The organism is Neoroseomonas eburnea (assembly GCF_018129005.1).
GTDB lineage: Bacteria > Pseudomonadota > Alphaproteobacteria > Acetobacterales > Acetobacteraceae > Neoroseomonas > Neoroseomonas eburnea.
The window spans coordinates 54,924-111,185 of sequence record NZ_JAAEDL010000016.1; the positions used below are offsets into that span (position 1 = coordinate 54,924).

At 72.4% G+C, this 56,262-nt stretch carries 51 protein-coding genes (2 of these 51 running past the window's edge); 25 read left to right on the forward strand and 26 right to left on the reverse strand.

Going from position 1 to position 56,262, the window contains the following annotated elements; genetic code table 11:
• The 3 genes in view from GXW74_RS16510 to GXW74_RS16520 are tightly spaced (each overlapping or abutting the next) and all read right to left on the reverse strand, a layout consistent with a single transcriptional unit that may run on beyond the window.
• Positions 1-225, reverse strand: the 5' portion of a protein-coding gene (locus GXW74_RS16510) for a DHA2 family efflux MFS transporter permease subunit (protein ID WP_338148254.1). Its footprint begins 1,398 nt before the window's first position; 225 of the gene's 1,623 nt are visible here — the first part of the coding sequence; its start codon is at positions 223-225; its stop codon lies beyond the left edge, outside the window.
• The gene (locus GXW74_RS16515; RefSeq protein ID WP_211847630.1) at positions 218-1,360 is read right to left on the reverse strand and encodes an HlyD family secretion protein; all 1,143 of its coding nucleotides are present in this window, start codon (positions 1,358-1,360) and stop codon (positions 218-220) included. Before GXW74_RS16515 ends, GXW74_RS16510 begins: the two co-directional genes overlap by 8 nt.
• On the reverse strand, positions 1,341-1,829 hold the full coding sequence (locus GXW74_RS16520) for a MarR family transcriptional regulator (RefSeq protein WP_211847631.1): 489 nt from the start codon (positions 1,827-1,829) through the stop codon (positions 1,341-1,343). Before GXW74_RS16520 ends, GXW74_RS16515 begins: the two co-directional genes overlap by 20 nt.
• A 242-nt stretch (positions 1,830-2,071) precedes the next feature.
• Between GXW74_RS16520 and GXW74_RS16525 the strand changes: the two genes are divergently transcribed.
• The 16 genes from GXW74_RS16525 to GXW74_RS16600 all read left to right on the forward strand — a co-directional run bounded on the left by GXW74_RS16525 (position 2,072) and on the right by GXW74_RS16600 (position 18,319).
• Positions 2,072-3,073 carry a Bug family tripartite tricarboxylate transporter substrate binding protein gene (locus GXW74_RS16525; protein WP_211847632.1) on the forward strand — a complete coding sequence of 334 codons (1,002 nt, stop codon included), beginning with the start codon at positions 2,072-2,074 and terminating at the stop codon, positions 3,071-3,073.
• 35 nt (positions 3,074-3,108) lie between these two features.
• The gene (locus GXW74_RS16530; protein ID WP_211847633.1) at positions 3,109-4,749 is read left to right on the forward strand and encodes a flavin-containing monooxygenase; all 1,641 of its coding nucleotides are present in this window, start codon (positions 3,109-3,111) and stop codon (positions 4,747-4,749) included.
• 88 nt (positions 4,750-4,837) lie between these two features.
• A complete protein-coding gene (gene coaA, locus GXW74_RS16535; RefSeq protein WP_246523501.1) occupies positions 4,838-5,815 on the forward strand; it encodes a type I pantothenate kinase in 978 nt (325 codons plus the stop codon).
• A gap of 83 nt (positions 5,816-5,898) precedes the next feature.
• Positions 5,899-6,708 carry an NUDIX hydrolase gene (locus GXW74_RS16540; RefSeq protein WP_211847634.1) on the forward strand — a complete coding sequence of 270 codons (810 nt, stop codon included), beginning with the start codon at positions 5,899-5,901 and terminating at the stop codon, positions 6,706-6,708.
• A gap of 131 nt (positions 6,709-6,839) precedes the next feature.
• The gene (locus GXW74_RS16545; RefSeq protein WP_338148256.1) at positions 6,840-7,520 is read left to right on the forward strand and encodes a TetR/AcrR family transcriptional regulator; all 681 of its coding nucleotides are present in this window, start codon (positions 6,840-6,842) and stop codon (positions 7,518-7,520) included.
• Positions 7,517-8,365: a branched-chain amino acid ABC transporter permease gene (locus tag GXW74_RS16550; protein ID WP_211847635.1), complete on the forward strand. Its 849-nt coding sequence runs from the start codon at positions 7,517-7,519 to the stop codon at positions 8,363-8,365. The genes GXW74_RS16545 and GXW74_RS16550 overlap by 4 nt, the downstream gene beginning before the upstream one ends.
• A complete protein-coding gene (locus GXW74_RS16555; protein WP_211847636.1) occupies positions 8,362-9,324 on the forward strand; it encodes a branched-chain amino acid ABC transporter permease in 963 nt (320 codons plus the stop codon). Before GXW74_RS16550 ends, GXW74_RS16555 begins: the two co-directional genes overlap by 4 nt.
• Positions 9,321-10,031: an ABC transporter ATP-binding protein gene (locus GXW74_RS16560; RefSeq protein WP_211847637.1), complete on the forward strand. Its 711-nt coding sequence runs from the start codon at positions 9,321-9,323 to the stop codon at positions 10,029-10,031. Before GXW74_RS16555 ends, GXW74_RS16560 begins: the two co-directional genes overlap by 4 nt.
• Positions 10,028-10,726 carry an ABC transporter ATP-binding protein gene (locus tag GXW74_RS16565; RefSeq protein WP_246523503.1) on the forward strand — a complete coding sequence of 233 codons (699 nt, stop codon included), beginning with the start codon at positions 10,028-10,030 and terminating at the stop codon, positions 10,724-10,726. The genes GXW74_RS16560 and GXW74_RS16565 overlap by 4 nt, the downstream gene beginning before the upstream one ends.
• Positions 10,727-10,754: 28 nt before the next feature.
• The gene (locus GXW74_RS16570) at positions 10,755-11,957 is read left to right on the forward strand and encodes an ABC transporter substrate-binding protein (protein ID WP_211847638.1); all 1,203 of its coding nucleotides are present in this window, start codon (positions 10,755-10,757) and stop codon (positions 11,955-11,957) included.
• Between the two features lie 32 nt (positions 11,958-11,989).
• Positions 11,990-12,751 (forward strand): enoyl-CoA hydratase/isomerase family protein, encoded by a 762-nt coding sequence (locus tag GXW74_RS16575; RefSeq protein WP_211847639.1) that lies wholly within the window; start codon positions 11,990-11,992, stop codon positions 12,749-12,751.
• Positions 12,752-12,760: 9 nt separating this feature from the next.
• Positions 12,761-13,504 (forward strand): SDR family NAD(P)-dependent oxidoreductase, encoded by a 744-nt coding sequence (locus GXW74_RS16580; RefSeq protein WP_211847640.1) that lies wholly within the window; start codon positions 12,761-12,763, stop codon positions 13,502-13,504.
• 64 nt (positions 13,505-13,568) lie between these two features.
• On the forward strand, positions 13,569-14,354 hold the full coding sequence (locus GXW74_RS16585; RefSeq protein ID WP_211847641.1) for an enoyl-CoA hydratase-related protein: 786 nt from the start codon (positions 13,569-13,571) through the stop codon (positions 14,352-14,354).
• An 82-nt stretch (positions 14,355-14,436) separates the two neighbouring features.
• Complete coding sequence (locus tag GXW74_RS16590; protein ID WP_211847642.1) at positions 14,437-15,423, forward strand: tripartite tricarboxylate transporter substrate binding protein; 987 nt, start codon at positions 14,437-14,439, stop codon at positions 15,421-15,423.
• A 34-nt stretch (positions 15,424-15,457) separates the two neighbouring features.
• Positions 15,458-16,633: an acyl-CoA dehydrogenase family protein gene (locus GXW74_RS16595; RefSeq protein WP_211847643.1), complete on the forward strand. Its 1,176-nt coding sequence runs from the start codon at positions 15,458-15,460 to the stop codon at positions 16,631-16,633.
• A 33-nt stretch (positions 16,634-16,666) separates the two neighbouring features.
• The gene (locus GXW74_RS16600; RefSeq protein ID WP_211847644.1) at positions 16,667-18,319 is read left to right on the forward strand and encodes a cyclohexanecarboxylate-CoA ligase; all 1,653 of its coding nucleotides are present in this window, start codon (positions 16,667-16,669) and stop codon (positions 18,317-18,319) included.
• Between the two features lie 30 nt (positions 18,320-18,349).
• Here GXW74_RS16600 and aliB read toward each other — a convergent pair whose 3' ends face one another.
• Both aliB and GXW74_RS16610 read right to left on the reverse strand, forming a co-directional pair.
• A complete protein-coding gene (gene aliB / locus GXW74_RS16605; RefSeq protein ID WP_211847645.1) occupies positions 18,350-19,516 on the reverse strand; it encodes a cyclohexanecarboxyl-CoA dehydrogenase in 1,167 nt (388 codons plus the stop codon).
• A gap of 38 nt (positions 19,517-19,554) precedes the next feature.
• Positions 19,555-20,535: a hydroxymethylglutaryl-CoA lyase gene (locus GXW74_RS16610; protein ID WP_211847646.1), complete on the reverse strand. Its 981-nt coding sequence runs from the start codon at positions 20,533-20,535 to the stop codon at positions 19,555-19,557.
• Between the two features lie 167 nt (positions 20,536-20,702).
• Between GXW74_RS16610 and GXW74_RS16615 the strand changes: the two genes are divergently transcribed.
• The 8 genes from GXW74_RS16615 (at position 20,703) to GXW74_RS16650 (ending at position 31,815) form a co-directional block, all read left to right on the forward strand.
• Entirely contained in the window at positions 20,703-22,934 is a 2,232-nt protein-coding gene (locus GXW74_RS16615) for an acetate--CoA ligase family protein (protein WP_211847647.1), read from the forward strand.
• A gap of 22 nt (positions 22,935-22,956) precedes the next feature.
• Positions 22,957-24,117 carry an acyl-CoA dehydrogenase family protein gene (locus GXW74_RS16620; RefSeq protein ID WP_211847648.1) on the forward strand — a complete coding sequence of 387 codons (1,161 nt, stop codon included), beginning with the start codon at positions 22,957-22,959 and terminating at the stop codon, positions 24,115-24,117.
• A gap of 19 nt (positions 24,118-24,136) precedes the next feature.
• Positions 24,137-25,756: an acyl-CoA carboxylase subunit beta gene (locus tag GXW74_RS16625; RefSeq protein ID WP_211847649.1), complete on the forward strand. Its 1,620-nt coding sequence runs from the start codon at positions 24,137-24,139 to the stop codon at positions 25,754-25,756.
• A gap of 17 nt (positions 25,757-25,773) precedes the next feature.
• Positions 25,774-26,592: an enoyl-CoA hydratase-related protein gene (locus tag GXW74_RS16630; protein ID WP_211847650.1), complete on the forward strand. Its 819-nt coding sequence runs from the start codon at positions 25,774-25,776 to the stop codon at positions 26,590-26,592.
• 9 nt (positions 26,593-26,601) lie between these two features.
• Complete coding sequence (locus tag GXW74_RS16635) at positions 26,602-28,581, forward strand: acetyl/propionyl/methylcrotonyl-CoA carboxylase subunit alpha (protein ID WP_211847651.1); 1,980 nt, start codon at positions 26,602-26,604, stop codon at positions 28,579-28,581.
• Positions 28,582-28,701: 120 nt separating this feature from the next.
• A complete protein-coding gene (locus tag GXW74_RS16640) occupies positions 28,702-29,688 on the forward strand; it encodes a Bug family tripartite tricarboxylate transporter substrate binding protein (protein WP_211847652.1) in 987 nt (328 codons plus the stop codon).
• 93 nt (positions 29,689-29,781) lie between these two features.
• On the forward strand, positions 29,782-30,762 hold the full coding sequence (locus GXW74_RS16645) for a Bug family tripartite tricarboxylate transporter substrate binding protein (protein ID WP_211847653.1): 981 nt from the start codon (positions 29,782-29,784) through the stop codon (positions 30,760-30,762).
• 63 nt (positions 30,763-30,825) lie between these two features.
• On the forward strand, positions 30,826-31,815 hold the full coding sequence (locus GXW74_RS16650) for a Bug family tripartite tricarboxylate transporter substrate binding protein (RefSeq protein WP_211847654.1): 990 nt from the start codon (positions 30,826-30,828) through the stop codon (positions 31,813-31,815).
• Between the two features lie 49 nt (positions 31,816-31,864).
• Here GXW74_RS16650 and GXW74_RS16655 read toward each other — a convergent pair whose 3' ends face one another.
• The 12 genes from GXW74_RS16655 to GXW74_RS16710 all read right to left on the reverse strand — a co-directional run bounded on the left by GXW74_RS16655 (position 31,865) and on the right by GXW74_RS16710 (position 46,418).
• Positions 31,865-33,508: a flavin-containing monooxygenase gene (locus GXW74_RS16655; protein ID WP_211847655.1), complete on the reverse strand. Its 1,644-nt coding sequence runs from the start codon at positions 33,506-33,508 to the stop codon at positions 31,865-31,867.
• Between the two features lie 122 nt (positions 33,509-33,630).
• Positions 33,631-34,860 carry an ABC transporter substrate-binding protein gene (locus GXW74_RS16660; RefSeq protein WP_211847656.1) on the reverse strand — a complete coding sequence of 410 codons (1,230 nt, stop codon included), beginning with the start codon at positions 34,858-34,860 and terminating at the stop codon, positions 33,631-33,633.
• Between the two features lie 90 nt (positions 34,861-34,950).
• Complete coding sequence (locus GXW74_RS16665; RefSeq protein ID WP_211847657.1) at positions 34,951-36,585, reverse strand: AMP-binding protein; 1,635 nt, start codon at positions 36,583-36,585, stop codon at positions 34,951-34,953.
• Positions 36,582-38,765, reverse strand: coding sequence for an acetate--CoA ligase family protein (locus GXW74_RS16670; RefSeq protein ID WP_211847658.1), 2,184 nt, complete (start codon positions 38,763-38,765; stop codon positions 36,582-36,584). The genes GXW74_RS16665 and GXW74_RS16670 overlap by 4 nt, the downstream gene beginning before the upstream one ends.
• Before the next feature lie 6 nt (positions 38,766-38,771).
• Positions 38,772-39,581, reverse strand: a complete 810-nt coding sequence (locus GXW74_RS16675) for an enoyl-CoA hydratase/isomerase family protein (protein WP_211847659.1) — start codon at positions 39,579-39,581, stop codon at positions 38,772-38,774.
• 37 nt (positions 39,582-39,618) lie between these two features.
• The gene (locus GXW74_RS16680; RefSeq protein WP_211847660.1) at positions 39,619-40,602 is read right to left on the reverse strand and encodes a tripartite tricarboxylate transporter substrate binding protein; all 984 of its coding nucleotides are present in this window, start codon (positions 40,600-40,602) and stop codon (positions 39,619-39,621) included.
• Positions 40,603-40,665: 63 nt separating this feature from the next.
• Positions 40,666-41,793, reverse strand: a complete 1,128-nt coding sequence (locus tag GXW74_RS16685) for an NAD(P)H-dependent flavin oxidoreductase (protein WP_211847661.1) — start codon at positions 41,791-41,793, stop codon at positions 40,666-40,668.
• Positions 41,790-42,968: a CaiB/BaiF CoA transferase family protein gene (locus GXW74_RS16690; protein ID WP_211847662.1), complete on the reverse strand. Its 1,179-nt coding sequence runs from the start codon at positions 42,966-42,968 to the stop codon at positions 41,790-41,792. Before GXW74_RS16690 ends, GXW74_RS16685 begins: the two co-directional genes overlap by 4 nt.
• Positions 42,969-42,987: 19 nt before the next feature.
• Positions 42,988-43,383 (reverse strand): PaaI family thioesterase, encoded by a 396-nt coding sequence (locus tag GXW74_RS16695; protein ID WP_211847663.1) that lies wholly within the window; start codon positions 43,381-43,383, stop codon positions 42,988-42,990.
• Between the two features lie 5 nt (positions 43,384-43,388).
• Positions 43,389-44,594 (reverse strand): CaiB/BaiF CoA transferase family protein, encoded by a 1,206-nt coding sequence (locus GXW74_RS16700; protein WP_211847664.1) that lies wholly within the window; start codon positions 44,592-44,594, stop codon positions 43,389-43,391.
• Positions 44,591-45,328 carry a FadR/GntR family transcriptional regulator gene (locus tag GXW74_RS16705; RefSeq protein WP_211847665.1) on the reverse strand — a complete coding sequence of 246 codons (738 nt, stop codon included), beginning with the start codon at positions 45,326-45,328 and terminating at the stop codon, positions 44,591-44,593. Before GXW74_RS16705 ends, GXW74_RS16700 begins: the two co-directional genes overlap by 4 nt.
• A 106-nt stretch (positions 45,329-45,434) precedes the next feature.
• Positions 45,435-46,418, reverse strand: a complete 984-nt coding sequence (locus GXW74_RS16710; RefSeq protein ID WP_211847666.1) for a Bug family tripartite tricarboxylate transporter substrate binding protein — start codon at positions 46,416-46,418, stop codon at positions 45,435-45,437.
• A gap of 116 nt (positions 46,419-46,534) precedes the next feature.
• On the opposite strand from GXW74_RS16710, the gene GXW74_RS16715 reads away from it, so the two are divergent.
• Positions 46,535-47,758: a CaiB/BaiF CoA transferase family protein gene (locus GXW74_RS16715; protein WP_211847667.1), complete on the forward strand. Its 1,224-nt coding sequence runs from the start codon at positions 46,535-46,537 to the stop codon at positions 47,756-47,758.
• Here the strand turns inward: GXW74_RS16715 and GXW74_RS16720 are convergent.
• The 9 genes in view from GXW74_RS16720 to GXW74_RS16760 are tightly spaced (at most 50 nt apart) and all read right to left on the reverse strand, a layout consistent with a single transcriptional unit that may run on beyond the window.
• Positions 47,724-48,521: an enoyl-CoA hydratase/isomerase family protein gene (locus GXW74_RS16720; RefSeq protein ID WP_211847668.1), complete on the reverse strand. Its 798-nt coding sequence runs from the start codon at positions 48,519-48,521 to the stop codon at positions 47,724-47,726. The genes GXW74_RS16715 and GXW74_RS16720 overlap by 35 nt on opposite strands.
• 4 nt (positions 48,522-48,525) lie before the next feature.
• Positions 48,526-49,419: an SDR family oxidoreductase gene (locus tag GXW74_RS16725; protein WP_211847669.1), complete on the reverse strand. Its 894-nt coding sequence runs from the start codon at positions 49,417-49,419 to the stop codon at positions 48,526-48,528.
• Positions 49,420-49,430: 11 nt separating this feature from the next.
• Entirely contained in the window at positions 49,431-50,408 is a 978-nt protein-coding gene (locus GXW74_RS16730) for a Bug family tripartite tricarboxylate transporter substrate binding protein (RefSeq protein WP_211847670.1), read from the reverse strand.
• Entirely contained in the window at positions 50,405-51,262 is an 858-nt protein-coding gene (locus GXW74_RS16735) for an IclR family transcriptional regulator (RefSeq protein WP_211847671.1), read from the reverse strand. The genes GXW74_RS16730 and GXW74_RS16735 overlap by 4 nt, the downstream gene beginning before the upstream one ends.
• Before the next feature lie 5 nt (positions 51,263-51,267).
• Complete coding sequence (locus tag GXW74_RS16740; RefSeq protein ID WP_211847672.1) at positions 51,268-52,251, reverse strand: Bug family tripartite tricarboxylate transporter substrate binding protein; 984 nt, start codon at positions 52,249-52,251, stop codon at positions 51,268-51,270.
• Positions 52,252-52,283: 32 nt separating this feature from the next.
• On the reverse strand, positions 52,284-53,291 hold the full coding sequence (locus GXW74_RS16745; RefSeq protein ID WP_211847673.1) for a Bug family tripartite tricarboxylate transporter substrate binding protein: 1,008 nt from the start codon (positions 53,289-53,291) through the stop codon (positions 52,284-52,286).
• Complete coding sequence (locus GXW74_RS16750; RefSeq protein ID WP_211847674.1) at positions 53,291-54,307, reverse strand: Bug family tripartite tricarboxylate transporter substrate binding protein; 1,017 nt, start codon at positions 54,305-54,307, stop codon at positions 53,291-53,293. Before GXW74_RS16750 ends, GXW74_RS16745 begins: the two co-directional genes overlap by 1 nt.
• Positions 54,307-55,284, reverse strand: a complete 978-nt coding sequence (locus GXW74_RS16755) for a Bug family tripartite tricarboxylate transporter substrate binding protein (protein ID WP_211847675.1) — start codon at positions 55,282-55,284, stop codon at positions 54,307-54,309. The genes GXW74_RS16750 and GXW74_RS16755 overlap by 1 nt, the downstream gene beginning before the upstream one ends.
• A 50-nt stretch (positions 55,285-55,334) precedes the next feature.
• Positions 55,335-56,262 carry the 3' portion of a CaiB/BaiF CoA transferase family protein gene (locus GXW74_RS16760; protein WP_211847676.1) on the reverse strand. 281 nt of this gene lie beyond the right edge of the window, so the window shows 928 of its 1,209 coding nt (coding positions 282-1,209); the start codon falls outside the window, past its right edge — the gene reads right to left on this strand; its stop codon occupies positions 55,335-55,337.

Below are 56,262 nucleotides of genomic sequence, written 5' to 3' on the forward strand. Positions count from 1 at the left end.
GCCGGTCATCGCGGCGAGGAAGCCGGTGGAGATCAGCTGGGCCTTGTCCTGGCCCATGCCGAATGTCCCCATGATGTCCGGCAGGGCGACATTGACGATGGTCGAGCTGAGCACGGTGCTGATGGTGCCCATCATCGCCGTGATCGTGACATACCACCGGTAATTGGGCCCCCAGCGCTTCATGAGCGCGGGGAGCGAGCCGGGCGCCGGCGCCTGGTCAGTCACGGATGGATGCCTCGACCTCCACCATCATGCCCGGGCGCAGCCGCCCTTCCTGCTGCGGCACGCGGATCCGCACCGGCAGGCGCTGGGAGATCTTGGTGAAATTGCCGCTCGGGTTGGGGTTGGGCAGCAGCGCGAACTCGCTGGTCGCGGCCTGGCCGATGCGATCGACCGTGCCGTCGAGGACCAGGCCGGGATAGGCGTCCACCGTGACCCGCACCCGCCCGCCGGGGCGGAAATAGCGAATGTCGGTTTCCTTGACGTTGGCGTCCACGCGCACCGCGTCGGGATCATGCACCATCAGCAGGCGCTGGCCCGGCGTGACGTATTCGCCGGGATCGACGAAGACGCGGTCCACCCGGCCGTTGAACGGCATGACGATGCGCCGGTCGGCGAGGTCGAGCGCGGCGCGCTCGCGCTGCGCCGTCAGGCTCGCCTCCTCGGCCGCCAGTGTCTCGAGCTGCCGCCGCAGCACGTTGAGCTGCTCGCGCGCCGCGATGACCTCGGCGAGGGTGGCGCGCGCATTGGTCAGGTCGGCGCGCCGGGCGAGCACCGCCTGCCGGCCGGAATCGAGGGCGGCGCGGCTCTGGTCGAAGCGGGCCCTGGTGCCGGCGCCGGTGGTCACGAGTTCCTGCGCGCGCGCGAAATCCGCCTGGGCCAGCTCGAACTGCGCCTCAGCCCCGGCGAGCGCCGCCTCGGCCGCCTCGACCCGGGCGCGCTGGGCCTCCTCCTGGCTGGCGGTCTGGTGGTCGATCATCACGATGCGCGCCTCGGTCTCGGCGCGGCGGGCGGCCACGCCGGCGAGCTGCGCCTCGACATTGCGCAGGTCGAGCGCGGCGATGCGCTGATCGATGGTGAGGATCACCGTTCCCCGGGTGACGGAATCGCCTTCCGCGACGCTGACCTCCGTCACCCAGCCCGGCATGCGGCTGCTCAGCACGACCATGTCGGCGGCGATGCGCGCATCATCGACATGGATATGGGTGAACTGCTTCATCAGCCACGAACCGGCGGCGACCAGCATGGCCCCGCCGACCACCACCGCGGCCGCCCGCCCCACGATCCGCCGGATCACCCGCATCCGCGCAGGCTGGCCAGCCGTCTCCGCCGGGATGCCGCTAGGCTGCCCTATGTCCATTCTCGCAATCCGTCCTTGCAGGCGTGGCGGCGAGATTGGCCGCCACGCGATCGAACACCGCGAGGCAGAGATCGAGCTCCGCCGCGGAGATGCCGTCCAGCAGTTCCGACCGCACCGCAGCCGCGTTTTCCTCGATCAGCCGCAGCACCGGGATCGCCTTGGCCGTCAAGTGGACGGTCTTGGCGCGGCGGTCCTGCACGTCGCCCACCCGGACGACCATGCCTTCCCGCTCCAGGCGGTCGAGGGTGCGGACCAGCGTCGGCCCGCCGACACCGACGCGGGCAGCGAGATCCTTCTGGGTGAGGCCGTCGCCACTGCGCGCGAGATGCAGCAGGGTCACCCAGCGGGCATCCGTCAGCCCGAACTCGCTCAGCCGGCGGTCGAGGCGCGCGCGCCAATGGCGGGCGATCTGCCCGAGCAGCACGCCGAAGCGTTCCTGACCGCCGAGCAGGGTTGCATCCAATCTCATCGCAGGTAATTAATTAGCCAGACAATTAATCTGATGCAATCGAAAAAGCGGCGATGGCGATCCTCGCGGCGGTCTGCCGCCGGAGACGGCATCCGCGATGTGTCGCCCGATGGCCGCCTCGCGGGCCGCAGGAGAGGTGATTGACGATTGCCGCGCCGGCTGCGCAGACTGAACCCATGTTCAGCGGGCTGCTGCCCGCTGGAAAAGCAAACCGAAAAAGATTGAGTGAAGTGGGGGAAACCATGGAACGACCGAAGGCTGCGGCCTTGCCGCGCCGGCAGGCGCTGATCGGCGGCGCGGCGTTGCTGACGCCTGCATTGGCCACCCCGGCCAGGGCCCAGGAATGGCCGGCACGGCCGATCCGCTTCATCGTGCCCTTCCCTGCCGGCGGCTCGACCGACGTGCTCGGGCGCCTGCTCGCCGAAATGCTGCGCGATGGGCTCGGGCAGCCTGTGGTGGTCGAGAACCGCGCCGGGGCCGGCGGCAATATCGGCGTGGACGCCATCGCCAAGGCGGCGCCCGACGGCTACACGATGGGCGTCTCGGCGGGCGGGGCGCTGGCGATCAATGTCTCGCTGTTCCGTCGCCTGCCCTATGACCCGCGCCGCGACCATGAGCCGATCGCCCAGATCGCGCGCACGGCGAACATCCTGGTGGTGCGCTCGCAATCGCCGATCCGCTCGCTGCCGGAGCTGATCGCCGCGGCGCGGGCGCGCCCGGGGGAGCTGTCCTACGCCACCCCCGGGGTGGGCTCGTCGAGCCACCTGTCGGGCGAGTTGCTGCGCGTGCGCGCCGGGATCGACATCTTCCCCGTCCATTTCGGCGGCAATGCGCCCTCGGCCACGGCGATGATGCGCGGCGACGTTGCCTTCACCTTCGAGACCATGACCACCGGCCTCGCCGCGATCCGCGCCGGGCAGTTCCGCGCCCTCGCGGTGACCGGGGCGGCGCGGGCGCCGGCGCTGCCCGACGTGCCGACCATGGCCGAGGCCGGCGTGCCGGACTGCGTCACCGATGTGTTCTTCGCCGTCATCGGCCCCGCCGGGATGCCCCGCGCCGCGGTCGAGCGCACCTCGGCCGCACTGCAGCGGGGCCTTCGCGCGCCCGGCGTCGAGGAACGGTTCCGCGACACGCTCGGGCTCGAGATCGCCTTCTCCTCGCCCGAGGAGCTGCGCGGGATCATCGCTTCCGAGATCGACCGCTGGGGCGAGATCGTTCGCATTTCCGGCGCCCGCGCGGACTGACCGGCGCGCCGCCAATCCTGCAAGGACCGAACCCGATGACCACCATGACCGAGACGCGCGCCGCGCCCGCCGGCGCCCCTGGCACCACCTTCGACGCCATCGTGATCGGCGCCGGCATGTCGGGCCTCTACCAGCTGATCCGCCTGCGCGAGCTCGGCCTGCGCGCGCGCGTCTTCGAGGCCGGCACGGGCGTCGGCGGCACCTGGTACTGGAACCGCTACCCCGGCTGCCGCTTCGATTCCGAGAGCTATTCCTATGGCTATTCCTTCGACAAGGACCTGCTGCAGGAATGGAGCTGGAGCGAGCATTTCGCCCCGCAGCCGGAGACCGAGCGCTACCTCAACCGCGTCGCCGACAAATACGACCTGCGCCGCGACATCCAGTTCAACGCGCGGGTCAAGGCGGCCGAATGGGACGAGGCCAGCCGCAGCTGGACCGTCACGCTCGAGGATGGCAGCCGCCACCGCTCGCGCTTCCTGATCACCGCGATCGGCGCGCTGTCGGCGCCGACCATGCCGAACTTCCCCGGCATCAGCGACTTCCGCGGCCAGTCCTTCCACACCGGCCTGTGGCCCAAGGAGCCGGTGGATTTCGCCGGCAAGCGCGTCGCCGTCATCGGCACCGGCGCCTCGGGCGTGCAGACCATCCAGGAAGTCGCCAAGATGGCGCGGGAACTGGTGGTCTTCCAGCGCACGCCGAACTGGTGCGCCCCGCTCGGCAACGGCAGGATCGCGCCCGAGGAGATGGAGCAGATCCGCGCCCGCTACGACGAGATCTTCCGTCGCTGCGAGGAGACCTTCTCCTGCTTCCTGCACACGCCGATGGACAAGAACACCTTCGACGCGTCCGAGGAGGAGCGCAACGCGATCCTCGAGAAGCTCTACAACGAGCGCGGCTTCGGCATCTGGGTCGGCAACTTCAAGGACATGCTGACCAACCGCGAGGCCAACCGCGTCATCTCGGACTTCGTCGCCAACAAGATCCGCCAGCGGGTGAAGGATCAGAAGGTCGCCGAGAAGCTGATCCCGACCAACCACGGCTTCGGCACCCGCCGCGTGCCGCTCGAGACCAACTACTACGAGGTCTACAACCAGCCGAACGTGACGCTGGTGGACACCCGCGAGACGCCGATCGAGCGCATCACCGGGACCGGCATCCGCACCAGCGAACGGGACTACGAATTCGACATCATCGTCTATGCCACCGGCTTCGACGCCTTGCGCGGCGCCTTCGACCGCATCGACTTCCGCGGCAAGGACGGCGTGACGCTGAAGGAGATGTGGAAGGACGGCGCGACATCCCTGGTCGGCATGTTGCAGGACGGCTTCCCCAACATGTTCATGCTGCTCGGCCCGCACGCCGCGCTCGGCAACATCCCGCGCTCGATCGAGTTCAACGTGGACTGGGTGACCCGGCTGCTGCGCCACATGCAGGCCAATGGCCTGACGCGCGCGGAGGCGACGCCCGAGGCGATGGCGAAGTGGATGGACCATGTGATGGAGGTCGCCAAGGGGCTGCTCTCCATGGAGGTCGATTCCTGGATGACCGGCGTCAACGTCAATGTCGAGGGCCGGCAGGTGCGCCGCGTCGCGCGCTACACCGGCAGCGCGCCGGCCTACCGCGGTTGGGCCGACGACATCGCCGCGCGCGGGTATGCCGGCGTGGCGCTGAGCTGATTCCGGGGACCGCCATGCACCTCGAGGCTTTTCCGATGGTTTCTTCGCCTCCTCGCGGCGCCGCCCGCGGCGCGGAGCATGGCGGCTGATGCCGCGTCCGGCCATGCTGGCCGCGGCCCTTGCCCCGGCCCTCGACGCGCCCCGCGCGGAGCCGCGCCCGCAGGAATGGGAGCGGTTCACGCGGCGCGACTGGGCCGCGCTCGCCGCCGGCACGCCGCCCGCCCTGACGGAAGCCGAGTTCGCCGCGCTGTGCGGCGTGAGCGAGCCGGTCTCCTTCGCCGAGGTGACCGAGACGCTGACCCCGCTCGCCTGCCTCATCAACCTCGAGGTGGCGGCCGCGCGGCGGCTGGCGGCGGACAAGGCGGCCTTCCTCGACCGCGCGGCGGAACACCGGCCGTTCATCGTCGCCATCGCCGGCAGCGTCGCCGTGGGCAAGAGCACGCTCGCGCGCACGCTGCGGTTCCTGCTGGCGCGCTGGCCCGACCATCCGCGGGTGGATCTCGTGACCACCGACGGCTTCCTGCATCCGAACCGGGTGCTGGAACAGCGCGGTCTGATGCACCGCAAGGGCTTTCCCGAAAGCTACGACCTGCGCCGGATGATCCGCTTCCTCGCCGATGCGAAGTCGGGGCTCGAGGTGCAGGCGCCGGTCTATTCGCACCTCGCCTACGACATCGTGCCCGGCGAGCGACAGTCGGTGCGTCGGCCCGACATCCTGATCTTCGAGGGGCTGAACGTGCTGCAGACCACCGCCGCCTCGGTCGTGGCCTCGGATTTCTTCGACTTCTCGATCTACGTCGATGCCGAGACCGCCGACATCGAGGCCTGGTACCTGGAACGCTTCCTGCTGCTCCAGCGCACCGCCTTCCGCGACCCGGCCTCCTATTTCCACCGCTACCGCGACCTTCCGCGCGCGGAGGCGGAGGCGATGGCCCGCGACATCTGGCGGCGCATCAACCTCGTCAATCTCCGCCGCAATGTCGCGCCGACGCGCGAGCGCGCGCGCGTCCTGCTGTCCAAGCGCAGCGACCATGCCGTCGGGGAGGTGCTGCTGCGCCGCCACTGACCGCGCCCCCCGCGCCGCGATGGCGCCCCCCGCCGCCTGTGCAGCCGGCCCCTGCCTGCACGCCGCCCGAGGTTCCCCTGCCGATGTCCGCCAGCCCCGCTTCCCCGGTTACCGCCCGCTCCGCCGCCACCGTGCTGCTGTTGCGCGACCGTCCGCAGGGCATGGAGGTGTTCATGGTGGTCCGCCACCATGAGATCGACTTCGCCTCGGGCGCGCTGGTCTTTCCCGGCGGCCGCGTCGATCCGGACGATGCCGGCATCGCCGAGGGCCTCGGCGGCGATGAGAAAGCCTCGCCCATCCACGTCGCGGCGGTGCGCGAGACCTTCGAGGAATGCGGCGTGCTGCTGGCCCGGCGACGCGGAGAGCAGGCCCTGGTCGGCGCCGATGTGGTGCGGCGGCTGGAGGCGCCTCGCGCCGCGCTGTGCCGGCGCGAGGCCTCCTTCGCCGATATCCTCGCCGCCGAGGACCTGGTGCCGGCGACCGACCTGCTGGTGCATTTCGCGCACTGGATCACGCCGCGCACGCAGCCCAAGCGCTTCGACACGCATTTCTTCCTGGCCGTCGCGCCGGAGGACCATCTCGCCCTGCATGACGGCGGGGAGGCGGTCGATTCAGCCTGGATCCGGCCGGCCGACGCGCTGGACGATGCCGCCGGGGGGCGTCGCAAGATGATCTTCCCGACCCGCATGAACCTTATGAAGCTGGCGCGCGAGACCACCGCCGAGGCCTCGATCGGCGCGGCGCGCGGCGCGCCCATCGTCACCGTCGAGCCGGAATTCGTGCGGGCCGTCGAGGGCGGGCGCGAACTCCGCATCCCGCTCGCCGCCGGCTATGGCGGCGAGATCTTCCTCGCCCACGACATGCCGGCGTCGGGCGGGGCGCAGCCGCGTTAACCCGCCCCGGCAATGATTGGATCTTGCATCGACGCGCCTGCGCCCGCGCCGGCGCAGGCGGCTCAGCGGCGCGGTCGGGAGTGGAACGGCATGGCACGGTGGCGGACCATCGGCCCGCGCGGAGGCGGGCGGTGAGCGCGGGACGCAGCCCCCCCAGCGCGGCGCACGCCATCGGCGGCGACCAGCGTGCCGCCGCGGACAGGCTGACCGCCGAGCGGCGTTCCCAGATCACCGAGGCGGCGGGCGAATTGTTCGGGCGCCGCGGCTACCACGCGGCCACGATACGCGACATCGCCCTGCGCGTCGGGGTCAGCCCTGGGCTCATCTACAACTATGTCCAGGACAAGGAGGAACTCCTTCTCCTGGTCCTCGACAGCCTGCTCGATGCCTATGCCAGCAGGATCCCGGCGGCGCTCGCCGGGTTGCGCGACCCGATCGCGCGGTTCGCCGCCGCGTTGGACACCTATTGCCGGATCGTCGCCGAAAGGCCCGAGGCGACCCTGCTCGCCTATCAGGAATCGCGTTCGCTGCGCCGCCCGCTGCGCGAGCACATCAAGCGGCGGGAGATCGAGACCAACGCGCTGATCGCGGCGTGCATCCGCGACGGCATCGCGCAGGGCCTGTTCCGGCCTGTGGATGCCGAGCTGACCGCCTATCGGGTGGTGATGATGGCGCATGGCTGGGCGCTCAAGACCTGGCGGCTGGCGGGGCGCATGACGATCGACGACTACATCGCCGACAGCCTCGATATGCTGCTCGGCGCGCTGCTCACGCCGCTGGGGGCGCGGCGGCGGGCGGAGGCGCCGCCATGACCATCCAGATCCTCAACGGCCTCGTCTATGGCAGCCTGCTGCTGGTGCTGGCGGCGGGGCTGGCGCTCATCTACGGCCTGCGGCGCGTGGTCAATTTCGCGCATGGCGCCTTCTACATGCTCGGCGCCTATGCCGGCTACGCGGCGGCGCAGGCGGGCGGCTTCTGGGCCGGGCTGGCGGCGAGCGCGGTGGTGCTGGCCCTGTTCGGCGCGGTGCTCGACCGGCTGGTGTTCCGCGTGCTCCAGGACCGCGACCCGCTGGTGACGGTGATCGTCACCTTCGGCCTGCTGCTGGTGATCGAGGATGCGGTGCAGTGGATCTGGGGCACCGAGGGCCGCTCGATGGACGCGCCGGCGCCGCTCGCGGGCAGCGTCGCGCTCGGCGGCGACGCCTTCCCGGTCTATCGCCTGGCGGTGATCGCCATGGCGGCGGCGCTGACCGCCGCGCTGCTGGCCTGGCTGCACCGCTCCCGCGCCGGGCTGTTCGTCCGCGCGGCGAGCCTCGACCCGGCGATCACCGCCGTGCAGGGGGTGAACACCGACGCGGTGGCGATGCTGGTGACCGCGCTCGGCGCCGCGCTGGCCGGGATGTCGGGGGTGATCGCGGCGCCCTTCCTGTCGCTGTCGCCGGCGATGGGCGGGCAGATCCTGGTGGATTGCTTCGTGGTGGTGGTGGTGGGCGGGCTCGGCAGCCTGGGCGGCGCGGCGCTGGCGGCGCTGCTGCTCGGCCAGGTGCAGGTGCTGGGCGCGGTGCTGGTGCCCGACATCGCGGCGCTGATCCCGTTCCTGACCATGGCGGCGGTGCTGCTGTGGCGGCCGACCGGCCTGGCGGGGAAGCGGCTGTGAGCGGGGCGGGGCGGATCGGCGCGGGGGCGCTGGCGGCCGCGGCGGCGGGGCCGGCGATCGCGGCGCTGGTGCCGCCGGGCGTGCTGCTCTCGCTGCTGGTCCAGGCCTGCATCTATGCCATCCTCGCGCTCTCCGTCGGCGTGCTGGCGCGGCAGAACGGCATGGTCAGCTTCGGCCATGCGGCGATGTTCGGCGCCGGCGCCTACCTCGCCGGCATCGGCCTCGGCGCGCCCGGGCAGCTGCCGGCGGAAGTGGCGCTGCTGCTGGCCGTGCTGGCGGTGACGGCGGTCTGCTTCGGGCTCGGGCTGATCGTCGTGCGGGTGCACGGCATCGCCTTCGCCATGCTGACGCTCGCCCTCGGCCAGGCCTGCTTCGAGGCGGCGAACAAGGCGCGCGGCGTGACCGGCGGCGCCGACGGGCTGACCGTGGCCCTGCCGCGCGAGATCTTCGGCCTGCCCGCCGCCACCTTCCAGCGGGCCGAGGGGATGTTCCTCATCGCCTGGCTGGCCATGGTGGCGCTGGCCGCGCTCGCCGCTCTGCTCGCGCGCAGCCGCTTCGGCCTGCTGACCGAGGCGATCCGCGAGAACGAGGAACGCGCCCGCTTCCTCGGCTACGGCACGGTGCTGCCGCGCGCGGCGGTGTTCGCGCTGTCGGGCGGCATCGCCGCGGCGGGCGGCGTGCTCTATGTGCTCTACAACGGCTTCGTCTCTCCCGAGACGGTGCATTGGAGCGTCTCCGGCTCGGCGCTGATCATGGCGCTGCTCGGCGGCACGCGCACGGCGTGGGGGCCGCTCGCGGGCGCCGCCGTCTATTTCCTGCTGCGCGAGCAGCTGGTCGAGGTGACCGAGCGCTGGCTCGGCCTGCTCGGCATCCTGCTGGTGCTGGTCATGGTCTTCCTGCCGGACGGGCTGTCGGGCCTGCCGCGGCGGCTGCGCCGGCCGCGCGGGGCCGAGGCATGAGCGCGCCGGCGCTCTCGGCGCGGGGCCTCGCGCGCCATTACGGCGGCGTCGCGGCGCTGCGCGGCGTCGATCTCGACCTCGCCCCGGGCGAGATCCGCGGCCTGATCGGCCCCAACGGGGCGGGCAAGTCCACGCTGGTGGACGTGCTGTCGGGCCGCGCGCCGGGCAGCGCCGGCAGCGTGCGGCTGTTCGGCCAGGACATCACCGGCCTGGGGCCGGCGGCGCGGCGCCATGCCGGGCTGGCGCGGTCCTTCCAGCGCACCAGCATCTTCCCCGCCCTGCCGGTGGGCGCGCAACTCGAACTCGCGGCGCGGCGCGTCGGCGCGACCGACGCGCCGCGCCTGCTCGAGGAACTGGACCTCGCGCGGCTCGCCGCGGTGCCGGCGCAGGAGACCGCCTATGGCGACCAGCGGCGACTCGATCTCGCCCTCGCGCTGGTCGGCCCGCCGCGCGTGCTGCTGCTCGATGAACCGGCGGCGGGGCTGACGGCCGAGGAATCCCTCGCGCTCGCGGACCGGCTGCGCGAGCTCGCCCGCGCGCGGGGCGTGACGGTGCTGCTGGTCGAGCACGACATGGAGGTGGTGTTCCGCATCTGCGAGCGCATCACCGTGCTCGAACTCGGCGCCATCCTCGCCGAGGGCACGCCGCAGGAGATCCGCCGCCACCCCGAGGTGGTGCGCGCCTATCTCGGGAGCGCGGCGGCATGATCCTCGAACTCGACGGCGTGCATGCCTTCTACGGCGAGGCGCATATCCTGCACGGCGTCAGCCTGGCGGTGGGCGAGGGGGAGCGCGTGGCCCTGGTCGGGCGCAACGGCGTGGGCAAGACCACCACGGTCAATGCCGTGCTCGGGCTGGCGCGGGTGCGGGCAGGCGCGGTGCGCTTCCACGGGGCGGCGCAGCCGCTGCCGCTGCGGCCCTACCGGGCGGCGCGGGCGGGCATCGCGGTGGTGGTGCAGGGCCGGCGCATCCTGCCCAACCTGACGGTGCGCGAGAACCTCCTGCTCGGCGCCGCGGTGCAGCGGCCGGGGCCATGGACGCTCGCCGCGGTGTGCGAGATGTTCCCCATCCTCGCCGAGCGCGCCGCCACGCCGGGCACCGCGCTGTCGGGCGGGCAGCAGCAGATGCTCGCCATCGGGCGCGCGCTGATGGCCAATCCGGACCTGCTCATCCTCGATGAGCCGAGCGAGGGGCTGGCGCCGGTGGTGGTGGACGAGCTCGGCGAGGCGCTCGACCGCCTGGCGACGCGCGAAGGCACGGCGCTGCTGCTGATCGAGCAGCATCTGGGGCTGATCCGCCGCGCCGCGCGGCAGTTTCATGCGATGGCGAAGGGCAGGATCGTCGCCTCGGGGCCGGTCGCCGGCCTCGACGAGGCGGTGCTGCACGAGCATCTGGGCGTCTAGCGTCAACCAAGGGAACAGGAGGAACGTCATGCGAACCAGGAGAGAAGCGATCATCGGCGCCGCCGCCTTCGGCGCATTCGCCGCCGGGCTCGCCGGGGCGGCGCGCGCCCAGGCGCGGCGCGACCCGATCCGCATCGGCGTGCCCACCTCGCAAACCGGCGCCTATGCCGTGCTGGGCGAGGAGGTGATCCGCGGCGTGCAGTTCGCGGTGGACGAGGCCAATGCCGCCGGCGGCATCGACGGGCGGCAGGTGGAGTTCCGCATCGGCGACGAGCAGAGCAACCCCGACGCCGCGCGCCGCGCCGCCGAGCGCCTGGCCCTCGGCGGCCACGGCCTGCTGATCGGCGCGATCTCCTCGGCGAGCGGCCTTGCCATCGCGGGCCAGCTCGAGCGGTGGAACGCGCTCTATGTCTCGACGGTCAACAAGGCCGACCGGCTGACGGGCGAGGCCTGCGGGCGGCGGCTGTTCCGCGCCAACCATTCCGATGCGATGGACCTGATGGTGGTGGGGCCGTGGCTGCGCGGCCGGCCGGAGCGCAAATGGGGCATCTGCGCGGCGGACTACGTCTGGGGCCGCGATTCGGCGGCCGGCTTCACCCGCGCGGCGCAGGACGCCGGCAAGGAGGTCGCGCTCAGCGTCTTCCCGCCGCTCGGCACGCGCGACTACGCGCCCTACATCTCGCAGCTCAAGGCGGCCGGGCTGCAGGGGGTGTGGGTGGTGCTCTCGGGCGGGGACGCGATCAACTTCGCCAAGCAGGCGCGGCAGTTCCGGCTGTCGGCGGAGCTGACGATCGTCGGGCACGCCTACATCGTGCCGACGACGCTGCGCGCGGCGGGCGAGGACGTGGTCGGCTCCTATGGCGTCATCAACTACGACGCCTCCCTCGACACGCCGCAGAACCGCCGCTTCGTCGAGGCCTGGCGCCGCCGCTTCAACCAGGACCCCGGCGAATACGAGGCCGAGACCTATACCGGCATGCGCCTGATCTTCGAGGGGGTCCGCAAGGCCGAGAGCACCGATCCGGACAAGGTGGCGCGGGCGATGAACGGCCTCGAATTCGAATCGCCCTTCGGCATGGTGCGGATGCGCGCCGAGGACCATCAGCTGGTGATGCCGAACCTGATGGGCCGCGTGGTGCGCGACGGCGGCCGCGTGCACCGCGCGATCGAGATGACGGTGCGGGCCGCCGAGGCGACGCCGCCGCCCTCGGGGGCCTGCCGGATGGGCTGAGGCGCCCGCGGGAAGGAAGGAAAGGAAACAGGATGTTCGAGGTCGAGCGGCGCGAGGGCGTCGTCGTGGTGACGATGAACCGGGCGCCCGCCAATGCCATCAGCGAGGAGTTCCTCGCCGGCTTCAACCGCGTGCTCGACGGCATCGAGCGCGAGGGCCTGCCGCGCGCGCTGCACATCCGCAGCGCGCTGCGGTTCTTCTCGGCCGGCGCCGATCTCAAGGAGATCGGCGGGCGGTTCGGCGCCGAGGAGGGGGTGCGCGACATGCTGCGCCATGTCGCCGCCTTCCATCACCTCTATGACCGGATCGAGCGGCTGCCGCTCGTCACCATCGCCGAGATCAACGGCCCGGCGCTCGGCGGCGGGCTGGAACTGGCGCTGTCGTGCGACCTGCGGATCGCCGCGCAGGAGGCGCGGATCGGGCTGCCGGAAGCCGGCATCGGCCTGATCCCCGGCGCCGGCGGCACGCAGCGGCTGACCCGGCTGTGCGGGCCGGGCGTCGCGGCGCGCATCATCCTCGCCAACGACATGGTGGACGGCGCCACCGCCGAACGCCTGGGGATCGTCCAGTGGGTGGTGCCGGGCGCCGAATTGCCGGCGCGCGCGCGCGCGCTGGCCGACCAGGTGGCCGGCCTCGCGGGGCCGGCGCTGGCCGCCTGCAAGGCGTGCATCCGCGCCTCGACCGACCGCGCCCCGGACGGCTACGCGATGGAGCACGACGCGACGCGGCGGCTGATGACCACGGAGGAGGCGCGCAAGCGCGTCTCGGCCTTCCTTGAAAGCAGACGGAAGTAGGAGCGAGAGATGAAACTCAACGACAAGGTTGCCGTAGTGAGCGGCGGCGCCTCCGGCATCGGGCGCGCCACCTGCCTCGCCCTGGCCGAGGTCGGGGCGCGCGTCTTCATCGGCGACCTCAACCTCGAGGGCGCGCGCGAGACGGCCGCGCGCATCGCCGCCGCCGGCGGCCAGGCCGAGGCGCTGCCGCTCGATGTCACCAAGCCCGAGGCGGTCGCCGCCTTCGCCACCGGCGTGCACGCGAAGGTCAAGCGCGCCGATGCGGTGATCAGCACCGCCGGGTGGGACCGCATCGAGCCCTTCGTGAAGAATCCGCCCGAGTTCTGGGAACAGATCGTGCAGATCAACTACCTCGGCTGCGTGCGCTTCGTGCGCGCCTTCCTCGACCCGATGATGGAGGGCGGCGGCGGCAGGGTGGTGACGGTGGCGAGCGACGCCGGGCGCGTCGGCAGCATGGGCGAGACGGTCTATGCCGGCGCCAAGGGCGGCGTCATCGCCTTCACCAAGTCGCTGGCGCGCGAGATGGCGCGCCACGAGATCACCTGCAACGTGGTCTGCCCGGGGCCGACCGACACGCCGCTCTTTGCCGCCCAGCCCGAGCGGATGCGCGAGGCGCTGGCCCGCGTCATCCCGCTGAAGCGCGTGGCGAAGCCCGAGGAGATCGCCGATGCGATCGTGTTCTTCGCCTCCGACCGCTCGCGCTACATCACCGGCCAGACGCTCAGCGTCTCGGGCGGGCTGACCATGTCGTGACGGGCGCGGGGCCGCCGCGCCCCGCGCCTTCCCCCTTTGCGCCCATCTCCAGGAGAACACACCGATGGACTACACCGACATCCTCTATGCCGTGGAGGATTCCACGGCGATCATCACCATCAACCGGCCCGACCGCTACAACTCCTTCCGCGGCCGCACGGTGGAGGAGCTCATCAACGCGCTCCAGCGCGCCTGGGTGGACAAGAAGGTCGCCTGCGTGATCCTCACCGGCGCGGGCAACAAGGCCTTCTGCACCGGCGGCGACCAGAAGGAATACGTCGAGACCGGCGGCTACGGCACCAGCGCCAACGGGCTGTGGGAGGTGGAGACGCTGCAGAACACCATCCGCGACATCCCCAAGCCGGTGATCGCGGCGGTGAACGGCTTCGCCATCGGCGGCGGCCATGTGCTGCATGTGCTGTGCGACCTGACCATCGCATCCGACAATGCCCGCTTCGGCCAGGCCGGGCCGCGCGTCGGCTCCTTCGACGCCGGCTGGGGCACGGCGCTGCTGACGCGCATCGTCGGCGAGAAGAAGGCGCGCGAGATCTGGTTCCTCTGCCGCCAGTACACGGCGGAGGAAGCGAAGGAGATGGGCCTCGTCAACAAGGTCGTGCCGCAGGCCCAGCTGATGGCCGAGGCCAAGGGCTGGGCGGCGGAGATCGCGGCGCTGAGCCCGACCGCCATCAAGTTCCTGAAGTATTCCTTCAACGCCGATTCGGCCCATGCCTACGGCACCACCAAGATGGCGATGTCCGCGCTTGACGGCTTCGGCCACACCGAGGAAGCGATGGAAGGCAAGCGCGCCTTCGTCGAGAAGCGCAAGCCGGACTTCTCGCCCTTCCGCTGAGGCGCGGCCGAGGGCAAGAGGACCATCACGGGCGCGGGCGGATCGCCGCCCGCGCCCGCCACCAAGCACGGAGGAGGCGGCAATGAACCACAAGCACAATCCTGGCATCTCGCGCCGGTCGCTGATGGCCGGGATGGGCGGTGCGGCGCTGGCGGCGCCCGCATTGGCGGCGTTTCCCGACCGTCCGGTGCGCCTCGTCGTGCCCTATGCCGCGGGCGGCGGCACCGATGTCGTCTCCCGCCTCGTGGCCCAGGCGATCACCGCCCGGCTCGGCCAGCCGGTGGTGGTCGAGAACCGCACCGGCGGCGGGGTGGTCGGCGGCTCGGAATTCGTCGCCCGCGCGGCGCCCGACGGCTACACGCTGCTGGTTGCGACCACCAGCCACACGGTCAACCCGACGCTGCTGCCCTCCCTGCCCTACGACACCGAGCGCGACTTCGCCCCGGTGGCGATGTTCAGCGAGGTGCCGATGGCGCTGATCGTCCATCCTTCGGTGCCGGCGGCGGATGCGCGCGCCTTCGTCGCGCTGCTGCGCGAGCGGCCGGGCGCCTTCACCTACGGCTCGGCCGGGGTGGGCAGCACGCCGCACCTGGCGGGCGAGCTGCTGCGGCTGCTGGCCGGGGTGGACATCCTGCACGTCGCCTATCGCGGCAACGGCCCGGCGCTGCAGGATCTGGTGGCCGGACAGATCCAGTTCATGTTCGACCCGGTCTCCACCGCCTCGGCGTTGGCGCGCTCGGGCAGCGTGCGCGCCATCGCGATCAGCACCCGCACCCGTTCGCCGGTCTTTCCCGGCGTGCCGACGCTCGAGGAAGCGGGCGTCGCGGGCTTCGACTGCCGCACCTGGAACGCGGCGCTCGCGCCCGCGCGCACGCCGCCCGACGCCGTGGCGCGGCTGAACGAGGCGGTCATCGCCGCGCTGGCCGACCCGGCGCTGCGCGCGCGCTTCGCCGAACTCGGCGCCAATCCGGGCGAGCCCATGCCGCCGGCGGCGATCGCCGCCTTCATCACCCGCGAGATCGAGCGCTGGGGCGACGTCGTCCGCCGTTCCGGCATGCGGCCGGCATGACCGGGCGGCGCCAGCGCATGAAAGGCAGGACACCATGAACCCCATCTTCGAACGCATCGAACGCCGCCGCGGCTGGACCGCGGAGGAGACGCTGCTGCTCGACCAGGTCCGCCGGCTCTGCGCCGAGCAGATCGCCCCGTGCGCGGCCCATCACGACCGCAGCGGCGAATTCCCCTGGGACAACATCCGCCGCATCAACGAGCTCGGCCTCAACCGCATCTTCCTGCCCGAGGCCCATGGCGGGGTGGGGCTGCGCTTCCGCGCCTATCTCGAGGTGGTCAAGATCCTCGCCGAGGCCTGCGCCGCCACCGCCATCATCTACGCGACCAACTACCATGCGCTCGGCCCGCTGATGGATTTCGGCTCCGAGGCGCTGAAGGCGCGCGTGCTGCCGCGGATCGCCGAGGGCGCGCTCGGCGCGCTCGCCATCACCGAGGCGGTCGGCGGCTCGGACGCCACCGCCATGACCACGCGCTTCCGCCCCGAGGGCGACGAGATCGTGGTCGATGGCGGCAAGGTCTTCATCACCAGCGGCGACGTGGCCGATTTCCTGCTCCTCTTCGGCAAGTGGGAGGGCATCGCCGACCCCAAGGGCTCGATCAGCCTGCTGGTGATGGAACGGCAGGCGGTGCAGGGCTACAAGGTGCTGCGGCTCGAGGAGAAGCTCGGCCACCGCGCCTCCTCCACCGCGGCCCTCGCCTTCGAGGGCTGCCGCGTGCCGCGCGCCAACCTGATCGGCGCGCCGGGGGATGGGCTGAAGCTGCTGTTCGCCGCGCTCAACCGCTCGCGCCCCTCGGTGGCGGCGCATGCGCTCGGCATCGCGCGGGCGGCCTTCCGCGACATGGTCGCCTATGCCAATGACCGCCGCTCCTCCGGCCGGCGGATCGTGGATTTCCAGGCCAACCAGTTCACCATCGCCGATGCCGCGACCGACCTCGCCATGGCCGAGGCGTGGCTCGACTACCTGTGCGGCGTGATGGAGGATGGCGAGGAGGGCTACGGCCTCGAATCCTCGATGGCGAAGATGCGCGCCTCGGACCTCGCCATGCGGATCGCCACCGACGCGATCCAGATGCATGGCGGCTACGGCTACATCCAGGACTACCGGGTGGAGCGTATTTTCCGCGACGCCAAGATCACCCAGATATGGGAAGGTACGAACCAGGTGCACCGCCAGCTGATCGGCCGGAGTTTCGCCAGGCGCGACTGACGGGCGGCCCCCCAATCAACGGAGGCAACGTCCATGCAATTCGACCCGATCCTGCCCGAGGCCCGCATCCGTGCGATGCGCGCGGAGGGCCTGTGGGGCGATTATCTGCTGACCGACAGCCTGGATGCGGCGGTCGCCGCGCAGCCGGGCGCGACCGCCATCGTCGGCCGCAACAGCCTGACCGGCGAGCGCGCCGTGCTGACCTATCGCGACCTCGCCGGGCGGGCGGAGCGCATCGCGCTCGGCCTGTCGCGGATGGGGGTCGGACGCGGCGACGTGGTGTCCTTCCAGCTACCGAACTGGTGGCAGTTCACCGCCCTGCACCTCGCCTGCCTCAGGATCGGCGCGGTGACCAACCCGCTGATGCCGATCTTCCGCGAGCGCGAGCTCGGCTTCATGCTCGGCCTCACCGAGAGCAAGGTGTTCATCGTGCCGCGGCAGTATCGCGGCTTCGATCATGCGGCGATGGCGCGCTCGCTGCGGGCGCGCCTGCCCGGGCTGGCCCGGCTGCTGGTGATCGGCGGCGAGGGCGAGGAGGATTTCGACCAGCTCCTCGCGCCGCAGCCCGGGGCCGATGCGCGCGCGCTGTTCGCCGCCGGCCGGCCCGGCGCCGACGAGGTGGTGCAGATCCTCTTCACCTCCGGCACCACCGGGGAACCGAAGGGGGTGATGCACACCTCCAACACGCTGCTCAGCAATGTCCGCGGCTACATCGAGCGCACCGGCCTCGGGCCGGCGGACGTGCTGATGATGTCCTCCCCCATGGCGCACCAGACCGGCTTCATGTACGGGCTGATGGCGCCGATCCTGCTCGGCGCCAAGGTGGTGCTGCAGGACATCTGGCAGCCGGAGGAGGCGGCCGACCTGATCGAGGCCGAGGGCGTGACCTTCACCATGGCCTCGACGCCCTTCCTGTCAGACCTCGCGGATGTGGGCGCGCGCCGGCCCGCGGCGGTCCGCAGCCTGCGGATGTTCCTCTCCGCCGGGGCGCCGATCCCGCGCGTGCTCGCCCGCCGCGCCGCCGAGTCGCTCGGCGCCACCATCATCTCCGCCTGGGGCATGACCGAGAACGGTGCTGCCACCACCACCCGGCCGGAGGACCCGCCGGAGAAGGCCTTCGAGACCGATGGCTGCCCGCTGCCCGGCGTCGAGCTGCGGGTGGTGGATGCGGAAGGACAACCGCTGCCGGCCGAGCAGGAGGGCCGGCTGCAGATCCGCAGCGCCAGCAATTTCGTCGGCTATCTGCGCCGCCCGGAATGGTTCGGCACGGATGCCGAGGGCTGGTTCGAGACCGGCGACCTCGCGCGGTTGGATGCCGACGGCTATGTCCGCATCACCGGCCGCGCCAAGGACATCATCATCCGCGGCGGCGAGAACATTCCCGTCGTCGAGGTGGAGGGCCTGATCTACCGCCACCCCGCGGTGCAGGAGGCGGCGGTGGTTGCCATGCCGGATGCGCGGCTCGGCGAGCGGGCCTGCGCCTTCGTCGTGCCGCGGCCCGGCGCCGGCGCGCCGAGCCTGGCGGAACTCAACGCCTTCCTGCTGCGCGAGCAGATCGCCAAGCAGTATCTGCCCGAACGGCTCGAAGTGGTGGAGCAGATGCCCAAGACGCCCTCGGGCAAGATCCAGAAGTTCCAGCTGCGCGAGCAGGCCAAGAGCCTGACGCCCGAGCAGCGGCAGGGCTGAACGGAGGCCCCGCGCCGGCGCGGCGGGGCATCAGCCCTGCCGCGCGTATTGCACCGCGACGCGCCCGATCCTCTCGCGCGCGATCACCAGCTTCATGATCTGCGCCGTGCCGTCGCCGATCTCGAGGCCCATGACGTCGCGCAGCCGCTGCTGGTGCGGCAGGTCCTTCGAATAGCCGGCATGGCCGTGGGTCAGCAGGCATTGGTGGATGACCTCCACCGCCGTCTTGGGCGCGAGCCACTTGCACATCGCCGCCTCGGAGGTGTGCGGCAGGCCGTGGTCGCGCAGCGCCAGGGTCTGGTAGCAGAGCATCCGCGCCGCGGCGAGCATGGTCTCCCCCTCGGCTAGGGGAAAGGTCACGCCCTGGTATTGCGCCAGCGGCGCGCCGAAGGTCCGGCGTTCCTGGATGTAGGCCCAGCTCTCGTCGAGCGAGGCCTGCGCGGCGGCGATGCATTGCAGCCCGATCAGCGCGCGGCTGTAGTCGAAGCCCTGCATCACCTGCACGAAGCCGCGGTTCTCCTCGCCGAGCATGTGGTCCGCCGGCACCTTCACGCCGTCGAAGAAGACCGAGCCGCGCCCCACCGCGCAGGTGCCGAGATCGTCGAAGCGCGAGCGCGAGATGCCCGGCGCGTCGAGCGGCACGAGGAAGGCGCTGATGCCGCGCGCGCCGTCCTCGGGGCGGCCGCTGCGGGCGAAGACGACGATCCCATCGGCCTGGTCGGCGCAGCTGATCGAGGTCTTCTCGCCCGACAGCACCCAGCCATTGCCGGCGCGCTCGGCGCGCAGGGCGAGGTTGGCGGCGTCCGACCCGCCGCGCGGCTCGGTGAGGCCGATGGCGACGATCGCCTCCCCGCCGACGATGCGCCGCACCCAGTCCTGCGCCAGCGGCGGTGCCGCGTGGCGCAGGATGATGCTGCCCATCAGCGAGCCGAGCAGCTGGACGTAGCTGACATTGATGTCGGCATGGGCCACCGCCTCGACCACCAGCCCCGCGGTCACGCAGGGCTGGCCGAGGCCGCCATGGCTGTCGGGCATCTCGGGCGCGATCAGGCCGAGCCCGCCCATCTCGCGCAGCAGCGCGCGATCGAGCGTGCCGGCCTGTTCGCGCGCGCGGTAGCCGGGCGCGAGCCGGGTGGCGGCGAAGCGGCGCGCGGCGTCGGAGATCGCCTGCTGCTCCTCGGTCGGTATGAAGCTCATTCGTAGTTCCCTCGCGGATGTCCCGCCCCTGGTTGCGATCAGCCGTGGCCGGCGGCGGCACCCGCCCGCGCGCGGTATGCCGCGAGCGAGCCGGCATGCATGACATGCCCGCCGAGCGGACGGCCGATGATGCGTTCGGCGAGGCGCGCCGCCTCGATCAGCTTCTCGAGGTCGAGGCCGGTCTCGATGCCCATCTCGTGGCAGAGGAACACCATGTCCTCGGTGCAGATGTTGCCCGCGCCCCTGCTGTCGCCATGCCCGGCGAAGGGGCAGCCGCCGAGCCCGGCGATCGAGCTGTCGAACAGATCGACGCCCATCTCGAGCGCCGCCAGCACGTTCGCCGCGCCGAGCCCGCGCGTGTCATGCAGGTGCAGGCCGATGCGCGTGGCGGGCAGCGCCTCGCGCAGCATGCCCACCAGCCGGCGGACCGATTGCGGATTGGCCCAGCCCATGGTGTCGGCGAGATAGACCTTCGGCAGCACGATGCCGCGCTCGGCGCAGATGCGGTGCGCCCAGACCAGCTCGTCCACCGCGCGGCGCGGCGGGATCTCGCCCTCGAAATTGCAGCCGAAGGCGGCCATGACCAGCGCGCGCTCGACCGTCAGCCCCGCCTCGGCATAGAGGTCGAGCCAGCGCAGCACGCGCCCGCGCATCTCCTCGGCCGAGCAGTTGTTGTTGCGCCGCGCGAAGGCGTCGGAGGCATAGAGGCTGATCTTGCCGGCGAGATCGACGCCGGGCGTGGCGCGCGCGCGCTCGAAGCCCTGCTCGTTCAGCCAGACCGCCTCGTAGCGCACGCCGGGGCGGCGGCGGATGGCGGCGAAGAGCGCCTCGGAATCCGCCATCTGCGGCACCGCCCTGGGCGAGACGAAGGAGGCGACCTGCACCGCCTTGAGGCCGGTCTCGGCCAGCGCCTCGACCAGCGCCGCGCGCTGTTCGAGCGGATAGATCCGCGGCTCGATCTGGAAGCCCTCGCGCGGGCCTTCCTCGTGGAACTCGACGCGCTTCGGCAGATCGGACATGCGTCCTGGCCTCCTCCCCATATGCGCCGGCGCGTTGCGCCCGCCGCGCCATCTTGCGGCATGAGGGCGCTGTCGCGCCAGCCGTCCCGGCGTCCTTGACAACCCTGTTCCGGCCCTCAATGATTGGACCACAAGAATGAGGCACGCGGCGCGACGCAGCCGCGGCCATGGGTGGGGAAGTTCAGGATGACGACTCGCTTGCGGGCCGCGGCGCGGCACGCCGGCGCGGGCTGCGGATCGCGGCGCGCGATGCGGAGCGGTTGCCGCTGCCGGGCGCGGCGTCCGTGACCGTCGGCTGCTGGCCCGCGACCGGCACGGTCGCGCCCTTCTTCGATGCGCGCTCGGTGGCGGTGATCGGCGCCTCGGCCGACCCGCTCAAGATCGGCGGCCGCCCCGTCGCCGGCCTGATCGAGGCCGGCTTCGAGGGCCGCATCCTGCCCGTCAACCCGAACTACCCGACGGTGCAGGGCCTGCCCGCCTATCGCTCCATCGTGGATGTGCCGGGCGAGGTCGATCTCGCCATCGTCTCGGTGCCGACGCGCGACGTGCATGGCGCCATCGAGGCCTGCGCGGCCAAGGGCGTGCGCGCCGCGGTGGTGTTCAGCGCCGGCTTCGCCGAGGTGGACGAGGCGGGGCGGCAGGCGCAGGAGAGCCTCGTCGCGCTGGCGCGCCGGCACGGCATGCGCCTGATGGGGCCGAACTGCATGGGCACGATCAACGTGCGCCGGCGGCTCATCGCCTCCTTCACCTACATCGTCTCGGGCAACTGGCCGAAGCCGGGCGGGGTCAGCATCGTCAGCCAGTCCGGCGCCTTCGGCTCCTATTGCCTCGGCCTCGCGCGCGACCAGGGGATCGGGATCAACCTCTGGGCCACCACGGGCAACCAGGCGGATGTGGATTTCACCGACACCCTGACCTATGCGCTCGAGGATCCCGAGACGCGCGTCGTGCTCGCCTATATCGAGGGCTGCGGCCGGCCGCAGGCGCTGGTGGGCGCGCTGGAACGCGCCCGCGCGCTGGGCAAGCCGGTGGTGATGATGAAGGTCGGCGCCTCGGATGTCGGCGCCGCGGCGGCGGCCTCGCACACCGCCTCGCTGGCCGGCGCGGACGAGGTCTATGACGCGCTGTTCCGCCAGTACGACGTGCACCGCGCCCGCTCGCTCGAGGAGTTCCTCTCGATCGGCTACGCCTGCAACCTCGGGCGCTTCCCGACCACGCCGGCACTCGGCGTGCTGACCATCTCGGGCGGGGCGGGCGTGCTCACCGCCGACACCGCGCGGCGCGAGGGGCTCGACGTGCCGGAGCTGCCGGCCCCGGCGCAGGAGGAGCTGCGCGCGCTGGTGCCGGCGGGCGGGCTGCGCAACCCGGTGGACCTGACCGGCGCGGCGCTGCACGACTTCTCGCTGTGGCCGAAGTCGCTGCGGATCCTGATGCAGCAGGGCGGCTGCCCGACGGCGGTGCTGTTCATGGCCCATCTCGGCCGCAACCCCGTTTTCGTCGAGCGGCTGCGCCCGATCTTCGAGGCGCTGTCGGCCGAGTTCGCGGACCGCGTCTTCGCGCTGGCCATGGATGCCGCGCCGGAGGTCCGGCGCAGCCTCGAGGAGCGCGGCATGCTGGTCTATCGCGACCCGGTGGAGGCGACGCGCGCCATCGCCGCGCTGGTGCGCTTCGGGCGCGCCTTCGCCGAGCGCGGCGCGGCCGGGCCGCCGCCGGTCCTGCCGCCGCAGCCGGATCTGCCGGCGGGCCCGCTCGACGAGCGCGCGGCCAAGGCGATCCTCGCCGGCGCCGGCATCCCGATGGTCCCCGACCGCCTCGCCCGCTCGGCGGAGGAGGCGGCGGCGGCGGCCGAGGCGCTGGGCTTCCCGGTGGCGATGAAGATCCTCTCCCCCGACATCGCCCACAAGACCGAGGTGGGCGGCGTGGCGCTCGGCCTCGCCTCGGCCACGGCGGTGCGCGACGCCTTCGCGCGCGTCAGCGCCTCGGCGCGGGAGAAGGCGCCCGGCGCGCGCATCGAGGGCGTGATCGTCTCCCCCATGGTCGCGCGCGGCACCGAGATGATCCTCGGCGTCCATCGCGACCCGGTCTTCGGGCCGGTGGTGATGGCCGGGCTCGGCGGGATCCATGTCGAGGCGCTCGGCGATGTCAGCTTCCGCGTCGCGCCTTTCGGCGAGGCCGAGGCGATGCGGATGCTGCGCGAGCTGCGCGCCTGGCCGCTGCTCGAAGGCGCGCGCGGGGCGCCGCCGGCCGATGTCGAGGCGCTGGCCGCCGCACTCGCGCGGCTGTCGGTCTTCGCCGACCGCCACCGCGACCGGCTGCTCGGCGTGGACGTCAACCCCTTCATCCTGCACCCGCGCGGGCGCGGCGGCGTCGCCGTGGACGCCCTGATCCAGACGCTCTGAGCGACACAACGAGGAGACGCGCATGCTGTTCACCGAGGAACACGAGGCCATCCGCCGCACGATCGCCCGGATCGTGAAGGAGGAGATCAATCCCCATGTCGATGAGTGGGAGAAGGCCGGCCGCTACCCCGCCCACCAGGTGATGAAGATCCTGGGCAAGGCCGGGCTGCTCGGCATCACCCGCCCGCCGTCCTTCGGCGGCCTCGGCCTCGACTATTCCTACGAGACGGTGATGGCCGAGGAGCTCGGCCATGTCGCGGCGCAGGGCGTGTCCACCTCGATCGGGGTGCAGACCAACATGTGCTGCCCGGCGCTCGCGAAGCACGGCTCGGACGAGCTGCGGCGGGAATTCCTCGCGCCGCTGATCGCCGGCGACATGGTCGGCGCGATCGGCGTCAGCGAGGAGGGCGCGGGCTCCGACGTGGCGAGCATCCGCACCCATGCGCGGCGCGACGGCGACGACTACGTCATCAACGGCGGCAAGATGTGGATCACCAACGGCGCCCAGGCCGACTGGATCTGCCTGCTGTGCAACACCGGCGAGGAAGGCGCGCCGCACCGCAACAAGTCGCTCATCGTCGTGCCGATGAAGACCAAGGGCGTGACCGTGGCGCGCGTGCTGGACAAGCTCGGCCTGCGCTGCTCGGACACCGCGCAGATCTTCTTCGACGAGGTGCGCGTGCCGGTCCGCAACCGCATCGGGGAGGAAGGCAAGGGCTTCATCTACCAGATGGAGCAGTTCCAGGAGGAACGCCTCTACGGGGCCACGCGCAGCATCACGCAGCTCGAGGACGCGGTGGCGATGACGGCCGAATACACCGGCCAGCGCCAGGCCTTCGGGCGCGCCCTGCTCGACAACCAGTGGATCCAGTTCAAGCTCGCCGAATGGCAGACCGAGATCGAGGCGCTGCGCGCGCTGATCTACCGCGCGGTCGAGATCTACGTGAATGGCGGCAACGTCACGCGGCTGGCCTCGATGGCGAAGCTCAAGGCGGGCCAGCTGCTGCAGGTGATCCCGAGCGGCTGCCTGCAGTTCTGGGGCGGCCAGGGTTTCATGTGGGAGAACCCTGTCTCGCGCATCTACCGCGATTCGCGCATCAGCTCGATCGGCGGCGGGGCCAATGAGGTGATGATGCAGATCATCGCCAAGGACATGGGCCTGTCGCACCGGCAGCGGCATTGAGGCGGCGGGAGGTCCGGCGATGCCGGTGATCGAATCGCGGCTCGACACCGCAGCGCCCGCCTTCCACGACAACCGTGAGCGGATGCTGGCGGAGATCGCCCGCTTCCGCGCGCTCGAGGACAAGGTGCGGCAGCGTTCGGAGCGCGAGCGCGAACGCTTCCGCCGCCGCGGCCAGCTGCTCCCGCGCGAGAGGGTCGAGCTGCTGCTCGACCCCGGCGCGCCCTTCCTCGCCCTCTCCTCCCTTGCCGGGCTCGGCATGCATGACGATGACGGGGTGGAGGAGGTGCTCGGCGGCGGGCTGATCGTGGGCATCGGCCAGGTCGCGGGCACGCGCGTGATGGTCATCGCCAATGACAGCGCCATCAAGGGCGGCACCACGGTGCCGATGGGCACCGAGAAGGCGCTGCGCGCGCAGGACATCGCCCTGCGCGAGAAGCTGCCGCTGATCCAGCTGGTCGAGAGCGGCGGCGGCAACCTGTTCCGCCAGGAGGAGACCTTCGTCCGCGGCGGGCGCAAGTTCTTCAACCAGGCGCGGCTCTCGGCGGCCGGCATCCCGCAGGTGACGGTGGTGCATGGCAGCTCGACCGCGGGCGGCGCCTATGTGCCGGGCATGTCGGACCATGTCATCATGGTGCGGCGGCGCGCCCGCGTCTTCCTCGCCGGCCCGCCGCTGCTGCGCGCCGCCACCGGCGAGATCGCCGACGACGAGGAACTCGGCGGCGCCGACATGCACGCGACCGGGCCGGGCACCACCGAATACCTCGCGGAGGACGACGCCGACGCGATCGCCCTGGCGCGCGAGGTGGTGGAGAAGCTGTACTGGAACGACCGCCGGCCGGCGCTCGCGGTGCCGCCGGCCCGCCCGCCGCGCCACGCGGCCGAGGAGCTGCTCGGCTTGGTGCCGCCCCACCACCAGACGCCCTACGACATGCGCGAGATCCTCGCGCGCATCCTCGACGATTCCGACTACCTGGAGTTCAAGGCCGCCTTCGACCCCTACACCATCTGCGGCCGCGGCCGGATCGAGGGCCACCCCTGCGGGCTGATCGGCAACAACGGGCCGATCACGCAGCGCGGCGCGGTCAAGGCGGCGCAATTCGTCCAGCTGTGCTGCCAGTCCGGCATCCCGATCATCTACCTGCAGAACACCACCGGCTACATGGTGGGGCGCGAGGCCGAGACCGAGGGCATCGTCAAGCACGGCTCGAAGATGATCCAGGCGGTCACCAACGCCACCGTGCCGCAGATCACCGTCATCGTCGGCGGCAGCTTCGGCGCCGGCAATTACGGCATGTGCGGGCGCAGCTTCGACCCGCGCTTCCTGTTCTCCTGGCCCAATTCGCGCATCGCGGTGATGGGCGGCGAGCAGGCGGCCGGCGTGCTGTGCACCGTGACCGAGGCGAAGCTGCAGCGCGCCGGCAAGCCGGTGGAGGAGGAGCGGATCGCCACCCTGCGCCGCGAGATAATCGAGAAATACGACCGCGTCTCCACCGCGCTCTACGCCACGGCGCGGCTGTGGGACGACGGCATCATCGATCCGCGCGACACGCGCCGGGTGCTCGGGCTCTGCCTGTCGATCTGCCGCGAGGGCGCGCTGCGGCCGCTGAGCCCGATCACCTTCGGCGCGGCGCGCATGTGACGGCGGGGAGCAGGAAGATGGAAATCACCACCAGCCAGCATGAGGCGCTGGCGCTTGCCCGCCGCGGCATGCGGCTCGACGTGCTGTTCATCCGGCCGGAACGCCGCAACGCCATGAGCGTCGCGTTGAACCGGGAGATGCGCGCGCTGTTCGCGGCGCTGGTCGATGACCGCTCGGTCCGGCTGGTGGTGCTGCGCGGCGCCGGCGGCTGGTTCTGTTCGGGCGGCGACATGCGCGAGCGCGACCAGAGCCTGCACGACCCGAACGCGGATCCACGCGTCGCGGCGCGCGAGCGCAACCGCCTGGGCGGGGAGCTGTTCCGCGCCGTCAACCACGCGCCGCAGGTGGTCGTCGCGGTGGTCGAGGGGGCGGCGATGGGCGGGGGCTTCGGCCTCGCCTGTGCGGCCGACATCACCCTCACCCGGCCCGACGCGCAATTCGCCATGCCGGAGGCGAGCATCGGCGTCGCCCCGGCGCAGATCGCCCCCTATGTGGTGCGGCGGCTTGGCCTGTCGCAGGCGCGCCGGCTTGCGCTGACCGCCGCGCGGATCGACGGGCGGGAGGCGGCGGCACTCGGCCTCGCGCATCACCTGTGCGAGGACGATGCGGCGATCGAGGCGCGCCTCGCCGAGATCGAGCGCGCCGTGCGGCGCTGCGGGCCGGGCGCGCTGGCGGGCACCAAGCGGGTGCTCAACGCCGCATCGCTGCTCGACGACGCGGCGATGATCGAATTCGCCGCCGAGGTCTTCGCCGATTGCGTCACCACCGAGGAAGGCATCGAGGGCACAAGGTCCTTCCTGGAAAAACGCCGCCCGGCCTGGGCCGGCGAGGCATAGGGGGCGCCGGTGGCGGGTTTCTCCAAGATCCTGGTGGCCAATCGCGGCGAGATCGCCGCGCGCATCATCCGCAGCGCGCGCGCGCTGGGCTATCGCACGGTGGCGGTGCACAGCGCCGCCGATGCCGGCGCGCCGCATGTCGCCCTGGCCGACGAGGCGGTGGAGATCGGCCCGGCCCCGGTGGGCGAATCCTACCTCTCGGTGCCGCGGCTGCTCGACGCGGCGGCGCTGACCGGCGCCGACGCGCTGCATCCGGGCTACGGCTTCCTGGCCGAGAACGCGGAATTCGCCGCCGCCTGCATCGCCGCAGGGCTGACCTTCATCGGCCCGCCGCCGGCCGCGATCCGGGCCATGGGCAACAAGCGCGAGGCCAAGGAACGGGCGGCGGCGGCGGGCGTGCCCTGCCTGCCCGGGCTCGAATGCCGCGACCTCGACCAGGCAGGCATCCTCGCGGTCGCGCGCGGCCTCGGCCTGCCGCTGATGGTCAAGGCGGCGGCGGGCGGCGGCGGGCGCGGGCTGCGCTTCGTCGAGCGCGAGGCCGACCTCGCCCCCGCCCTCACCCTCGCCGCGGCCGAGGCGCAATCCGCCTTCGGCGACGGCGAGCTGATCCTCGAGCGCGCCGTGCTCTCGGGCCGCCATGTCGAGGTGCAGGTCTTCGCCGACACCCACGGCAACTGCCTGCATCTGGGCGAGCGCGACTGCTCGGTGCAGCGGCGCCACCAGAAGATCATCGAGGAGGCGCCCTCCCCGGCGGTGGACCCGGCGCTGCGCGCGGCGATGGGCGAGGCGGCGGTGCGCCTCGCCCGCGCGGTGGGCTATGTCGGGGCCGGCACGGTGGAGTTCCTGCTCGACGCCGAGGGCGCCTTCTGGTTCCTCGAGATGAACACGCGGCTGCAGGTCGAGCACCCGGTCACCGAATGCGTCACCGGCCTCGACCTCGTGGCGCTGCAGATCGAGGTCGCCGCCGGCGCGCCGCTACCGCTCGGGCAGCAGGAGGTGGCGCTGCGCGGCCACGCCATCGAGGCGCGGCTCTATGCCGAGGATCCGCGCCAGGGCTTCCTGCCGCAGACCGGCCGGGTGCTGGTCTTCGATCCGCCCGCGGGGCCGGGGCTGCGCGTGGATGCCGGTATCCTGCCCGGGCAGGAGGTGACAGCCTTCTACGACCCGATGCTCGCCAAGATCATCGCCCATGGCCGCGACCGGGAGGAGGCGCGGCGGCGGCTGGTGCGCGCGCTCGAGGAACTGGCGCTACTGGGGCCGATCACCAACCGCGACTTCCTGCTCAGCATCCTGCGCGACCCGGTCTTCGCCGGGGGGGCGACCACCGACTGGGTGGACCATCGCCTCGCCATGCCGCCGGCGGCTGCCCCGGACGACGCGGCCTGGGCGCTGGCGGCGGTGCTGCTGGAAGAGCGCGAGGGCGCCGGACAGGGCTGGTGGAGCGCCGGGCGGATGCGCCGCCCGCTGCGGCTGCGGCATGGCGAGACGCTGCGCCATGCCCGCATCGCGCGCGCCGAGGGCCATCTCGCGGTCAGCCTGGGCGATGGTGCCACCCCGCCGGCCGATGACGCGCCGGCACTGGCGGTGGCGCTGCTGGCGCGCGAGGGCGACCGGCTGCGCTTCCGCCTCGGCCCCCTGCAGGCGACGGCCCGCCATGCCTTCGACGGCGAGGCGCTGCTGCTCGACCTCGGCGGCCGGGTGCTGCGCTTCGAGCCGGCGCCGCTCTCCGATGCGCGCCTCCAGGACGGGGCGGCGGGCGGCGAGGTGCTCGCGCCGATGAGCGGGCGCGTCGTCGCCGTGAAGGTCACAGCGGGCGAGCAGGTGGACAAGGGCGCGCCGCTGCTGGTGCTTGAGGCGATGAAGATGCATCTCGCGATAACCGCCGCGGCGGCCGGCAAGGTCGTGGAGTTGCGCGTTGCGGAGGGCGAGCAGGTGCGGCCGCGGCAGTTGCTCGCGCGGCTGGAGCTCGCGGCCCCGGCCGGCGCCTAGCTTGCTGCGCGCTGGCCGTCGACCGCCGGGCGCGCGATGTTGGTACGCGGGGCCGGCCGATGGCGGCACGGCCGGACCCGCGCCGAAGAAACGAAGAACTAAGGGATGGGGAGAAGGCAAATGGATTCAATTTCCCTTACGCGCCGACGGCTTGCCACCGGCATGGGCGGCCTGGCAGCGAGCCCGGGCCTGTGCCGCCCGGCGCTGGCCCAGCAGGGCGGCGCGCCGCGGCCGGTCACCATCGTCGTGCCCTTCGCCGCCGGCGGCAGCACCGATGTCGTCACGAGGCTGCTGGCCGAGCGCATGGGCCAGTTGCTCGGCCAGACCGTGCTGGTCGAGAACCGTCCAGGCGGCAATACCGTGATCGGCGCCGAATCGGTCGCCCGCGCCAGGCCGGACGGCCAGACGCTGCTGATGGGTGCCGGCACCACGCTGACCATCAATCCCGCGATCACGCCGAACCTGCCCTATGCGGTGGCGGATTTCGCGCCGATCTCGCTCATCTCGACCTTCCCCTTCGCGATCATCGCCCAGAATGACGGGCCGGCCGACATCGCCGCCATGGTGGCGGCGGCGCGGGCGCGGCCGGGGCAGATCACCTATGGCACCAACGGCCCGACCACGCTGACCAACATGGCGATGCTGATGGTGCTCGAACGGCTCGGCCTGCAGATGCAGGACGTGACCTATCGCGGCGATGCCGGGCAGCTCAACGACTTCCTCGCGCGCAACCTCGACCTGATGGTGGTCGCCGGCAGCACCGCGCTGCCGGTCTATCGCAACCGGCAGGGGCGGCTGCTCGGCTGGACCAGCGAGCGGCGGGTGCCCACGACGCCGGAAATCCCGACCTTCGGCGAGGTGACGGCGGGCCTGGTGGCGCAGAGCTGGTTCGGCCTGGTGGCGCCGGCGCGCACGCCGCAGCCGGTCATCGAGCGCCTGCACGGCGCCACGGTGGAGGCGCTGCGGGACCAGAGGATCGAGCGGCGCCTGACCGACGAGGCGCAGTTCCTCGCCGGCAGCACGCCGGCCGAATTCAGCGCGTTCATGCAGGTCGAGGCGGAGCGCTGGCGGCCGATCCTCGCCCGCATCGCCGCCCGCCAGGGCTGAGGCCGGCGGCGCGGGGGGGGATGGCGCTGTCCGTCCCGCGCCGGCGTCACGGGGTTTGGCGCTCTCGCGCCGCAAGCAAGGGAGGAAGCGTTCATGGCAATTGGGACCCTCACCCGCCGCCGCGCGGTTCTCGCCACCGGCGCGAGCCTCGCCGCCCCGTCGGTGCGCGCGCAGGCGCCCTACCCCGCCGGCCAGTCCGTCGCCCTGGTGGTGGCGCTGGCGCCGGGCGGCGCCTCGGACGTCATCGGGCGGATCGTCACCCAGGGGCTGCAGACGCGCCTCGGCGGCACCTTCTTCCTCGAGCACAGGCCCGGCGGCTCGACCTCGATCGCCGCGCGCCATGTCGCGCGCGCCCGGCCGGACGGCACCACGCTGTTCCTCGGCAGCGTCTCGACCTTCACGCTGACGCCGCTGACGATGCGGAACCCGGGCTATGACCCGATCAACGACTTCACCCACATCACCCAGGCCTGCGAGAGCCTGTTCCTGCTCGCGGCCAATCCGCGCTGGCCGAGCCTCGAGGCGCTGCTCGACGCGGCGCGGGCGCGGCCGGAATCGATCTCCTACGCGACCTGGGGGGTCGGCACCACGTCGCATCTGTGGATGGAGGATCTGTGCCGGCGCGCGAGCGTGCGGATGCTGCACGTCCCCTATGCCGGCTCGCCGCCGGCGATCACCGACACCATCGCCGGGCGCACCGACTGCCTGCCGGCGCTGCTGGCCGCCTGCAAGGGGCACATGGAGGCCGGGCGGCTGCGCGGCCTTGCCGTGCCCACCGCGACGCGGCCGCCGCAGCTGCCCGACGTGCCGACCTTCATCGAGAAGGGCTTTCCGGATTTCGTCTCGACGGTCTGGTATTCGGTGCAGGGGCCGCCGGGCATGCCGGCGCCGATCGCGGCGCGCATCCGCGACGCGCTCGCCGAGCACTTCGCCGATCCCGCGGTGCAGGCCTTCATGGCGACCCAGGGGATGCTGCCGCCGGAGATCGGCGAGGGGCCGCTGCTGGCCCGCATCCGGCGCGAACTGGCCCTGCACCGGGAGCTGATGGCCCGCTCGGGTGTCGAGCCGTCATGAGCCGCGGGGGCACCGCTGAGCGGGCCGCCGGGGCCCCGAGCGACCGCCTGAGGAAGGGAGAGGATGACCATGCGACAGATGAACATCACGCGCCGCGGCGCGCTGGCGGCAGCCGGGGCGGCAAGCCTTGCCGCCCCGGCTGCCCGGGCGCAGGCGCCCTATCCAGCGGGGCAGTCGGTCGCGCTGGTGGTGCCCTATGCGGCGGGTGGCGCCTCCGACGTGATCGGGCGCATCGTGACCGACGGGCTGCAATCGCGCCTGGGCGGCAGTTTCATCATGGACCACAAGCCCGGCGCCTCGACCTCGATCGGGGCGCGCCATGTCGCCCGGGCGCGGCCGGACGGGCTGACGCTGCTGCTCGGCACCATCTCGACCTTCACGCTGACGCCGCTGGCGCTGCGCAACCCGGGCTACGACCCGATCACCGACTTCACGCACATCACCCAGGTCTGCGACAGCCTCTATCTGCTGGTTGCCAATCCGCGCTGGAACAGCCTTGAGGAATTGCTGGCGGCGGCGCGCGCGCGGCCCGAGGCGATCTCCTATGCCACCTGGGGCGTCGGCACCACGGCGCACATGGCGATGCTCGACCTCAACAACCGCGCCGGCATCGAGATGCTGCACGTTCCCTATGCGGGCTCGCCGCCGGCGATGACCGACACCATCGCCGGGCGCACCGACTGCATGTTCGCCCTGCTCAGCGCCTGCAAGGGACATCTCGAGGCCGGGCGGCTGCGCCCCCTGGCGGTGCCCACAGCGTCGCGGGCCACGCAACTGCCCGATGTGCCGACCTTCATCGAGAAGGGCTTCCCCGGCTTCATCTCGACCACCTGGTATTCGGTGGAGGCCCCGGCGCGCACCCCGGCGCCGATCATCGAGCGCATCCGCGGCGCCCTGACGGAGCATTTCGCCGATCCGGCGGTGCGGGCCTTCATGGCCACCCAGGGCATGGCGCCGCCCGAGATCGGCGAGGCGCCGCTGATCGAGCGAATCCGCCGCGAACTGGCGGTGAACCGGGAACTGATGGCCAAGGCCGGGATGGAGCCGACCTGACGCGCGGGCGCGGGCGGCGGGCAGCACGCGCCCGCCGCCCGGCCGGCCATCAAGCGGAGAGGGCGAAGCCCTCGTAGTCCTTGCGCGCGACCTCGTCGCAGATCGCGCGGTAATGCGCCATGCCGCCCGCATAGGGCATGAAGACGCGCGGCTTGCCCGGCACGTTGGCGCCGAGATACCAGGAACTGCCGGCCTCGGGGAGCAGCGTCGATTCGGCCGCGGCGTTCACGTCGCGCACCCATCTCTCCGCCGCCTCGGGCCGCGCCTCGATCCGCCTCAGCCCCTTCGCGCGCATCCCCGCGATGCAATCGGCGATCCAGTTGGCGTGCTGCTCGATCGCCACCGGCATGTTGCACAGCACCGAGGGGCTGCCCGGCCCGGTCATGGTGAACATGTTGGGGAAGCCCGGCACCTGCAGGCCGAGATAGTTGACCGGCCCGGCCTTCCAGGCATCGCGCAGGGACCGGCCGTCGCGGCCGCGGATGTCGATCCGCAGCAGCGGCCCGGTCAGCGCGTCGAAGCCGGTGGCGAAGACGATGATGTCGAGCGGATATTCGGCATCCTTCGTCTTGATGCCGCGCGGCGTGATGCGTTCGATCGGCGCGGCGCGCAGATCGACCAGGGTGACGTTGTCGCGGTTGAAGGCCTCGAAGTAGCCGCTGTCGATCGGCGGGCGCTTGGTCGCATAGGGGTGGTCGATGTTCGACAGAATGGCCGCCGTCCTCGGGTCCTTCACGATCGAGCGGATCTTGGCGCGCAGGAACTCCGAGGCGGTGTCGTTCGCCGCCTTGTCCGTCAGCAGGTCGCGGAAGGTGGCGCGGAACTGCAGCCCGCCCTTGGCCCAGGCCTGCTCATAGAGGCGCTGGCGCTCCTCCTCGCTCACCTCGAGCGCCGAGCGGTCCTCGATGTTGAAGGGATGACCGTTGGTGTTGCTGGTCATCACGCGATGGATCTCGTCGCGGTGCTCGCGGATCCAGCGCTTGGTCTCGGGCGACAGCGGGGCGTTGTGGGCGGGCACGCTGTAGTTGGCGGTGCGCTGGAACACCCACAGATGCCCCGCCGTCTCGGCGATCACGGGCACCGCCTGGATGCCGGTGGAGCCGGTGCCGATCTGGCCCACGCGCTTGCCGGTGAAGTCCACGCCTTCCTGCGGCCATTCGCCGGTGTGGTACCATTGGCCGGCGAAATCCTCGAGGCCCGGGATCTTCGGCACATTGGCGGCGGACAGGCAGCCGACGGCGGTGACGAGGAAGGGCGCGCTGAGCGTCCGGCCCTCGGCGGTCGTCACCTGCCACAGGTTCGCCGCCTCGTCGAAGCGGGCCGAGCCGACGCGGGTGTTGAGCGCGATGTCGCGCCGCAGGTCGAAACGGTCGGCGACGTGGTTGAGGTAGCGCAGGATCTCGGGCTGGGTGGGATAGCGTTCCGACCACTCCCATTCCTCGAGCAGATCCTTCGAGAAGTAGTAGCAGTAGGAATGGCTCTCGGAATCGCAGCGCGCGCCGGGGTAGCGGTTCCAGTGCCAGGTGCCGCCGACGCCGTCCGCGGCCTCCAGCACGCGCACCGACAGCCCGAGCTGGTCGCGCAGGCGGTGCAGCAGATACATCCCCGAGAAGCCGGCGCCGACGACGATGGCGTCGAAATCGCCGCCATGGGCCGGCGTTCCGGCGCCTGAACCGGGCGCAATGTGATTCATGGCAGTCAGTCCTTCTTGTTTCCGCTCTCAGTGCCTGCCCCGGGGGCGTGCCCGTCCCGGGGGCTTGCGGCGCGGCGGCCGGGGCTGTCGGCCGCCGCGCCGCGATTCTCCCGGCCGGCGGGCTAGGCCAGCGTGCAGCCGCCCTCGGCCAGCGGCCGGAACGCCTGGTCCGCCGCGGTGGTCTGCAGCAGCTTGTAGTAGTCCCAGGCGCCGCGGCTTTCCTCCGGCTTCTTCACCTCGAACAGATAGGCCGGGTGCAGCTTCCGCCCGTCGGCGCGGATCGAGCCCGGGCCGAAGCAGTCGTCGTCGGTCGGCATCGCCTTCATCCGCGCCACCGCCGCCGCGCCGCTCGCCTTGGCCGCCGCCACGCCCATGTCGGACACCGCCTTGAGGTAGTGGGTCGCGGCGGAATAGCAGCCCGCATGACCCATGCCGGGGAGGTTGGCGGGGGTGATCGCGCGCACCTTCTCGGCGAAGCGGCGCGTGCGGTCGTTGAGATCCCAGTAGTAGGTCTCGGTCAGCACCAGGCCCTGCGCCGCCTGCAGGCCGAGCGCATGGACATCGGAGATGAACATCAGCAGCGAGGCGAGCTTGGTGCCGCGGCGGGTGATGCCGAACTCGGCCGCCTGCTTGATGCAGTTGATCGTGTCCGCGCCGGCGTTCGCCAGCCCGATCACCTTGGCGCGCGAGGCCTGCGCCTGCACCAGGAAGGAGGAGAAATCCGTGGTGCCGGGGAAGGGCGTGCGGACCGAACCGACGACGCGTCCGCCGGCGCCGCGCACGAAGCCGCCGGTCTGCTGCTCCAGCGTATGGCCAAAGGTGTAGTCGGCGGTGATGAAGAACCAACTGTCGCCGCCCGCGCGCACCATGGCCCCGCCGGTGGAATTGGCGAGCATCCAGGTATCGTAGGTCCAGTGCACGGTGTTGGGCGAGCAGCGCGCCCCGGTGAGGTCGGTGGTCGCCGCCGAGCTGTTGAGATGGACCTTGTTGCGCTCGCGGCAGACCTCGTTGACAGCCAGCGCCACCGAGGAGGTGCCGACATCGATCAGCGCGTCCACGCCGTCGCGGTCCAGCCACTGCCGCGCCATGGCCACGCCGACATCGGGCTTGTTCTGGTGGTCGCCGAAGACCAGCTCGACATTGATGCCGCGGCCGGCGAATTCCTGGATGGCGAGCCGCGTGGCGGCGACCGAGGTCGGCCCGGTGATGTCGCGATAAGTGCCCGACATGTCGATGATGAGGCCGAGCTTGATGGTGTTCGCCGCCTGCGCCTTGGCGCTGCGCCACGGCAGGGCGCCCGCGGTGCTGGCCGCCGCCGCGGTCTTGAGAAGGCTGCGCCGGTCAATGGTCATGGGTGGTTCCTGTCCGTTCCTCTGGTTGCGGTCTTTCCGCGCCGGTCCCGCGCCTCCGCCTCGCGCCTGTTGCGCGGCGCCCAGCGGGGATCACCCCGATCCGCCCGCCTGCCCATGCTCGCGCGTGAAACTCTCGCGCAGCACGAACTTCTGCACCTTGCCGCTCGGCGTCATCGGCAGTTCCGGAACCAGCCTCATATACTCGGGCAGCTTGTATCTTGCCACCCCGCGCGCCTCCAGGTGGCGTACCAGCTCCGCGAGGTCGGGCGCGGCATCGCCGCGCGGCACCACGAAGGCGCAGCCCTTCTCCCCGAGCCGGGCATCGGGCACGCCGACCACCGCCACCTCGCGCACCGCAGGGTGCAGCAGCAGCAGTTCCTCCACCTCGCTGGCGCTGACCTTCAGCCCGCCGCGGTTGATGATGTCCTTGCGCCGCCCGGCGATGCGGATGCAGCCCGCCGCGTCGAGCGTCGCGAGGTCGCCGGTGAACAGCCAGCCGCCGGGGGTGAAGGTCTGGCGCGTCCGCTCGGGGTCGTTGAGGTAGCCGAGCGCGACATGCGGGCCGCGGGTCGCCAGTTCCCCCACCTCGCCCGGCGGCAGGATGCGCTGGCGGTCCTCGTCGAAGATGGCGACCTCGGTGCCTGGCATCGCCCGCCCATCGGTGCCCCACAGCCGCTCATCCGGGTCATCGGGGGGGGAGGCGGTGCCGACGAAGCATTCGGTCATGCCCCACATGCCGATCAGCGTGCAGCCGATGCGCTCTCGCGCCAGCGGCCCGAGGTGGCGCGGGATCGGCGCCCCGGCGGTGGCGAAGATGCGGAAGCAGGCAAGGTCGCGGCTGGCCGCCGAGGGCTGCTCGACCAGCATCGCCGCGAAGGGCGTGGCGCAGAGGGTGAAGGTGCCGCGATGCGTCTCGATCAGGCGCAGCGCCTCCTCCGGGTCCCAGGCGTCCTGCAGCACCAGCGTGCCGCCGATGGTCAGCGCCTGGCGCATGCCCCACAGGAAGCCGTTGCCATGCGCGATCGGCGAGGGCATCCAGACCACGTCATCGGCGCCGAGCCCGACCACCCGCGCCATGGTGCGGGTGGCGTACATCGTCGTGTCGTGGCTGTGCATCACGCCCTTGGGCGTGGATTCGGTGCCAGAGGTGAAGATCAGCGCGGTGATCTCGCCGCTGTCCACCCGCGCCGGGGGCGGGGCCGCCGCCCCGGCGCGCAGATCGGCGAAGCCGACCATGCCCGGCGCCTCGCCGCCCATCACCACGACCGCGCGCAGCCCCGGCAGGCCGGCCGCCAGCGCGGCATACATCGGCGGATAGTCGAAGCCGCGGTGCCGTGCCGGGATCACCGCCACCTTCGCCCCGCCATGGCGCAGGATGTAGTCCAGCTCCTTCGCCCGGTAGTTCGGCAGCAGCGGGTTGGTCACCGCGCCCAGCCGGCTGATGGCGAGGTGCAGGCAGACGAACTCGGCGCAATTGGGCAGCTGCAGCGCGACCACGTCGCCCGGCCCCACCCCCAGCGCCGCCAGCCCCGCGGCGAGGCGCGCCGCCTCGGCGTCGAGCTCGGCATAGGTCATGCTCACCCCGCCGGGGGCGACCACGGCGGTCTTGCCCGGGCTGCGGCGCACCGCCTCGGCCAGCGCGTCGAGGATGGTGACCCCCGCCCACCAGCCGGCCTCGCGCCAGCCCCGCGCGGTGGCCTCGTCGGGCAGCGCGGCGCCGATCATGGCGCGCCCGCTGCGGCGCGGCGCACCACCAGCGCGTCCACCGCCAGCGCCCCGCCGGGGCCGAGGATGACAGGGTTCACGTCGATCTCCTCGATCTCCCCGGCGAGGTCGCGGGCGAGCAGCGACAGCCGCCCGACGATTTCCGCCAGCGCGCCGATGTCGGCGGCGGGCAGGTTGCGGTAGCCGGTCAGCAGCCGGTAGCCGCGCAGCGAGGCGATCATCGCCCGCGCCTCGCGCGCGCCGACCGGGGCGAGGGCGGTGGCGACGTCGCGCGTCACCTCCACCGCCACGCCGCCGAAGCCGCAGGTGATCAGCGGGCCGAACTGCGCGTCAAGCCGCGCGCCGACCATCATCTCCGCCCCCGGCCGCGCCATCTGCTGCACCAGCACGCCCTCGACCCGCGCCCCCGGCACGCGCGCCGCCGCCGCCAGGATCGCCGCATGGGCGGCCCTCAGCGCCGCCTCGTCGCCGATGCCGAGGCGGATCACGCCGGCCTCGGTCTTGTGCGGGATGTCGGGCGAATCGGCCTTGAGCGCGACCGGGAAGCCGATCTCGCGCGCCGCGGCGACCGCCGCCTCGACATCGCGCGCCAGCACCTCGCGCGTCACCGGGATGCCGTAGGCCGCGAGCACTTCCTTCGACAGGCGCTCGCCCAGGGTCCGCCCCGGCGGGGCGGCGGCCAACACCGCGCGGGCGGCCGCCGCGGCGCCGGGCGCGGCCGCCGCCGGCGCGTCGTCGCGCAGCAATTCCGCCCGCCCCGCGTGATAGGCGTTCCAGCGCGCCAGCGCCGCGATGCAACGGGCCATGGTCCGGAAGGTCGGCAGATCCTCGCAGCCATCGTAGATCTCGCTGCCCGGCCCCTGCAGCCACTCGTTCAGCCACACCACGCACAGCGGCACCGGCAGTTCCGGCGCCAGCTTCGCCATGTAGTGCGCGCGCTCCACCGCGCCGGGCAGGTGCACCGACATCATCGGCACCACCACCGCACCATAGCCGGGGTCCTCGGCGAAGGCGCGGATGCAGGTGCCGTACATCGTCACGTCCTTCACCGATTCCGCGGTGATGTCGCTCGGGTTGGCGCTCGATCCGAATTCCGGGATCACCGCCTCGAGCCGCGCGGAGGTCTGCGGCTGCGGCGGCGGCAGCGGCAGGCCGACGCGCTCGGCCTCGTCCGCCGCCATCACCGCCGCGCCGCCCGAGGGCGCCATGACCCCAACGCCCGGGCAGCGGGGCCTGCCGGCGCGGGCGAAGAGGTTGGCGGTCTCCAGCACCTCCTCCCAGTGGTCCACGATCACCGCCCCGGCGCGGCGCAGCGCGGCCCGATAGGCCTCGTCGGCGCCGACCAGCGTGCCGGTGTGCGACATCGCGGTCTGCCGGCTGATCTCGCTGCCGCCGAGCTTATAGACCACCAGCGGCTTGCCCGCCCGCAGCGCGGCCTCAGCCGCGCCGAGCAGCCGCGCCCCGTCGCGCACGCCTTCGAGCATGCAGGCGATGACCCGGGTCCGCTCCTCCTCGACCAGGTAGTTCACCAGGTCGCAGACATCGACGTCGCAGGAATTGCCGGCGGTGAGGTAGTGCGAGAAGCCGATGCCGCGCTCCATCGCCTGCAGCACGACATAGCCGAGCGCGCCGCTCTGCGAGACCAGCCCGACCGGGCCGCAGACCCGCCGCATCTCGAAGAATTTCGGCATGAAGGTCAGGCCGGCCGGCAGCGTCAGGTTGGCGATGCCGGCGCAATTGGGACCGAGGATACGCAGGCCGGTGCGCGCGGCGATCTCGGCGAGGCGGCGCTGCGCGGCGACGCGCTCCGGCCGCCCGACCTCGGCATAGCCCGAGCTGTAGAGCATCACGCCGCCGGCGCCGATCGCCGCGGCGCGCTCGACCAGCGGCTCGACATGCTCGCGCGGGACGGTGAGGATGACGCAGTCCGGCGGCTCGGGCAGGTCCTCGAGCGAGGCGTAGCAGGGCCGGCCGAACATCTCCCGGTAGCGCGGGTTGACCGGCAGGATGCGGCCCGGGAAACCGATGTCGAGATTCTCGATGGTGCGCCGCCCGAAGGAGCCTGCGGTCTCCGAGGCGCCGACCACGGCGACGGAGCGCGGGTGCATCATCCGGCGCAGCTCGGCCTGGCCGAACAGCGCGCGGGGGCCGGGCACGTAGCCCGCGGCGGTGTCGTCCATCCTGCCTCAGCCCCCCTCTGCCGCGCCGGGGAAATCGGGCTTGCGCTTCTCGATCATCGCGCCGATGCCCTCGCGGAACTCGGGATGCGTCATGGCGAGGATCTGGCCGAGCCCCTCATAGCCGAACATGTCGATCATGCTGGTCTCGAAGCTGCGGGCCATGAACTGCTTGCCGAGGCCCATCGCCGCGGTCGGCCCGGCGGCCAGGCGCTCGGCGCGGGCGAAAGCCTCCTCCTGCAATTGCGCGTCGGGCACGACATGGGCGACGAGGCCGATCTCACGCGCCTCGCGCGCCGTCATGGTGGCGTTCTCGAACAGGAAGCGCTTGGCGCGCGCCATGCCGATCAGCCGCGGCAGGTGATACATCACCCCGATGTCGGGGATGACGCCGAGGCGGAAGAAGCCGGCCATGAACACCGCGCTCTCGCCGGCCACCAGCAGGTCGCCGGTCAGCGCGAGGCCGAGGCCGCCGCCCACCGCCTGGCCCTGCACCGCCATCACCACCGGGCGGTCGAGCCAGATCAGCGGGAACAGCCATTGGGTGAAGCGGCGGAAGCGCTGGTGCACGTTCCATGGCGCGCTGTCGTCGCGGATGGCTTCGAGGTTGCCGCCGGCGCAGAAGGTCGGGCCGGTGGCGTTGACCAGCACCGCGCGCACCGCGCGGTCGGCCTCGGCCTCGGCCACCGCCGCGCCGAGCTGCGCGCGCAGCGGGTTGGTCAGGGAATTGCGCGTCGGCGGGTCGTCGAGGGTGATGACCATCACCCCGCCGCGCCGCTCGGTCCGCACCAGGGTCGGGGTGGCTTCGGCTGCATTCATCTCGTCGTCTCCTGCTGTGGCGGGGCGGGGGCGGGTTTCAGCCGGCACGGATGCCGGCGCGCGTCACCACCTCCCCCCAGCGGGCGGTCTCCTCGGCGATGAAGCGGCCGAAGGCGGCGGGCGATTCCGATCCCTGCGGCTCGACGCCGAGGGCGAGCAGCCGCTCGCGGCTCTGCGGCTCGTCCAGGACGGCGATGAACTCGCGATGCAGCCGCTCCACCACCGCCGGGGGCGTGCCCGCGGGCGCCAGCATGCCGAACCAGCCGGTGACGGAGAAATCCGCGAGGCCGGTCTCGGCCAGGGTCGGGATGTCCGGCGCCAGCGCCGAGCGCCGGCGCGAGGCGATGCCGATCGCGCGCACCTGCCCGCCGCGCACCGCCGGCATGCCGACGGCGAAGGTCGCGAGCAGGGCCGAGACGCGCCCGGCGATCACCTCCTGCAGCGGCGGCGCCTCGCCGTTGAAGGGCACATGGGTAAGATCGACATTGGCCCGCGCCTTCAGCAGTTCCATCCCGAGATGGGAGATGGTGCCGATGCCGGCCGACCCGAAGGTCAGCGCGCCGGGCTGCGCCCGCGCCATCGCCAGGAAGGCGTTGATGTCGGCGGCCGGGAAGTCCGGCTTGACCACCAGCATCACCGGGAACTCGACCACCTGGGTGATCGGCGCGAAGTCGCGCAGCGTGTCGTAGGGCAGGCGGGCGAAGAGCGAGGCATTCACCGCCATCGCGCCCTGGCTGGCGATGATGATGGTGTAGCCGTCCGGCGCCGAGCGCGCGACATGCTCCATGCCGATGATCAGCCCGGCGCCGGGCCTGTTCTCGACCACCACCGGCTGGCCCATGCGCTCGGTCAGCCGCCGCGCGAACAACCGTGCGAGGATATCGGTCACCCCGCCCGGCAGGATCGGCGCGATCAGGCGCACCGGACGCGCCGGATAGGCCTGGGCAAGGGCCGCCGGCGCCCATGCCGGGGCGATCGCCGCGCCAGCGCCCGCGATCAGGGCGCGCCTGTTGATGGTCATTCTCGTTCCTCCCACCTGTCCCGATGTCCGGCGGCAGGCGCGCCATGCGCCGGCCGGCCGGCGTCAGGCTGATTCCGTCTGCCGCCCCATGCGCTCCAAGGTCTCGAGATACTCGTTCTGCATCCGCAGCATCACCTCGCGCACCGTGGTCTCCTCCCGCACCATGCCGATCACCTGGCCGACCGGGTAGGAATAGAGGTCGTCGCGCTGGGCGCGGTCGATGCGGCTGCGGGCGTATTCGTAGAGCACCTTCTGCATCGGCGGCGCCAGCGTCGCCGGAGCGCCAGCGGCCGACCAGGCGTCGGTGTAGCGGCTTCGGTTCATCCGCACCGGCTTGCCGGTCATGCTGCGGCTCTGGATGGTGTCCTGGCTGCGGCAGTTCAGCAGCACCGCCTTCTGGTTGGGCAGCAGGTCGCTCTCCCGCGTCACCAGCCAGACCGAGCCGCACCACACCCCATCCGCGCCGAGCGCCATCGCCGCCGCCATCTGGCTGCCGCGGGCGATGCCGCCGGCGGCGAGCACCGCGGCGCGGCCCTTCGCCACATCCACCACCTGCGGCACCAGCACCATGGTCGAGATCGTGCCGGTATGCCCGCCCGCCTCGCTGCCCTGCGCGACCAGCACGTCCACGCCCGCCGCGCATTGCCGCTCGGCGTGCCCGGGCGCGCCGCAGACGCCGCCCACCAGCATGCCCCGCTCATGCGTCTTGGCGATGATGTCCGCCGGCGGCACGCCAAGCGCGCTGACCAGCAGCTTCACCTTGGGATGGCGCCAGACCACATCGACCAGGGCGCGCACGCCCTCGCGGGTGATGTAGCGCTCGCGGGCGGCCATGGAGGCGCGGCGCTCGCGCTCGATCTCCTCGGGCAGCGGGGGCACGCCCTCGCGCGCCAGGACCTCATCGACGAAGCGCAGCTGCGCCTCGGGCAGCGAATCGGCAAGCGGCCCGGCCACCTTCTGCGTCGATTCGTCGTAGTTGGAGGTCATCAGGATATCGACGCCATAGCTGCGGTCGCCGACATGCCGGTCGATCCAGTTCAGCTCCTGGTCGAGCTCCTCGGGCGAGAACAGGCTGCTGCCCAGCACCCCGAAGCCGCCGGCGCGGGTACATTCCACGACCACATCGCGGCAATGGTTGAAGGCGAAGATCGGCGCGTCGTAGCCGAGCTGTTCCTTGAGTTTCGCCGTCATCGAATGACCTCTTGGTGCTGCGTTGGGCCGTCGGACAGATGGCCGAGCCCCGCCTCGGCCAGTATCTCGCGCGTATGCTCGCCGAGCGCGGGGGCGCGGCGGGCCGTGAACTCCGCCTGCGGAAGGCCCGGGCAGCGCACGGATGGCAGGGGCCATTGCCCCTCATAGGCGACATCTTCCACAAGGTTCACCGCGCGCACATGCGGGTCCTCGCGGAAGCGGCCATAGGTCAGCAACTCCTGGCAGGGCAGCCCGGCCGCGCCCATCGCCGCCACCCAGTGGGCAGTGGGCCTGCGGCGGATCGCCTCGGCGATCAGGCCGCGCAGCGCCGCCTGGTTGGCCAGCCGCGCCCCGGGCTCGGCGAAGCGCGGATCGCTCCGCAGGTCGGCGCGGCCGACGACGTCGAGCACGATGCCGAAATGCCGCTCCTGCACGCCGGCCACCACCAGGTGGCCATCGGCGGTGGCATAGGTGCCGATGCCCGCGACCAGCTCGCGCGGCTCGCTGCCCGCGGGTCCGGCCGCCTCGGCCAGCTTGTAGGCCTGCAGCGCGGCGGAGACATGGGCGAGGTTGATGTCGAGCAACCCGCCCTGCCCGGTGCGGGCGCGCAGCAGCAGCGCCGCCAGCACCGCCTGGCTGGCATAGACGCCGGCGCCGACATCGACGATGCCGAAGCGGATCCGCAGCGGCTCGCCGGTGGTGCTGGCGCCGTGCGGCAGCCCGGTGAAGGCCTGCACGATGGAATCGGTCGCCGGCCGCTCGGCATAGGGGCCGTCCTGGCCGAAGCCGCTCACCGCCACGTAGATCAGCTCCGGCCGCCCGGCCGACAGCGTGGCATGGTCGAGGCCGAGCCGCCGCGCCACGCCGGGGCGGTTGCTCTCGATCACCACCTCGGCGCGCGCGGCGAGGGCGCGCGCCGCCTCGCGCCCGCTCTCCTGCCGCAGGTCGAGCACGACGCTGCGCTTGCCGCGGTTGAAGCTGTGGAAGGTGGGCCCGACCTCCCCCGGCGCGGCGCCGAGGCGCCGGCCCCAGTCGCCCTCCGGCGGCTCGACCTTCACCACATCGGCGCCGAGGTCACCGAGCAGGCAGCCGCAATGCGGCCCCGCGATGCCCTGGCTGAGATCGAGTACCCGGATGCCCGCCAGCGTGCCGGCAAGTCCCATCATCGTCGTCATGCGTCCTTCCGTCCGCCGTTCATGGCGGGAAATAGCCGCCGCGGCCGCTGGCCAGCGGCTCCGGCCCCTCGCCATAGACCATCGCCTCGGCCACCGAGATGCGGCGCCCGAGCTTGAGCGCGCGCGCGCGCACCCGCACCGTGCCGCTGACCACCGGGCGATGGTAGTCCACATGCATGTAGGCGGTGCCGAGGGCGCTGCCGCCCGCCGCGAGCACGGCATAGAGCCCGGCGGTGTCGATCAGCGCCGCCACCACCCCGCCATGCATGATGGGCGGGTCGGCGCGGCTGACGATCTCCTCGCGCCAGGGCATGACGAGCTCGACGCCGCTGGCGTCCGCCTTCGCGACCTCGAGGCCGAGCCACCGGTGGAAGGGCGCCCTGACGATGCGTTCGGCGAGCGTGTCGCGGTCCATGACCCTCAGATCTTCTCGGTGGGTTTGCAAAGCCGGGCGATCGCCGCGGCATCGAGCCCGGCCTCGCGCAGCACTTCCTCGGTATGTTCGCCGAGAAGCGGCGCGTGGCGGCGGATGGAGGGCGGCGAATCCGACCATTCCGACGGCACCGCGAGGCCGAGGATGGCGCCCTCGCTCGGATGCTCCATCTCGCGGAAATAGCCGATCGCGCGCAGGTGCTCGTCCTCGAGCAGGTCGGGGATGGCGGCCATGCGCGCCACCGGCACGTCGGCCTCGGCCAGCAGCGCCAGCCATTCCTCGGTCGAGCGCGCGGCCAGCGTCTCGGCGAGGAAGCCATAGACCACGTCCACATGCCGCATCCGCTTGGCATAGGTGGCGAAGCGCGCATCCTCCATCAGCTCGGACCGGCCGATGCAGCCGAGGAAGCGGCGCCACTGCGCGTCGTTGTAGAGCAGCAGGCAGACATGGCCGTCGGCGGTGCGGAAGGGCCGCCGCTCCCGCGACAGGCTGCGGGCATGGCCGAAGGGCCCCTCCGGCGGGCGGAAGGCAAGGCCGGCGAGATGCTCCCCCAGCACGAGTTCAAGCAGCCCCTCGAACATCGGCACGTCCACCCGCTGGCCGCGCCCGGTGCGTGCGCGATGCAGCAGCGCGCCGAGCACCGCATTGGCCAGTTGCAGCGCCACCACCCGGTCGGCCAGCACCAGCGGCGCGTAGCGCGGTTCCCCCGCGGCGATCGCCGACAGCGAGGCGATGCCCGCCATGCCCTGGATCAGGTCGTCATAGGCCGGCCGGTCGGCATAGGGGCCGCGCTGGCTGAAGCCGAAGGCGCCCGCATAGACGATGCCGGGATTGACCGCGGCCACCGCGTCGTGCCCGAGCCCGAGCCTGTCCATCGCCGCCGGCCGCAGGTTGTAGATCAGCGCATCCGCCCCGCGCGCGAGCGCGAGCACCGCCTGCCGCCCTTCCTCCCGCTTGAGGTCGAGCACCACCGAGCGCTTGTTGCGGTTGGCATGGAGGAACATGTGCCCCATCCCCGCCCCGCGCGCCGGCCCGGAGTTCCGCATGATGTCGCCGTCCGGCGCCTCGACCTTGATGATGTCGGCGCCGTAGTCGCCGAGGATCTGCGTCGCATAGGGCCCGACGATCAGCGTGCTGAGGTCGAGGATCCGCATCCCCGCCAGGGGGCCGGTCGCGGCGGCGGGCGCGCTCATCGCCCCGGCATCCCCGGCGCGGCGGCCCCGCGCCCCTTCAGCGCGCCAAGGTAGTGGCGATGCACCGCGCGCAGGCTGCGGACCAGCTCGGCCACCGCGCTGTCGCGCCGCCCGGCGCGCAGGTGGCGCAGCAGCCGCCGGCGGGAGGCGATGACGTCCATCTCCGTCACCGGCCCGACGCGCTGGGCGAATTCGCGCAGGATGTCGAGCAGCGCCTTCATCACCACCACCAGCACCGTGTTGCCGGTCAGGGTGGCGAGCAATTCGTGGAAGCGGATGTTCAGCGCCACCTTGGCGGCGTTGTCGCCCGCCTCGGTGGCGCACTCGGCGGCGGCGACGTTGTCCTCGAGCAGCGCGAGCCCGGCCTCGTCGAGCCGGTCGCAGACGAGGCGCAGCACGACCGTCTCGATCTCGAGCCGCGCCTCGGTCAGTTCCGCAAGCGAGATGCCGCCCACGTAGAACATGCCGCGCAGCGCCTCGGCCACCGCCTCGGGCCGGCCTCCGGAGACGAAGGCGCCGCCGGTCGCCCCCTTACGCAGATGCAGCAGCCCGACCGATTCCATCGCGCGCAGCGCCTCGCGCACCGCATGGCGGCTGACCGCGAAGGCGTCGGCGAGTTCGCGCTCATTCGGCAGGCGGTCGCCGGCGCGCAGGTCGCCGCGGCGGATCCGCTCGGTGATCTGGCTCGATATCGCCTCGAAGGCGCGCTGCGTCTTGACTTCGGTCAGCAGCATCGACGTCCACCCATCACGCTGCGGCGCCGGCATGGGCGCCGCAGTCAATCATTGGAGCAATCAGGATCGCACGCGGCCCGGCATGCGGCAAGGGGCGCGGCGGAGGCTATTCCGGGCGGATGTCGGCGCGGCGGATCAGCTCCGCCCAGCGGTCGCGCTCGCGCTGCATGTAGGCGCCGGCCTGTTCCGAGCTCAGATCCGTGCGCGGCTCGGCGCCGAGGGAGAGGTAGTAGCGGCGCGCCTCCTCGGTCCGGGCCACCCGCGCGGTCTCGGTGTGCAGCCTGCCGACGATCTCGCCCGGCAGGCCGGCGGGCCCGACCAGCGCGATCCAGGAGAACACCTCGTAGCCGGGCACGCCGGCCTCGGCGATGGTCGGCACCTCGGGCAGCACCGCGCTGCGCGCGGTGCCGGTGACGCCGAGGGCGCGCAACCGCCCCGCGCGGATCGCCTCCACCGCCGGCGGCAGGTTGCTGAACATCATCTCGACATGGCCGCCCATCACGTCCGACAGCGCCGGACCGGTGCCACGATAGGGCACATGAGTCATCTGCACGCCGGCGGTCACGTTGAACATCTCGCCCGAAAGATGCTGCGACTGCCCGATCCCCGCCGAGGCGAAGCGCAGCGCGCCGGGCCGCGCCTTGGCCAGCGCCACCAGCTCGGCGACGTTGCGCGCCGGGACCGCAGGGTGGACCACCAGCACGTTCGGATAGACGGCGACCAGCGAGATCGGCGCGAGGTCGCGCGCGACGTCGTAGGGCAGGCGCGGATAGAGGCCGGGATTGATGCCCAGCGGGCCGATATTGCCCATCAGCAGCGTGTGCCCGTCCGGCGCCGCGCGCGCGACATGCTCGGTGCCTACGATGCCGCCCGCGCCCGGCCTGTGGTCCATCACGAAGGGCTGCCCCCAGGCCTGCTGCATGGCGTCTCCGATCAGCCGCACGAAGCCGTCGGTCAGCCCCCCGGGCGCCGAAGGAATGACGACGCGCACCACGCGCAAGGGATAGGCGGCTTCTGTCTGAGCAGCGCCGGTGCGCGCGCCCGCAAGGCCGGGCATGGACAGTAGGACCGCGCGTCGTGAAGGATGCATGGCAGGTTTCCTCTCCACATTGGCTGGCGCGTCGCGCACCGTGCCTGCACACTACGGAAGCCGGCGCGCGCGCGTCCAGCGTCGCCGCCGGCCTGCATCAGGGGAAGGAAGACTCCATGGCCACTGCGGCGCTTGACGGTATTCGCGTGCTCGATCTCTCCTCTGTTCTGATGGGGCCCGTCGCCGCGCAGATCCTTGGCGACATGGGCGCCGACGTCATCAAGGTCGAGCCGCCCGAAGGCGATTCCGTGCGCGGCATCGGGCCGATGCGCAATCCCGGCATGGGGCCGCTCTTCCTCAACGCCAACCGCAACAAGCGCAGCCTCGTGCTCGACCTCAAGCGGGCGGAAGGACGGCAGGCGCTGCTGCGCCTCACCGGGCACGCCGACGTGCTGATCACCAACATCCGCCCCGCGGCGATGGCGCGGCTCGGCCTCGGCGCCGAGGCGGTGCGCGCGGTCAATCCGCGCCTCATCTACGTCGCCGCCGTCGGCTTCGGCCAGGACGGCCCCTATGCCGCGCGCCCGGCCTTCGACGACCTGATCCAGGGCATCGCCTCGGTCCCCTCGCTGATCGCCCTGGCGGGGGACGGCGTGCCGCGCTACATCCCGCTCGCCATCATGGACCGCCATGTCGGCGCCACCGTCGCCAATGCAGCGCTCGGCGCCCTGGTGCATCGCGGCCGCACCGGCGAAGGCCAGGCGATCGAGGTGCCGATGTTCGAGACCGTCACCCAGCTCGTGCTCGGCGACCACATGGGCGGTCTCGCCTATGACCCGCCGGTCGGCCACCCGGGCTATCCGCGTTCCCTCGCGCCCGAGCGCCACCCCTACGCGACGACCGACGGCTATGTCTGCGCCATGGTCTATACCGACCGCCACTGGCGCAGCTTCTTCGAACTGGTCGGCCGGCCCGAGGTGATGGAGCGCGACCCGCGCTTCGCCAGCCTGACCAGCCGCACCATCCATGCGCGCGAGATCCACGCCATGCTCGAGGAGGAGCTGCGCCACCGCAGCACCGCCGACTGGCTGGCCGCCTTCGAGCGCGCCGACATCCCGGCGACGCCGCTCAACACGCTCGAGACGCTGCTCGATGATCCGCACCTCGCGCAGGTCGGCATGTTCCGCTGGACCGACCACCCGAGCGAGGGGCGCGTCCGCGCCATGCGCCCGCCCGCCGCCAACTGGAGCGCGACGCCGCCGGCGATCCGCCGCCACGCGCCGCGGCTCGGCGAGCACAGCGCGGAGCTGCTCGCCGAGCTCGGCTACGCCGAGGAGGAGATCGCCGCCCTCGCCGAGGCCGGCGTCACCCGCCTCGCGGCGCCTGCCGGCGCGCCTTGAAGGCGCGCACCCGCTCGGCGAAGTCGGGCATGTCCTCGAGCACCGCCATGTGCGAGGACACCATGTCGAGATGCGCGCGCAGGTCCATCCGCATCCCCTGCTGCACCGCGCGCTTGGTGAAGCGGATGGCGGCGGCGGGCTGGCGGGCGATGCGCGCGGCGAGCGCGCGCGCCTCTGCCAGCGCCTGCCCGTCGGCCACGGCGCGGTTGACGAGGCCGATGCGCTCCGCCTCCTCGGCGGCGATGGCATCGCCGGTCCACAGCAGTTCCAGCGCCTTCGGCACGCCGACCAGGCGCGGCAGGAACCAGCTGCCGCCATCGCCCGGCATCAGCCCCATGGCGATGTAGCTCTCGGCCAGCAGCACGCCGCGGTCGGCGATCCTGATGTCGCACATCAGCGCCATGTCGAGCCCGGCGCCGCGCGCCGTGCCGTTGAGCGCGGCGATCACCGGGCGGTCGATGCGCTCGAGGGTCAGCGCGATCGGGTGGACGCTGTCCCACAGGAAGCCCTTGCGATCCTCGGAGGAGGCATCGAGGAAGGATTCCAGCTCGTCCATCTCGCCGCCGGCGCAGAAGGCGCGGCCGGCCCCGGTCACCACCAGGGCGCGGATGGCGCCGTCGCGCTCGACGCGGTCGAGGCATTCGCGCCAGCGCAGCAGCATCGGCCGGTTGAAGGCGTTGAAGCGGTCCGGGCGGTTGAGGGTGAGCGTCGCCACCCCGCTCTCCGCATCCAGATCGAACAGTATCGGGTCCTTGTCGTCCACGCTCTCACTCCTTCGGCGCCGGGGCGGCGCCCTGCGGGATCCTGAAATAGTCGGGCCGGCCGATCGGCCAGGGGTCGCCCCAGAGCTGCTGCCCGCCATCCACCGTGACCACCTCGCCGGTGACGAACTTGCCCGATGGCGCGGCGAGGTAGCAGCACGCCTCGGCAATGTCCTGCGCGTCGCCGGCGCGCAGCATCGGGTTGGATTCGTAGAAGCTCGCCGCCCCTTCCGGCGGATAGAGGTTGAAGGCGGAGGTCTCGACGCAGCCCGGCGCGACGCAGTTCACCCGGATGCGGTGCGGCGCCCATTCCACCGCGACGCTCTTCGAGACATAGACCACGCCCGCGCGCGCCGCGCAGGTATGGGCGATGCCGGGCATGCCGCGCCAGATGTCGGCGACGATGTTGACGATGGCGCCGGGCCGCCTGGCGGCCACCCAGGCGCGCGCGGCCGCCTGCATCATGTACCAGGTGCCGTTGAGGTTGGTGTCGATGACCGCGTTCCAGCCCTTGACCGTGTAGTCGAGCGCGGCCTGCGGGAACTGCCCGCCGGCGTTGTTCACCAGCAGGTCGAGCCCGCCCGCCTCGGCCCAGACGAGTTCGATCAGCGCCTGCACCTGCGCGGGGTCGCGGATGCTCATCGGCACCGCGATCACCTCGGCGCCGAGGCCGCGCAGCAGTCCCGCCGCCGCCTCCAGCCGCTCCGGATTGCGCCCGCAGATCGCCAGCCGCGCACCGAGCCGCGCGAACAGCGTCGCGACCGCCTTGCCAAGCCCGCTGCCGGCGCCGGAGACCAGCACCGTCTGCCCGGCGAACAGCCCCGGCCGAAAGACCGTCGGCTGCGCCAGCAGCTCCGCGTCGTCGAAACCATAACGCTTCGGTGTGGCGGAACTCTCCATGCCCATGCTCCTCATTCGACCCTGGCGCCCGAGATGCGGACCATCTCCTGCCAGCGCGGCAATTCGCTCTGGATGAAGGCGCGCGTTTCCTCCGGCGTGCTGGCGCGCCAGCACGCCCCCACCTCGATCGCCCGGCGCGCCATCTCGGGGCCCGCCGTCAGCTCGCGCACCAGCTCGGCCAGGCGCGCGACGATGCGCGGCGGCGTGCCGGCCGGGAAGCTCCAAGTGCTCCAGGGCATGACCACGAAATCCGCGACGCCGGCCTCGGCCATGGTCGGCACCTCGGGCGGGGTGGGCCAGCGCTGGTCGGCGGTGATGGCGAGCGCGCGCACCTTGCCCTCCTGGATCACCGGCATGTAGGAGGCGAGCCCGTCGATGGCGAAGTGGATGTCGCCCGAGAGCATCGCCGGGATGGTCTGGGCGGCGCCGCGGAAGGGCACATGGGTGGCCTCGATCCCGTTGCGCGCGGCGAACAGCGCCCCCGACAGGTGGATCGTCGTGCCGACCCCCGAGGAGCCGTAGGAAATGCCGCCGGGCCGCGCCTTCGCCCAGGCGACGAATGAGGCGATGTCGCGCGCCGGCACATGCTGCTCCGGCACCACGGCGACGTTGGGGAAATCCCACACCAGGCTCGCCGGCACGAGGTCGCGGTCCGGGTCGAAAGGCAGCCGGGCATAGAGGAAGCGGTTGATGGCGTAGATGCTGATCGGCAGCATCGCGATGGTGTGCCCGTCCGGCGCCGAGCGCGCGAGCGCCTCGGCGCTGATGTTGCCGCCCGCCCCGGGCCGGTTCTCCACCACCCACATCTGCCCGGTGCGTGCCTGCATCCGTTCGGCGAGGATGCGCGTGAGCACGTCCACCGAGCCGCCGGGCGGGAAGCCGACGATGACGCGCACGGTGCGCGAGGGCCATTCGGCGCCCTGGGCGCGCAGGCCGGGCGCGGCGAGGCTGCCCACGGCGGCGAGCAGCAGGCTGCGGCGATGGGTCACGACGCTCTTGCTCCCTTGGCTTGGTTGGCCGGCTTGCGCCGGTGAGGCATGAGGGTGGCGGGCGGGCCGGCGCCGCGCTCCGAGGCGCGCGCCGCCGCCTCGCGCAGCAGCGCGGTCAGCCGCGGCATCTCGTGCTCGAAGCGGTCGGCCGGGGCGCCGACCAGCAGCGCGCGCGAGACCCCGCCATCGGCGTCGAAGACGGGCGCGGCGCAGCCGGCCGCCCCGCGCACGGTCTCGCCCACGGTGACGCTGATGCCGTCCCGCCGCGTCTGCGCGAGAATGCGCCGCAGCGCCGCCCGGTCGGTCACGGTCAGCGGCGTCAGCGCGCGCAGCGGCGTCGTTTCGAGGTATTGCTCGCGGAACGCCTCGTCCTGGAAGGCGAGCAGCAGGCGGCCCGCCGCCGAGCAGTACAGCGGCCGCGTCGAGCCGGGCGGCACCACGTAGCGGACCGGCTGGCGGCTGTCGATGCATTCGGCATACACGACGAGCCCGGCCTCGCGGTCGATAGTGGTAAGGATCACCGTCTCGCCGCTGCGCTCGGCAAGCCATTCCATCGCGGCGCGGAGCTGCTCGGGGAGCCGCCTCGCCGCCAGCATCGCCGCGGCGAGGCGGAAGGCCTCCGGCCCCAGCCGGTAGCGCCCCGCGCCATGAAGCAGGAAGCCGTCCTCGGCGAGGGGGCGCAGCAGCGCGAGCAGGCTGCTTTTCGGGCTGCCGAGCGCGGCGCTGAGTTCCGCCAGCGGCAGCCCTTCCGGCGCCGCCGCGACGGCGGCGAAGATGCCGAGCGTGCGGCCGAGCGCGCGCGGCGGCCCCGCCTCCTCGGCGGCTGCGGGACCATGGCGGCGCGCGGCGGGCACCTTGCCTATTCGATCCTCAGCCCGGTGGCGCGGATGATGGGTTCCCATTTGGCGCGCTCGCTGCGGATGAACTCGGCCGTGCGCTCTGGCGTGCTGGCGGACGCCGGCTCGACCGAGACGCTGCGGAGGAAGGCCTGGAACTCCGGCTCCGCCGCCACCTTGGCGGTGGCCTCGGCAAGCCGGGCGACCACCGGCGCGGGCGTGCCCGCGGGCGCGAGCAGGGCATTGTAGGTGTTGGCGAGCATGCCCGGCAAGCCCTGCTCGATCGCGGTCGGCACGTCCGGCGCGGCGGCCGAGCGCCGCTCGGCGAAGGCGGCGAGGATGCGCAGCCGTCCGGCGCGGTGGTGCTCGAGCGTGGTGGCAAAGGTCTCGACCACCAGCGGCACATGCCCGGCGATGGCGTCCTGCACGGCCGGGCCGCCGCCGCGGTAATGGACCAGGTTGGCGCGCAGCCCGCCCGCCTGGTGCAGCAGCAGCTCGGAGGCGAAATGCGCGATGCCGCCATTGCCGGAGGTGGCGAGCGCGATCTCCCCGGGTGCTGCGCGGATCTTGCCGAGCGCCTCGGGCAGGTTGGCGGCGAAGGCGGGATGGGCGCCGATCACCATCGGCACCACGCCGATCAGCGCCACCGCCGCGTAGTCGGCCATCGGGTCGAAGCCGGGGCGCACCGCGAGGCTGACATAGATGGCATGGCTCGAGGAGGTGGCGAGCAGCAGCGTGTAGCCGTCCGGCCGCGCGCGCGCCGCCTCGACCGAGGCGATCGCGCCGCTCGCGCCGGAGCGGTTCTCCACCACCACCGGCTGGCCGAGCACCGCGCCGAGCCGGTCGGCGAAGCGCCGGCCGACGATGTCGGTCGGCCCCCCGGCGGCGAAGCCGATCAGCAGGCGGATGGGCCGGTCGGGAAAGACGCCCTGCGCCCGGGCCGGCGCGGGCAATCCGCCCGCGGCGCCGATGGCAAGGGGCAATCCCAGCACGTTGCGGCGGTTCATCACGTTGCTCCCTGGTCCTTTGTTGCGCCGCGTCACTCGATCCGCAGGCCGAGCGCACGAATGACCGGCGTCCACTTGTCGTATTCGGCGCGGATGAACTCCATGGTCGCGGCCGGCGCCGGATCCGGCACGGGCTCCGCCGAAAGGCCGCGCAGAAAGGCGCGGAATTCGTCGGTTTGCGTCACCGCGCGCATCGCGCCGTTGAGCCGCGCCAGCACATCCGCCGGCGTGCCGGCGGGGGCGAGGAAGGCGGCATAGGTGTTGGCGACCGCGCCCGGCACGCCGGCCTCGATGGCGGTCGGCACCTCCGGCGCCATCGCCGAGCGCCGTTCGGACATCACGCACAGGATCCGCAGCCGCCCGTCGCGATGATGGGCGAGCATGGGGGCGAAGGTGTCCACCACCACCGGCACATGGCCGGCGATGCAGTCCTGCACCGCCGGACCGGCGCCGCGATAGGGGATGTGCTCCATCCGCAGCCCGCCCGCCTCGCGCAGCAGGAGTTCCATGCCGAGTTGCATGACGCTGCCCGCCCCGCCGGTGCCATAGGCGTAGCGGCCCGGCGCGGCGCGCACCATCCCCAGCAGCGCGGCCAGGCTGTCCGCCGGCACGGAAGGGTGCACGGCGATCACGGTGGGGGAGACGGTGATGACGCCAATGCCGGCGAAATCCGCCACCGGGTCATAGGGCGGCCGCGCCACCAGCTGCGGATAGACCGCATGGGCCGAGGAGGCGGTGACCAGCAGCGTGTAGCCGTCGGGCCGCGCCCGCGCCACATCGGCCCCGGCGACGGTGCCGCTGGCGCCGGGGCGGTTCTCTACCACCACCGGCTGGCCGAGCGCGGCGCCGAGCCCCTCGGCGAGCCGCCGCGCATAGAGGTCGGTCGGCCCGCCGGCGGCATAGCCCACCACCACGCGGATCGGCCGCTCGGGGAAGGCGGCGGCCCGCGCGCCCCCGAAGGGCACGGCGCCGGCCGCCAGCGCCGCGAGGCGCAGCACGCCGCGCCGCCCCGCCCCGGCGCCCGACGCCGTGCCCGCCATCATTCGATCCTCAGCCCGGTGGCGCGGATCACCGGGGTCCAGCGGCGGAAATCATTGTGCAGGTAGGTCGTCACCTCGGCCGCCGTCATCGGCCCGCCCGCCGCCGCGCCGTAATTGGCCAGGAAGGCGCGATAGGAATCCGAGGCGGTGACGCGGCGGATCGCGGCGTTCAAGGTCTCGATCGCCGGGGCGGGCGTGGCCGCCGGGGCGACGACGGCGTTGTAGACATCGGCGATGGCGTCGGGCACGCCGCTCTCGATCGCCGTCGGCACATCGGGCGCCGCGGCGGCACGTTCCTGCGCCAGCACGCACAGCATCCGCACGGTGCCGCTGCGATGCTGCTCGACCATGGTGGCGAAGGCATCCACCATGAGCGGGATGCGCCCCGCGAGGAGGTCCTGCGCCACCAGCGCCGCGCCGCGATAGGGCACATGCACCAGCTGCAGCCCGCCCGCCTTCTGCAGGAACAGCTCCATGCCGAGCTGCGTCACCGTCCCCGCGCCCGCCGAGCCGTAGGTCAGGCCGCCCGGATTGGCCCGCGCCTGCGCGATCAGCTCGCGCACGTCGCCGCCGGTGAAGCCCGGGCCGGCGACGACCGTGACCGGCGTGTTGGCGACCATGGCGACGGGCGCCAGGTCCTTGAGCGGATCGTAGCTCGGCCGCGCCGCCACCTGCGGGTGGATGGCGAAGCCCGAGGGGTTGATGAACATCAGCGTGTGGCCGTCGGGCCGCGCCCGCGCCACCTCGCTCACCGCCACCGAGCTGCCGGCGCCGGGCCGGTTCTCGATCACCACCGGCTGGCCGAGCTCGGCGCCCAGGCGCTCGGCCAGGCCGCGGGCGAAGATGTCGGTCTGCCCACCGGGCGTGAAGCCCACCAGCAGGCGGACCGGCCGCTCGGGGAAGCCCGCGGCCCGCCCTTCGGCCAGCGGCAGCGCGGCGGCGGCAAGCGCCGTGGCGCCGCCGCCAAGCAGCCGGCGCCGGGCGAGCGGAACGCGCGGTCTCGTCGTGTCGGTCATCATTCGATCCTCAACCCAGACGCCTGGATGATCGGGGTCCATTTGGCGTATTCGCTGCGGATGTAGGTGGCGGTGCGTTCCGGCGTCATCCCGCTCACCGGCTCGGCGGAGATGGCGCGCAGGAAGGCGCGGAACTCGTCGTTCTCGGTCGCCTGCCGGGTGGCGAGGCTGAGCGCGGCGACGGTCGCCTCCATCATGCCCGCCGGGCCGAGCAGCGCGTTGTAGGTGTTGGCCACGGCGCCGGGGACGCCGTGCTCGGCCGGGGCCGGCACGTCGGGCGCGACGGTGGAGCGCTGCTCGGCGAGCACGGCGAGAATGCGCAGCCGCCCCGCCCGGTGGTGCTCGATCATCGGCGCGAAGGTGTCCACCACCAGGGGGATGTGGCCCGCGACGCAATCCTGCACCGCCGGCCCGGCGCCGCGATAGGGCACATGCACCAGTTGCAGCCCGCCGGCCTGGCGCATGAAGAGTTCCATGCCGAAATGCGTGATGGTGCCAGCCCCGCCCGAGCCGAAGCTGAAGGCGCCGGGCCGGGCGCGCACCAGGTCCATCATCTCCGGCAGGCTGCGGGCCGGGAAGGAGGGATGCGCGGCGAACACCACCGGCGCGATGGTGACGAGGCCGATGGGGCTGAAGTCCCCGAGCGCGTCATAGCCCGGCCGCACCGCGATCTGCGGGAAGATCGCATGCGCGGAGGGCGTGGTGAGCAGCAGCGTGTAGCCATCGGGCCGCGACCGCGCGACCTCGATCGCGCCGACCGATCCGCTGGCGCCGGAGCGGTTCTCGACCACCACGGGCTGGCCAAGCACCGCGCCGAGCTTCTCGGCGAAGCGCCGGCCGACGATATCCGTTGGCCCGCCGGGCGCGAAGCCCACCACCAGCCGCAGCGGGCGGTCCGGGAAGCGTTCCTGCGCGCGCGCCCCACTCGCCGCTCCGGCAAGTGCGAGCACGTTGGCCATCAAACCGCGTCGCCGCATGTGTCCCTCCTCCCTGTTGGCGTGCCCGTTCCGCCGTGGCGGCGGGCGCTTCATTGGCCGGCGGCGGCTATCCCTCCGGCGAGTTCGATGATCTCGGCCTCCGCCAGGTCGGCCTCGCGCAGAACCTCCTCGGTGTGCTCGCCGAGACGCGGCGGCAGGCGCCGCACCGCGCCCGGGGCCTCGGAGAACTCGACCGGCACCGCGGTGACCAGCATCCGCCCTTCCGAGGGATGCTCGACGCGCCGGAAGAAGCCGGTCTCGGCCAGGTAGTCGTCCTCCAGCATGTCGGCGAGGCCGAGCACCGGCCCGTTCGGCACGTCCGCGGCATCGAGCCGCGCCTGCCATTCGGCGGTGCTGCGCGTGCGCATCACCTCCTCGACGATGGCATAGAGCGCGCCGATGTTGACCGCGCGCTGCGCGAGGCGGGCGAAGCGCGGATCCCCGGCCAGGTCGGGCCGGCCGAGCGCGCCCAGCAGCCGCTGCCACTGGTCGTCGGAATTGGCCATCAGGCACAGATGCCCGTCGCTGGTCGGGAACGGACGGCGATAGGGCGTGAACATGCGCCCGTAGCCGAGGCCGAGCGAGGGATCATCGAGCACCCCGCCCCAGAGATGCTCGGCCAGGTTGAAGGAGAGCATGGTCTCGAGCATCGGCACATGCACCTCCTGGCCGCGCCCGGTGCGCTCGCGCCGGTACAGCGCCATGGCGACGGCGGAGGCGAGGACATGGCCGCAGAACTTGTCGGCGATGGCGCTCGGCACGTAGCGCGGCTCGCCGCCGTCGCGCATGGCGTTCAGCGCGGCGAGGCCGCTCATGCCCTGGATCACGTCGTCGAAGGCCGGGCGGTCGCGATAGCGCCCGTCCTTGCGGAAGCCGGTGGCGCTGGCATGGATCAGGCGCGGGTTGCGCGGCGCCAGCGCGGCATACGACAAGCCGAGCCGCTCCGCGGCGCCGAGGCGCATGTTGTGCACCAGCACG

Excerpts from the sequence above, each read along its gene's own strand:
- GXW74_RS16575 (WP_211847639.1), top strand. The coding sequence starts at position 11,990 with ATGTTCGAGGTCGAGCGGCGCGAGGGCGTCGTCGTGGTGACGATGAAC.
- GXW74_RS16570 (WP_211847638.1), top strand. The coding sequence starts at position 10,755 with ATGCGAACCAGGAGAGAAGCGATCATCGGCGCCGCCGCCTTCGGCGCA.
- GXW74_RS16700 (WP_211847664.1), bottom strand. The coding sequence starts at position 44,594 with ATGAGCGCGCCCGCCGCCGCGACCGGCCCCCTGGCGGGGATGCGGATC.
- GXW74_RS16565 (WP_246523503.1), top strand. The coding sequence starts at position 10,028 with ATGATCCTCGAACTCGACGGCGTGCATGCCTTCTACGGCGAGGCGCAT.
- GXW74_RS16750 (WP_211847674.1), bottom strand. The coding sequence starts at position 54,307 with ATGACCGACACGACGAGACCGCGCGTTCCGCTCGCCCGGCGCCGGCTG.
- GXW74_RS16550 (WP_211847635.1), top strand. The coding sequence starts at position 7,517 with ATGACCATCCAGATCCTCAACGGCCTCGTCTATGGCAGCCTGCTGCTG.
- GXW74_RS16645 (WP_211847653.1), top strand. The coding sequence starts at position 29,782 with ATGGCAATTGGGACCCTCACCCGCCGCCGCGCGGTTCTCGCCACCGGC.
- GXW74_RS16755 (WP_211847675.1), bottom strand. The coding sequence starts at position 55,284 with ATGCGGCGACGCGGTTTGATGGCCAACGTGCTCGCACTTGCCGGAGCG.
- GXW74_RS16625 (WP_211847649.1), top strand. The coding sequence starts at position 24,137 with ATGCCGGTGATCGAATCGCGGCTCGACACCGCAGCGCCCGCCTTCCAC.
- GXW74_RS16670 (WP_211847658.1), bottom strand. The coding sequence starts at position 38,765 with ATGGACGACACCGCCGCGGGCTACGTGCCCGGCCCCCGCGCGCTGTTC.
- GXW74_RS16685 (WP_211847661.1), bottom strand. The coding sequence starts at position 41,793 with ATGACGGCGAAACTCAAGGAACAGCTCGGCTACGACGCGCCGATCTTC.
- GXW74_RS16580 (WP_211847640.1), top strand. The coding sequence starts at position 12,761 with ATGAAACTCAACGACAAGGTTGCCGTAGTGAGCGGCGGCGCCTCCGGC.
- GXW74_RS16710 (WP_211847666.1), bottom strand. The coding sequence starts at position 46,418 with ATGCATCCTTCACGACGCGCGGTCCTACTGTCCATGCCCGGCCTTGCG.
- GXW74_RS16695 (WP_211847663.1), bottom strand. The coding sequence starts at position 43,383 with ATGGACCGCGACACGCTCGCCGAACGCATCGTCAGGGCGCCCTTCCAC.
- GXW74_RS16595 (WP_211847643.1), top strand. The coding sequence starts at position 15,458 with ATGAACCCCATCTTCGAACGCATCGAACGCCGCCGCGGCTGGACCGCG.
- GXW74_RS16740 (WP_211847672.1), bottom strand. The coding sequence starts at position 52,251 with ATGAACCGCCGCAACGTGCTGGGATTGCCCCTTGCCATCGGCGCCGCG.
- GXW74_RS16630 (WP_211847650.1), top strand. The coding sequence starts at position 25,774 with ATGGAAATCACCACCAGCCAGCATGAGGCGCTGGCGCTTGCCCGCCGC.
- GXW74_RS16585 (WP_211847641.1), top strand. The coding sequence starts at position 13,569 with ATGGACTACACCGACATCCTCTATGCCGTGGAGGATTCCACGGCGATC.
- GXW74_RS16640 (WP_211847652.1), top strand. The coding sequence starts at position 28,702 with ATGGATTCAATTTCCCTTACGCGCCGACGGCTTGCCACCGGCATGGGC.
- GXW74_RS16540 (WP_211847634.1), top strand. The coding sequence starts at position 5,899 with ATGTCCGCCAGCCCCGCTTCCCCGGTTACCGCCCGCTCCGCCGCCACC.
- GXW74_RS16660 (WP_211847656.1), bottom strand. The coding sequence starts at position 34,860 with ATGACCATTGACCGGCGCAGCCTTCTCAAGACCGCGGCGGCGGCCAGC.
- aliB (WP_211847645.1), bottom strand. The coding sequence starts at position 19,516 with ATGAGCTTCATACCGACCGAGGAGCAGCAGGCGATCTCCGACGCCGCG.
- GXW74_RS16525 (WP_211847632.1), top strand. The coding sequence starts at position 2,072 with ATGGAACGACCGAAGGCTGCGGCCTTGCCGCGCCGGCAGGCGCTGATC.
- GXW74_RS16745 (WP_211847673.1), bottom strand. The coding sequence starts at position 53,291 with ATGGCGGGCACGGCGTCGGGCGCCGGGGCGGGGCGGCGCGGCGTGCTG.
- GXW74_RS16675 (WP_211847659.1), bottom strand. The coding sequence starts at position 39,581 with ATGAATGCAGCCGAAGCCACCCCGACCCTGGTGCGGACCGAGCGGCGC.
- GXW74_RS16715 (WP_211847667.1), top strand. The coding sequence starts at position 46,535 with ATGGCCACTGCGGCGCTTGACGGTATTCGCGTGCTCGATCTCTCCTCT.
- GXW74_RS16655 (WP_211847655.1), bottom strand. The coding sequence starts at position 33,508 with ATGAATCACATTGCGCCCGGTTCAGGCGCCGGAACGCCGGCCCATGGC.
- coaA (WP_246523501.1), top strand. The coding sequence starts at position 4,838 with ATGCCGCGTCCGGCCATGCTGGCCGCGGCCCTTGCCCCGGCCCTCGAC.
- GXW74_RS16690 (WP_211847662.1), bottom strand. The coding sequence starts at position 42,968 with ATGACGACGATGATGGGACTTGCCGGCACGCTGGCGGGCATCCGGGTA.
- GXW74_RS16680 (WP_211847660.1), bottom strand. The coding sequence starts at position 40,602 with ATGACCATCAACAGGCGCGCCCTGATCGCGGGCGCTGGCGCGGCGATC.
- GXW74_RS16600 (WP_211847644.1), top strand. The coding sequence starts at position 16,667 with ATGCAATTCGACCCGATCCTGCCCGAGGCCCGCATCCGTGCGATGCGC.
- GXW74_RS16620 (WP_211847648.1), top strand. The coding sequence starts at position 22,957 with ATGCTGTTCACCGAGGAACACGAGGCCATCCGCCGCACGATCGCCCGG.
- GXW74_RS16650 (WP_211847654.1), top strand. The coding sequence starts at position 30,826 with ATGACCATGCGACAGATGAACATCACGCGCCGCGGCGCGCTGGCGGCA.
- GXW74_RS16665 (WP_211847657.1), bottom strand. The coding sequence starts at position 36,585 with ATGATCGGCGCCGCGCTGCCCGACGAGGCCACCGCGCGGGGCTGGCGC.
- GXW74_RS16520 (WP_211847631.1), bottom strand. The coding sequence starts at position 1,829 with ATGAGATTGGATGCAACCCTGCTCGGCGGTCAGGAACGCTTCGGCGTG.
- GXW74_RS16560 (WP_211847637.1), top strand. The coding sequence starts at position 9,321 with ATGAGCGCGCCGGCGCTCTCGGCGCGGGGCCTCGCGCGCCATTACGGC.
- GXW74_RS16515 (WP_211847630.1), bottom strand. The coding sequence starts at position 1,360 with ATGGACATAGGGCAGCCTAGCGGCATCCCGGCGGAGACGGCTGGCCAG.
- GXW74_RS16725 (WP_211847669.1), bottom strand. The coding sequence starts at position 49,419 with ATGGAGAGTTCCGCCACACCGAAGCGTTATGGTTTCGACGACGCGGAG.
- GXW74_RS16530 (WP_211847633.1), top strand. The coding sequence starts at position 3,109 with ATGACCACCATGACCGAGACGCGCGCCGCGCCCGCCGGCGCCCCTGGC.
- GXW74_RS16615 (WP_211847647.1), top strand. The coding sequence starts at position 20,703 with ATGGGTGGGGAAGTTCAGGATGACGACTCGCTTGCGGGCCGCGGCGCG.
- GXW74_RS16590 (WP_211847642.1), top strand. The coding sequence starts at position 14,437 with ATGAACCACAAGCACAATCCTGGCATCTCGCGCCGGTCGCTGATGGCC.
- GXW74_RS16705 (WP_211847665.1), bottom strand. The coding sequence starts at position 45,328 with ATGCTGCTGACCGAAGTCAAGACGCAGCGCGCCTTCGAGGCGATATCG.
- GXW74_RS16610 (WP_211847646.1), bottom strand. The coding sequence starts at position 20,535 with ATGTCCGATCTGCCGAAGCGCGTCGAGTTCCACGAGGAAGGCCCGCGC.